Below are 57,671 nucleotides of genomic sequence, written 5' to 3'. Positions count from 1 at the left end.
AGCGCAACAATCAACGCTCCACGCAGACCATAAAGGTCGAACTGGGCAGTCGCCGGACGTGGCAATCGTACTCGTAAATGCTCAACCGCAGCCTCTGCCCGGCGTCTATGCAAGGCCCACAATGCGCGGCTGGCAGGATCGGCCTGCCCAAGCGCCTGCTTATCCGTCAAAACGCTGGCGGGATCGGGCGCATAATCGCTGTTTGCATCCAGATCAAGCGCCCGCAAGGCATCTCGGCGCGTTGGATAACGAACGGCAATTGCGGGAACGACAGACGCCACGAGCAGCAGCGCGGACAGCAGCACGCCCGCCATACGCCCACCTGCGGGTAGCAATGTCCACAAACCAAGCCAAGAGAGCACAACAAAGGCACCAGCAACGCCCAGCGGCAGCCAGATGCGTGGCCACAGGCGTTCCCAATACAGCATGATACGGGCGCGCCGAACGGCCTGCTCAAGCTTCGTACTGATCTGTTGCTCGCGGTTTGTCCCGCCCACGGGGGTGAACCTCACCTTGTTACGTTAATCGAATTGGTGCTTACGCTCTGTCCGATCAAGAACGCTAGCACGCTGGTTTGGCAAGCGCACGCATAGTTACGGATTTAGCCGTTCACAACAGATGTGATCGGGAAGCCATCAAGCTGGCGCAGCGCCTCACCCAGCACCATGGCTGCCGTCACAGCTACATTGATGGAGCGCATTCCAGGCCTTAAAGGCACGATCACCCGAGCATCAGCCTTGGCGTGCACTTCTTCCGGCACACCTGCCGATTCACGCCCAACCATAATGATATCACCGGGCTGAAAATTGAAACTGGTATGCGCAACCGGCGCTCGCGTTGAGGTCAGCACCAGTCTCGGGCTACCCACGGACGCACGCCATTCCTCAAACTTACGCCAGGAATCATGACGGCTGATTGAAACATCATCAAGATAGTCCATACCCGCCCGCCGAAACGCACGATCCGATACCGGAAAACCGGCAGGCTCAATAATTTCAGCCGCGATACCAAGACATGCACATAACCGCAGCATGGTGCCAGTGTTTTGCGGAATATCCGGCTGATAAAGCGCCAACCGCAACAAAGGACTATCGCTACTCATTCACTCACCACTAGATACTTACAACCGTCGAAAGAGCCACGACACGCCCTATATCGCAATTTGCATCGGGTTGCGTCTGTAAATATTTGCGCATCAAATCGCGCAGACAAGAACACACACTTTATTTTTGTAACATCGAATTTGGGGTCTCAAAAGGATGCATTAAGATTCATGTCAGGACGAGCCGAAAATGGTAACGCTCAAGAACCGGCATGGAGCGTATTAAATGTACGTGAGCATTGGAAGCGGAGAGCACTGCCATTTGCAGGCCATTATGGCGTAAAGATCGCCACATCCGGGTGCGTCAGATTGCGCCTGTACGCAATGCAAATGATCGCTTAATCACGAATACGTCAACGCCTCTATTGTTTTCTGCATTAAAGGATATTTCCCCATGGCCCTTCCCGAAAACCTTGACGACCTGAAAACGCGCGCCTCGCTGTGGTTCTCAACCCTGCGTGACCGGATTCTGGCTGATTTCGAGGCGTTGGAGGATGAGGCGACGGGGCCATTCTTCGCGGATAATGACAAACCGGGCCGCTTTGTTCGTGAGCCATGGGAGCGCACAAACGCAGATGGCACCTCGGGCGGCGGCGGCATGATGTCGATGATGCATGGGCGCGTACTGGAAAAAGTCGGCGTACATGTCTCGACAGTTCACGGCGAGTTCTCGCCTGAGTTTCGCTCGCAAATACCGGGCGCATCAGAAGATCCCCGCTTTTGGGCATCAGGTATTTCACTGATTGCGCATCCATGGAATCCAAACGTTCCCACCGTCCACATGAATACGCGCATGGTTGTCACCACGCGAGCATGGTTCGGAGGTGGCGCAGACCTAACGCCGGTGCTCGATCGTCGACGCAACCAGACCGATGCCGACTCAATCAACTTCCACGCCGCCATGCGAAAGGCTTGCGACAATCACGCTGCGGTTGCGCCTTATGATAAATACAAGGAATGGTGCGACACCTACTTCCACCTTCCCCACCGTAACGAGCCACGGGGCATTGGCGGCATTTTCTATGATCACCACTGGACGGATGATTTCGAGGCCGATTTTACCTTTACACAGGACGTAGGCGAGGCCTTCCGTGCCATCTACCCGGCCATTGTGCGTGCTAACGTCGCCAAGCCGTGGACAGAAGCTGACGTAATCGAACAGGAAGTACGGCGCGGACGCTATGCCGAGTTCAACCTGCTCCACGATCGCGGCACGATCTTTGGCCTCAAGACGGGCGGCAACGTGAAATCAATCCTCTCATCGTTGCCACCAAGGGTTCGCTGGCCTTAATCAAGCCAGTTTGGCACTCGATCAAGACCAATTAAGTCTTCATAGCTTGGGCGTGGACGCACCACAGCAGCGTCTGCGCCTTTTACCAGCACTTCAGGGATGAGCAGCCGACTATTATAGGTGTTGGACTGCGTCGCGCCATAAGCACCAGCCGTCATCACAGCCAGCAGATCGCCAGCTTTCACCTCAGGCAGCGAACGTTGCAGCGCCAGGTAATCGCCGCTTTCACATACCGGCCCCACCACATCAGCAACAATACGCGGCGCATCCGGTGCCGCCTCACGCACAGGCTTTACCGCATGATAGGCCTCATAAAGTGTGGGGCGTATCAGATCATTCATGCCAGCATCGACGATGATGAAATTCCGGCCCTCGCCTCGCTTCACGTAGATGACCTTTGTCACCATAACGCCAGCGTTACCAACGATCATGCGGCCAACTTCAAATACAAGTTTGAGCCCCAGCCCGCGCGTGTGCCCCTTCACAATCTCGGCATAAGCAGACGGAAGCGGTGGTGGTTCGGCATCCTCGTGATAGGGAATGCCCAACCCGCCACCTAAATCGATATGCTTGAGCTTATGCCCCTGCGCCATCAAATCGCGCGCCAGCTCGACAATCAGAGCGGTCGCGTTATCGAAAGGAGCAAGATCCGTAATCTGGCTGCCGATGTGCATATCGACGCCAGTGATCGCAATTCCCGGCAATTTCGCCGCATGCGCATAGACGCTGCGGGCGAGCGACAGCGGAATGCCGAACTTGTTTTCGGACTTACCGGTCGAAATCTTGGCGTGTGTGCGCGCATCAACATCCGGGTTCACACGCACAGAAATTGGCGCTGTGACGCCCAGCGATACCGCTACTTCAGAAAGCGCATCAAGCTCGGGCTCGGATTCAACATTGAAGCATAGAATGCCCGCGCGAAGGCCGGCCGCCATTTCCTCGCGCGTCTTCGCCACACCGGAAAACACGATCCGCTCGCCGGGCACGCCAGCAGCAAGCGCACGACGCAACTCGCCCTCGGAAACGATATCAACCCCCGCCCCTTGACGTGCGAGCGTCGCAATGACCGCCTGGTTGGAGTTGGCTTTTACCGCAAAGCATACCAACGATGGAACATCGGCAAAGGCATCGGCGAAAACGCGATAATGGCGCGCGATCGTTGCGCTTGAATAGCAATAGAATGGTGTGCCAACCTTCTCGGCAAGCGCCGTAAGATCGACATCCTCGGCCTGCATTAGACCGTCAACGTAAGAAAAGTGGTGCATACTGGCGATACCGGTCAGAGCAGCGGATCAAGGACGAATTTCGTATCCGGGGTCACATAGCCGCGGATCACTTTCTGGCCCTCGCGGCCAGATGAATGTAAGCGCAGACCCGAATCACGAACCTGTTGATCGTTCGGATCAACGGGATATTCCAGCGCCCCCCGTCGCCCACACCCTGCCACCGTGACGCAGACGGTCGCGATAAGGACCACGCGGACAAGCGCAGAGCGAAATAATTGCGGGAAAGACTGAGAATGAGAACAGGACAAGGGCATACCTCCAGAAAGCGAGGGCACTATAACGAATTACCGCAACAATTCGAGCCCCTTTTATACAACCCGGCATTCTCATTCACGCGCTTTCCACCGCGACGCCATGACTGGTTGAGATTAGCGCATAAATGCTTATTTTGCCGACAAGACAGCGTCGCCATGTAACCAGGGGTTCCTTGACGTGCAAATCAAAACACGCTGTAACGCTTCAAATTTAATGAGCATCACGACGGAACGGCTTTTCCGACTGATGCCTAAACTTGGTTCAGGATGAAAATGGTTTTTCCGTCCCGTCGCGTGGCTATTCTCGGTGCACTTGCAATTGGCATTCTCGGTAGCGTGATCGCGCTTCGCACCCAATGGAGCGCGGACACCGACACGGGGGCATGCCAGATGTCTGCGGAAACTCTGGCAGCGATTAAGCCCCTCGCCACCGGCGAGGTCGCTGCTATGCAGATTGAGCCGCGCGCAACCCCGCTTTCGGAACTCGCCTTCCTGTCATCAGACGGCAAGCCCCTCTCGTTGGCGGATTTCAAGGGGCGCACGGTATTGCTTAACCTGTGGGCGACGTGGTGCGTGCCTTGTCGGGCAGAAATGCCCGCACTCAATGCGCTGCAAGAAAAGCTCGGGAGTGATGCTTTTGAGGTGGTTGCTGTCAATATCGATACGCGGGATCCAGAGAAAGCCATGCAATGGCTTAAGGATAACGGCATCGACCGTCTCACACCGTATAGCGATCCAAAAGCCAGGATTTTTCAGACGCTGCGTTCAGACGGTAAAGCCTTCGGCATGCCCACAACCATCCTTATAGACAACAACGGCTGCGCTTTGGGGCATCTTGCCGGCGCAGCCGAATGGTCTTCTGATGACGCCGTAGCACTAGTACGTGCGGCGATTGGTGGCTAAAGCAAAATGCATTCAGTCTGAATTGCTATTTTACTTTAACTTTTGTTTGCACATCACATGTAACCCAAAAGCGATATTCGCTTTTGGATTTGATGGAATGGTTACTCAGCGGCCATCTCAATACCGTGATTAGCAATAATCTTCTTCAGCTCGCCTTCCTGGAAAAGCTCACGCACGATATCGCAACCGCCGATAAATTCGCCTTTGATGTAAAGCTGCGGAATCGTCGGCCAATTTGCGTAGTCCTTGATGCCCTGACGAATCTCGTCGTTCTCCAGCACATTGATGCTTTTATAAGGCACGCCAACATAATCAAGGATCTTCACCACTTGTCCGGAGAAGCCGCACATGGGAAAATCCGGCGTGCCCTTCATGAAAAGCACGACATCGTTGGATTTGACCTCGTTGTCGATCAATGCAAGCACGTCAGACATAGTAAACTTTCCTTGTTTTAATGCAGTAATTCGCTTGGCTATCAGGCGCAAAGAATGCGTTTAGGTGAGCCGCTATAACGCCTAGATCAGCGCATCATCTTAATCTTGCTGCGCCGCTGTGGTTAAAGCCAGCGCATGCAATTCACCGCCCATCCGGCCTTGCAGCGCTGCATAGACGAGCTGATGCTGCTGAACGCGGCTTTTGCCTGCAAAAGACGGCGCAATCACAGTCGCCGCGTAATGATCACCATCGCCCGCAAGATCGCTGATCTCGACTTCGGCATCCGGAATCGCTGCTTTGATAAGCGCCTCAATCTCTGCCGCTTCCATTGCCATATTCGATTTCACCCTCTTTTCAGAATGTTATTTAGCTTTGCTCATGTAGTTCGGCAGCCATGATTCGTGTTGGCTGCGCAGATCTTGCACTGATATGGCCTCTTCGCCCGCAAGCTGCAATACAGCACCACCCGTTGTGCCCAAGCGCGCAACTGGAACGCCAGCCTTCTGGGCCTGTATTTCAATAGCTGCAGCTTCGGTCTCAGTCGCTGTCATCAGGTAACGCGCCTGATCCTCACCGAACCAGTAGGCATGTGCAGCAACATCAGCAGGTGCAGCCTTCAATGCAGCGCCGATACCTGAGGCCATAGCCATCTCGGCAATACCAACCAGCAAGCCGCCATCCGACAAGTCATGCACAGCTGTGACACGTTGATCAAGGATCAGCCCTCGCACGAAATCGCCATTGCGCTTCTCAACCGCAAGATCGACCGGCGGCGGTGCGCCCTCTTCGCGCCCCACGATATCGCGCAGATAAATCGACTGCCCAAGCCAGCCAGCTGTCTCGCCAACAAGCAAAATTACCTCACCTGCATTTTTAAAGGCAAGCGTAGCATGGACATTAACATCATCCACCAACCCCACGCCACCAATTGTCGGCGTCGGCAGAATGGAACGGCCCTGCGTTTCATTATAAAGTGACACGTTGCCCGAGACGATCGGGAAATCAAGCGCGATGCAAGCCTCTGAAATCCCCCGCAGACAGCCAACAAACTGACCCATAACATCGGGCTTCTCAGGATTACCGAAGTTAAGATTATCTGTAATAGCCAATGGCTTACCGCCAACAGCTGTAATATTACGCCATGTCTCGGCAACAGCCTGCCGACCACCCTCAACCGGATCGGCCTCGCAGTAGCGAGGCGTTACGTCCGTGGTAAGTGCAAGACCTTTCGGCCCATCTTCAATGCGCACAATAGCAGCATCGCCCCCTGGCATCTGCACGGTATTGCCAAGGATCAAATGGTCATACTGCTCCCAAACCCAACGTTTTGAAGCCATATCCGGAGTGGCAAGCACACGACGCAGCGCCTCGCCATTGGAAACTGGTGCCGCAACAGACGCGGCATTCAGTACAGCTTGCCCCTTTGGTTCATTCCAGGGGCGATCATAGAGTGGCGCTTCATCACCAAGCTCACGAATTGGCAGATCAGCCTTCACCTCGCCTTGATGGCGCACAACAAACCGCAGCGTATCCGTAGTGTGGCCGACAACAGCAAAATCGAGCCCCCACTTGCGGAATATCGCCTCGGCCTCAGCCTGCTTGGCGGGATCAAGCACCATCAGCATGCGTTCCTGGCTTTCAGAGAGCATCATCTCGTAAGCAGTCATGCCCTCTTCACGGCAAGGCACAGCATCGAGATCAAGCTCGACACCAAGGCCACCCTTCGCACCCATCTCCACTGCGGAACACGTAAGGCCAGCCGCCCCCATATCCTGAATGGCGATGACACTGCCAGTTTGCATCAGCTCAAGGCATGCTTCCAGCAAAAGCTTTTCCGCAAAAGGATCGCCAACCTGCACCGTTGGCCGCTTTTCGCCAGAGTTCTCATCAAACTCCGCCGAAGCCATAGTTGAACCATGAATACCATCACGCCCCGTCTTGGAGCCAAGGTAAACAATAGGATTGCCCACACCCGCTGCAGCTGCATAGAAAATGCTATCCGTGCGCGCAATGCCAACCGCCATCGCGTTAACAAGGATGTTGCCGTCATAACGCGTATGGAACCCCACGGATCCCGCAACTGTTGGCACACCAAACGAATTGCCATAGCCCCCCACGCCGGCCACAACGCCCGCAACCAGATGCCGTGTGCGTGGATGCTCCGGCGCGCCAAAGCGCAATGAGTTCAGCGCTGCTACTGGCCGTGCGCCCATGGTGAACACGTCTCGCAGAATGCCACCAACACCCGTGGTCGCGCCCTGATAAGGCTCAATGAATGACGGGTGGTTGTGGCTCTCCATCTTGAACACACACGCCAATCCATCACCGATATCGATAACACCAGCGTTTTCGCCCGGCCCCTGGATCACCCACGGCGCCTTTGTCGGCAAGCCTTTCAGGTGCAAGCGCGATGACTTGTACGAGCAATGCTCATTCCACATCGCGGAGACGATACCAAGTTCGGTAAAGGTCGGCTCGCGGCCGATCAAATCGGTGAAACGGTTATATTCTTCGGGCGTCAGGCCATGGCCGGCGACGAGTTCCGGGGTGATGGTCGGCTCTTTGGCGGTCATCGGATAGCTCACAGATTGACGCCGCAATAGTCACGGCTATGCAAAAGGTTACGCCTGATTTCTCGATTAGAATCCAAGCATCAGAATGCCATCAGGCAGCCAGAAGGCTCTCGAACAAGCCGCGCCCGTCCGTCCCGCCGACAAGATCATCAATCAAATTTTCCGGATGCGGCATTAGCCCAAGCACGTTGAGCTTGTCCGAATAAATCCCGGCGATGTTATTGAGCGAGCCATTCGGGTTCGCCGCTGGCGTGACAACACCCGCTGCATCAGCATAGCGGAAAGCCACCCGGCCCTCGCCTTCAAGGCGTGCCAAGGTCTCGGCATCAGCTACATAATTACCTTCGCCATGAGCGATAGCGACATCAATGGCCTGCCCTTGCGCATAGCAACGCGTGAAAGCAGTATCATTGCGCTCAACACGCAAATGCTGGCGACGACAGATGAAATTGAGACCGGCATTCCGCATCAGCACGCCAGGCAGCAGGCCCGTTTCACACAGGATCTGAAATCCATTGCAAATGCCAAGCACCAAGCCGCCCGCCTCCGCATGTGTCTGCACGGCCTCCATCACCGGCGCACGCGCGGCAATAGCGCCACAGCGCAGATAATCGCCATACGAAAATCCACCGGGAACAACGACAAGGTCCGTGCCCGCGGGCAATGCATGGTCCGCATGCCATATTTTGGAGACGCTCGCACCCGCCTGCATCAACGCACGGGCAACATCACCATCGCGGTTGGAGCCAGGAAAAACTATGACAGCAGCCTTCATATCAGGCCTCCACCAGCTCAATCCGGTAATTCTCGATCACGGTATTGGCCAGCAGCTTCTCGCATGCCTCGCCCAGCAGCGCCTTCGCCCGCTCGCCATCGCGCTCAGAGAGATCGATATCGAACACCTTGCCCTGACGCACACCCGCGACGCCAGCAACGCCAAGAGATGCCAATGCCCCTTCAATGGCCTTACCCTGCGGATCAAGCACACCATTCTTGAGAGTAACAGTCACACGGGCTTTCGTTACGTTTGGCTTCGTCACGCCGGATACTCCCTGTCGCAAAAAGCTGGCGGCCGTCTGGGCCATACTGAATGTCAGATAGAAACACAAACGGGGGCCACAAGCCCCCGCTGTAATTAAAATTGACGCCATCCGCAATCATTATGCATCGGTCTCACCTTCACGAAATGCATGATCAAACGAACCTGCCATGCCCTATCTCTTCAGAACAGCGCAGAAAAAGGGCCGCAAGATGCGTTGAGGTTCGCGTCAACGCGAGCCGCAGAATGAGCATCTTATAGACGCTCATTCCCACTATAAATGCATCAAAATACCCCCAAAAGTGGTGCCACTTTTGCGTTTGATGCATGGCGCCTTTCGAGAGCCGGCGCGCAGCTTACATAAGTACGTGAGCACCGGAAGTACAGAAAGGTGCCATTTGCAGGCCACCATAATGCGAGGATCAACACATCCTATTCGACGATGCGCGGAGTGTCGCTTAGTACCGGGTTGTCGCTTTCGCCTAGAATACCCAGACGCCGCGCTACTTCCGAATAAGCTTCGACAAGTCCACCCATATCGCGGCGGAAACGATCTTTATCGAGCTTGTCAGAAGACTTCACATCCCACAGCCGGCATGAATCGGGAGAGATTTCGTCGGCAACGACGATGCGCATCATCTCGCCTTCCCATAACCTGCCCGTCTCCATTTTGAAGTCGACCAGCCGGATGCCAATGCCGAGAAACAGCCCGGAAAGGAAGTCATTGACACGAATGGCGAGCGCCATAATGTCATCGATCTCCTGCGGATTGGCCCAGCCAAATGCCGTGATATGCTCTTCCGACACCATCGGGTCGTTGAGCGCGTCATTTTTATAATAGAACTCAATGATTGAACGCGGCAGCTGCGTGCCTTCTTCAATCCCAAGCCGGGTGGCCAGTGAGCCAGCAGCAACGTTCCGCACCACAACTTCAAGCGGAATGATCTCGACTTCGCGGATCAACTGCTCGCGCATGTTCAGACGCTTGATAAAGTGCGTCGGCACACCGATGTCATTGAGATTCTGGAAGATGTATTCGGAAATGCGATTATTGAGCACTCCCTTGCCATCGATCACCTCGTGCTTTTTCGCATTGAAGGCGGTCGCGTCGTCCTTGAAGTGTTGAATAAGGGTTCCAGGTTCCGGGCCTTCGTAAAGGACCTTTGCCTTTCCCTCGTAAATACGACGGCGGCGATTCATCGGCGTGTACCGTGTCTTGAGGAAATCCATTTGGGTGCCGTGGCTCCGAAAAATTATCGATCCGCGGCTCGAATCGGGTAAGGGACCGGTTCAAGGATTGCTGATGTCGAACAGACATCACCTCGCCCATGCATCAACTTATCTGATCGGATACAAAAGCACAACGATAGCCCGTACGCATTTAGCGACGAGCCCCTTGCACCCAGTGCATCCGAGCCGCATCATTATATCGTCTAAGGGTTAGCGGCAAGCGCCAGCTTGATTACAATAAGATTCTACCCTTAATTAAGCGCTCTTAATGAAGGGCTACCATAATTTTTTATCAGTGAGATTTTAACGATGAAAGCTTAGAAAACAACTATTGTCGTTTGGCTAGAATGCTTCATATGGTATTTTATGCTAAATGATCTGCAGTTTTGCCCCATTATTATCTAATGATGAAACGGGGCAAACGGTATCGGCACTAGCCTTAGGTGGCCTAGCGCATTATATCGGTTTTATATTCGTTTAAGGGTGCAGTTGGCACGGGAGCATGACTGATGACGACTTTTAATGATCGCCATAAGGCAGAAGAAGCCAAGTTCGCTATCGACGAGGAACTGCGCTTCAAGGCTTTCGCTCGCCGCAATAAATTACTTGGTCTTTGGGCCGCAGACAAACTCGGCAAGACGGCGGCTGAAGCTGATGAATACGCACGTTCAGTTGTGCTATCAGACTTCGAAGAGCCTGGCGATGAGGACGTATTTCGCAAGATTCGTCAGGACTTCGATCAAGCAGGCATTGATCAATCCGATCATCAGATCCGTCGCGAAATGGAAGCCCTGCTCGTCCGCGCCCATGCTGAGGTGCGCAGCGGCACCTGATCCTTAGTGATTACGTTCATCATTAAAGAGCTAGAACGCCGTGCATTTTAATTAATGCGCGGCGTTTTTCTATCTGTGTGTCGCTACTTATCGCAGGCGATCTCGCACATAATCAGTGCCCATTATTCAATCGGATAAGGCATTCCGAATGATGAGGCCAGAAACAAGCCGCCGTGACGCAAGCCACCACCATCAATTCCATGCCCGATGCGCGGCGAGAGATGCCACTGCGAGGCTATCCCATCCTTAGCCAGCTGATCTGCAGTCATGAACATGCCTTCGACTGGAATCACTTCATCTGCCTCCCCGTGCACCAAGAGAATCGGCGGAGCAGCAGCTTCGGGAGCACGCGGAGATGGATCTGCCACGCCAGCAGGTGGAGAAACCAGAATGCCCGAGTAGCCCAAGATGGCCGCAGGCACCGTCTTGCGCCTAAGCCCAACGTGCAACGCCATCATCGTGCCCTGACTAAATCCAACCAGTGCCAGACGGTCTGCCCCCAAATCATGACGCGCTAATTCAGCATCAAGAAAGTCATTGAGTGCAGGCATAGCATGGTTCACGCCACGCCAACGCTCACCCGGATCCCGAAAGGTTAGCGCAAACCATTGTCGTCCCAAGCCAGATGCCGGGCAGATTTCTGGCGCATGCGGCGCAACGAAGGCGGTATCGGGAAGCCAATACTGCCATTCACGCCCGATGCTGATCAGATCATCACCGTTCGCGCCATACCCATGCAAGAAAACAACCAACTGCCGGGTCTTGCCCGAACGCGCTGGCAATCGTGGTCCATCAATTAACGCCATGGAAACTCCCATTAGAAGCACGGGCGGTTAAAGAAATTCACATAGTGCGACCAGCATATTAGCAATTTGCAGAAACTATAAAATTTGAGCTGGCTACACAACATCCGATAATTCAAATATCTTGACTGGAAAAGTGCGCACTAACACTTTGCTGCTTCTTCACGAAGGAAGCGCTCCTATCACATCGTTTGCAATGCGCAATGCTTTTGTCAGCGCATTGCCCATATCTTACAGAAACGCTTCAATCAGGCGATGATATCGGGAGTAATTTGGTCATCAAGGTGCGCGATACGATCCTTGAGGAAAAGCTTGCGTTTTTTCAGGCGCTGAACTTGCAGCTGAAGCATGCCGCCCTCAGCCTCTAACGCGGAAATTTGCGCGTCCAGATCGCGATGCTCCGAGCGCATACGCTCAAGCTCTGCAATCAACATTAAGTGTTCTTCAGTATCCAGATCGAATGCCATCACCACTCCGGCACTGCCCGGAAATTACACTATAGACTAGTATGCGAGGTAGAAAGCTTGCCTGCAAGCCCTCTCTTAATCTAAACCACAAAAACATCTGCTTGTGTCAACTTAATGGCAAAAAACGACATGTCTGGCAGTAATAACAGTTTGTGTGACAAAGGTTATTTGGACAGGCGACAATTTTTCCGCTCTCAGCAGCAGAATGGCGTTTGACCTTCTATTGTTTTATGTCAAACTAATGAAGTCGCACATCGACATGGAGGTTAATGGATGTCCATTGAAGGTCACCTCGTCGAATTGGAACGTCGTCACGAGGCCATTGAACGCGAAATCAAATCGTATCTCGCAAGCCCAGCCACGAGCAGCGAAGAAGTTTCAGAGCTCAAGCGCCGAAAACTTCAGTTAAAAGACGAGATTACGCGAATTCAACGCGATAGGGCGAACAGGAAGATTAACTAGACTTTCTAATTCATTTACATACCTTTTCCCGTCGCGGTATACTATCGCGGCGGTAAGGTTGTTGGTAAAAAAACATCTATCTGCATTTGAAATATGGTTTTGAAGAGGCCATAAGATTATACTTTGATCTTCCTTCCTTAATCCCTCACATTCAACGAAAGATATATTTGTAACGGCTTTACGCGATCTTTTTAGTACCCTCACGAACAATGCACTTAAAACTATGCACCTCGCATTCCTCAAAGAGGTTGCCCATCTACAGCCAGGCGCAGCTTCTCAAGCGCTTTCCCGCCCCCTTCCAGACGGGGATTGATAGCTAGCGCGCGCTCATAGAGCGTCAAAGCGCCCCGTTTTGCCCCCGCCTGCGCAAATACCCTGGCAAGCGCTTGCAATACGAGATAGTGACGATCATCACGAATAAGCACCTGGTTAAAATCCGCAACCGCCCTGTCATGATCACCAAGCGCTGCCAGAATCTCCCCTCGCCGCGCGTAAGCTTCAGCCCAATCTGGCGTTAAGGCAATGACTCTGTCGAGCAACTCCACTGCCAACGCAGGATCATCAATGCCCAACGCGACATAAGCACGCGTAAACAAAAGATCGGCTGTAGCACTGCCAGAGCGTAGCCAATTTCGTGCTATTGCCGCCTCGATTTGTCGAGCCTCCTCGTCGCTCTTTGCCTCACCAAGGCGTTCATAAAGCTTGCCTAAAGATGCACCATCAGCCTGCTTTAGCAGAGTGGAACTAGCCATCGCCGAACTGGAAGCAACCATCGAAACAATTGCCAAAGAAGATGGAAGAACAATCGCAATTACACGCACACCGGAATGCCGACAAACGGCATCCGCCACGCCAGATATGGCACGTTTAACCCTGCCGTATTGTTGAAAAAGAAAGCGCTGCCTGTTCATAGGCTGATGATAACCATTTGGTACCACCTTGGCACCCTCAAAATAAAAGCTGCCCACCACAACTCGCGCCACCCCTTAGAAACAAATTAATTTCCTCATTGTCAGGCGCCTGAAACTGGGTGATTTTATTTTGATTTCAATGGCCCAGCAAAAATTCACCTGTGAAAAACCCCTCCGTAAAAACCATCGTTAAGGAAATTTTTCCGCTTAAATGGAATCACTGGGAATGCAGCGGATCATGCTCACAAATAAAGTCAAGTCACGGGGAACAAAATGCAAAGATGCAATCCCCAGACAAGATTGTCGTGGCAGATTGCTGAACAGGGCCATGCCGCATGGTCACGTAGCGTTCCACTAAACAAGGTTTTGGTTAACCAATGGTTAACATCGCGTTTCCTGAGTTCATGCATATTGTCAGTATGGGTTGCTAATGACCGGACGTGAGCACGCTGAAAAGCTTTGGGGCAACATTAGAGACCTGGGGGCGCGTCGCCTTGCGGCGCTTGCCGTTGTAGGGTTGACAGTCTTCTTTGCTGTAGGTCTGGGTGCTTATTATCTCAGCCGCCCCGAAATGGAAGTGTTGTACACTGGCCTGAGCCGCGATGACGTATCGCGTATTGGCGCTGCACTACGCGACGGCGATATTGCTTTCGATGTCAGCGCTGACGGCACGAGCGTTTTCGTCAGCCATGGCAACACAGCAACCGCCCGTATGTTGCTTGCCGGTAAGGGGCTGCCTCAGAGCGCAAGCTCAGGATATGAGCTTTTCAACGATCTTGGCTCTCTTGGTCTCACCTCCTTTATGCAGGAAGTGACACGGGTACGCGCGCTTGAAGGCGAGATTGCCCGCACTGTACAATCAATCAAAGGCGTAAAGGCCGCGCGCGTTCACATTGTGCTGCCAGATCGCGGGTCTTTTCGTCGTGACCAGCAGCCGGCTTCAGCATCAGTTGTGATCCGCACCGAACCAGCAGATGATACAAGCTCGGCACAAGCGATCCGCAACCTTGTTGCATCTGCAATCCCTGGCATGACTGTTGATCGCGTTTCCGTGCTCAATACAGAAGGTGTTCTGCTTGCAGCTGGCGATAGCCGGACTGGTATTGTGACTGGTCAAGCTAATGCAATGGAAAAGGTAATCTCACGCGACCTGCAGGAAAATGTCCGGCGCTCGCTTACGCCATTCCTGGGAATCGATAACTTTGAAGTCAGCATTGCGGTACGTCTGAACACGGACAAATCGAGCACTCAGGAAACCATCTACGATCCTGAATCGCGTGTTGAACGGTCCACGCGTGCTGTGCGTGAAAGCGAAAATTCGCAAAACACCAACCAGCAAACACCGACAACTGTTCAGCAGAACATCCCTCAGGAAGGGCCGAACGCAACCGGAGGTGATACCGCCAGCACGGAATCAAACCGGCGCGAGGACATCACCAACTACGAGATCTCGACCAAGACCGTGCAGACAGTGCGTGATGGGTTTTCTGTCGAAAACATGTCTGTCGCTGTTTTGATCAACCGTGCCCGTATCAAGCAACTGATCGGCCAGGATGCCACCGAAGAGGCTATTAACAAGCAGGTAGCCGAGATCGAGGAATTGACCCGTTCTGCTGCTGGTTATTCAGAAAGTCGCGGTGATAGCATCAAGGTTCTTGCCGTCGACTTCCCCGAAGATGGACGTCATCTTGAGCCAATCCCCCCACTGTCCATCACAGAGCTGTTGCTGCGCCAGATGGGCAATGTCATCAACGCAACAACAATCCTTGTTGTATCCTTACTGCTGATCTGGTTCGGCCTTCGCCCTGCTGTGAATGCTATCCTGGTGCGTCCTGAAGAGGAGACCCCTGCTGAAACCATACTGGCCCTTGAAGATAGCGGGCCTGCAACCGAAGCTCTACTGACATCTGACTTTGCAGCACTGGGAGTAAGCAGCGATGAAGAGCCTAATCTGATTGCCGATATCACCGGCAAGATTGAGCACACAGCGCAAAAACGCCTGGAACAGGTGATTGCGCTGGATGAAGAAAGAGCCGCCTCCATTCTGCGCGAATGGCTTAACCGTGAGAGTGCCGCCACATGACCATGCCCCTTGCTTCTTGCCTTCCTGATTTCGGCACTGACGACACTCCAAAGCACATTGAAGACCACTCCGAGGTTCGCTCAGCAACGTTTAAATCAATTCCAGGTGCCCCCAAGCCTAATGCCCAGGCCAAGACAACGAAGACAATTCCAGCGCAGACAAATGCTGCATCTGACACTAAGATGAGCGCCGCCGGAAATGCCTTGAAATCGGTCGTGCGTCACATCAAACTGGTGGAAGAACCTGAATTCATTACGCCTCTTATCGAGACGCCTCCCCCGGTCGATATCGACGCTTTACTGAAAGAGCACAGCGACAAGGTGCGCGTGGAAGAAGCCGAGAAGGCAAAGGAGGCTTTGGCACTCGCAATTGCTGCGGAGCGGAAGGCACATGAAGAAGCGCGTGCGAAAGAGCGGACAAAGTGGGTTGAGGCAGAATCGGCTCAACTCGCGCAACAAATTTCATATTCTCTTGCAGAGTTAGAGAAAGAGCTGTCAGATTCAGTTGCGCGAATCTTCACTCCTTTTCTAAAAAACGCGGTGCGCGACAGAGCTTTCGGCGAATTGCGCGCTACGATACAAGAGTTACTGAACGATGCAGGCCAAGCTAAACTTGAAGTCTGTGGTCCGGCTGATCTCGTTAACGCCATCCGCGATTCTCTTTCCAGAAGTGAGGCTAACCGCGTCGAGCAAATCACTTTCACCATAACAAACTCGACAGACGTACGTGTAATTACAGGCAATACGGTTTGTGCAACCCAGCTTGATGTCTGGAACGATCGTATTGCAAATGCGCTAAGTGGGCAGTGACATCAGGAATAAGTAGTCGGAATGGACAAGATCGAACAGGAACTGATCCTTATCCAGCGGCGCAACCAGGAGCCCGAGGAACACGGCGCTCATGGTATCTGGAAGATCGCCTACGCTGACTTCATGACAGCGTTGATGGCGTTCTTTCTGATCATGTGGCTGCTTAATGTGACCAGTAAAGATCAGCGCACCTCTGTTGCCAACTATTTCAATCCGATCAAGCTTGCGGACATCTCCCCCACCCGCAAGGGTGTTGAGAATCCGCAGGAAACTCCTCCTCAAGATCAGAACGAGGCAGATAAGGCCGTTAATCCATCGCAGCCTGAGAGTGCCAATACGGGTGCCAGCGAGAAAATGACCGGCGATGCAGCGCATGCCGCCAAGCCACGCTATCCGGAAAGCGCGCTATTTATGGATCCGTATGCAATCCTTGCCAAGCTAGCTGGTGATGAAAAGCCAACCACTACGGCGACGGGCAGCAACGGCTCTGAAGCCACAGCCAAATCTGCCCCGCGGGTAGATGCTGTGCGAGATCCATTTGATCCAGCTTATTGGCGCCTGGCACCAGAAGGGCAGCCTTCGGCTATTTCGCAAGATGGTCAACCCAAAGCCGGAACTGCCGGTGGCACGGTGCTACTGGAGTCCGATACCTCGCCTGCACCAGCCAGCCCGGTGTTAGATAAAACGATGGACGCAGCTCAACAGGAGCTGGCTCGCGAAGTATCTACAATTAAAGAAGATGTTTCTAACGCGCTGAAAGAGGAAAGCCGGACACCAGGCGCTCCTGTAGTTGATGTTAAAGCAACTGATGAAGGTATTCTCATCAGCTTGACTGATGCCGAGGCTTTCAGCATGTTTGCTGTTGGTTCGGCAGAACCTAATCCTGCCGTTGTCCGCGCAATTGCCCGCATAGCCACCACATTGGCCGATAAGCCTGGCACAATCATTCTTCGCGGACATACAGATTCGTTACCGTTCAAATCTGATACGTATGATAACTGGCGTCTCTCTTCTGCACGCGCACATATGGCGTCGTACATGTTGATCCGGGGCGGTTTGGATCAGAGTCGGATTGAGCGCATTGAAGGCTACGCTGATCGTATGCCGCTTAATGAGAAAAATACCCGCGCACCAGAAAACCGCCGCATCGAAATTTTGCTGCGGGAGAAGCGTGCATGACAATACTGCCATCACCAGCTGCCCATCCCTATAGACCGCCATGTCGGACGCGGATGTCGCTTGCTGTGCTGATGAGCTTTGCTTTATGCGGTGCGCCAAGCGCCGCACTTTTACTGCTTGGGCCTTTGCCAGCTTTCGCACAAAATGATGATTCAACAGCTACACCTGATAAGCGCCCTGCGAATGAGCCATATCGACTGGTACGTACGCTGCAAGCTATTCAGGATCGTACAGCGCACGGTTCACGCGAAGCGCTGACGCTGCAATCACCATTGCTCTCCCAAATTGAGCAACAATTGTTGGTTGCGCCTGCTGATATCTGGCAAGAACCTCGCAATGCACGCGCCGCTGTTACATTTTCGCTAAGCGGTGGCTCACCAGCTATTTTGCGTAAGCTTGTTCGCATGGACCCACCGCCAGCAATTGCCCCAGAACTGCTGAAGGGCGTATTGGCCTATGTCGAGGGCGACGAGGAAGACGCGCGTAAATATCTTGAAAATGTTGATCCGCGCAAACTACCTCCTGGAATTGATGGCCGTATAGCTCTGGTACAATCAGCCCTGTATGCACGCAGTGAGCCTGAAAGAGCCATGAAAAACCTTGATCTCAGCCGCCTCATGCTTCCCGGCACGTTGGTGGATGAAGGTGCATTGCGCCGTCAGGTATTTCTGGCAGGTCAGCTGGGGCTAAATCAAAAATTCAAATCGCTCGCGAAGCACTATCTGCAGCGTTATCCTAACTCGGTATACGCAGGCGATTTTCATCAGCGATTTTCTGCCGCCCTGATCCGACTTGATATGACCGGAACGCCGGAAGAAGAGCTATGGCTTACGGACATGCTGGCAGCACTTGATGTGCCATCGCAAGTAAACATCAACTTGATCCTCGCCAAGCAGGCTATTGCTCAGGGCAAGACGAGGATGGCCATTTTAAGTGCCAAGCGCGTACTGGAAATTGCGCCGGCCGGCACAACGGCATTGGAGCGAGCAAAACTGTATTATGCTGCCTCAACAGTTACAAATGAAGCAGACTTCGTTGAAAGCAAGAAGACCCTGCTTACTCTGAACCGCAAGCTTCTTCCACCTGATGATATCAGCTTGCTAGAATCTGCACTATATATTGCCACCCGCATTCGCGAACTGCCGGGTGCATCAGCTCTGGCCACGACACAAGTTCCGACAGTGCCTGCTACAGCATCCACTCCTGTAGCTCCCTCAAAAACCACTTCAGGTTTTGAATCAACACCAGCATTAGGCGCTACTGTTAGTCGTATTCAGCAACTGCTCGGCGACAGCGATAAAATTCTTGATGAGGACTTGGGTACATGAGCGCCATTGACGTAGCTTCTGCCGCAAACTCTCCTCAACATGCCGCTGGAAAATCAAAATCCGGCGCGGATAAAGCTGATGATGGCGCATTTGATCGCGTCTTTGAATCTGTTGGGCAGAAACCTTCAGGCAACAAACATGCGCCTGAGAAGATAGAACGTTCAGCTCCGAAAAAAGACAGCGTGGAAAAGAATGCCTCTGCCACCGATGAGGACATGCCGCTTCCAGCTACTCCAGATACACCAGTCAGCGAAACGCCTGACTTATCTGCTGATCTTGTGCGTCTTTTAGGTGGCAGCGCCAATATTGCTGCTATGGCCACTTCAAATGAGAAAGCAGCCGCAGACCAGCAATCGTCAACAGCCCTGCGCCGCGATGCTCTGCCCCGCCTCACTAAAGATGATAACGTAGAGAATAATCCCAAGTCAGACCCCAAAACGGCGCGTCTGACAATTATTGGCCGTGAAACTCATTTTGCACCCGTTGGCTTGCCTCAGCACGAGAAGGCCCCTGCACAAACTAATGAGGCCGCATTAAAGCCCATCGCTTCTGTCCTTGCTTTTAAAGAGCGCCCAACTAATGCGACTGATAAATCAGATACTGCGCCCAGGAATGGCCCTGACAAAAACATGCCAATTGTTGATAGCAAACCAAATACCAGCTCGCGTCCTGGTGCATTGGAGGCTTCACTGAACAGTAGCGTCGCAACGCGGGCCTTGGCTGCGGACACTCGTAATAATACACCTTCTTCCTCAATAGCAGCTAAATCATCCACGGTCGCTGTCGCAGCTGACAGTACGGCGCCCATAGCAACCACTGGCGTGCTCACACAGGTTGTTGATCAACTTATTTCACACGCACGTGATCTCACAACAGCAACCGGCCAATCGGCAAGTACGCATGGCCCCGCATCACAGCCCGCCGAGCATTCAGGGGGGCCTGTGCGCATTCTGCGTCTCCAGCTGCAGCCTGAAGAGCTTGGCCTTGTTACGGCACGATTGCGCATAGTCGGCGGCGTGCTTGAATTACGCTTGACCGCAGATCGTCAGCAATCCGTAGAAATCCTGCAACGTGATCAGGAAGGGCTGCTCGAAGTGTTGCGCCGCTCAGGATATAAGGCGGAAATCGCATCAATTGATTTTGCACGCCCCAACGCTGGACAGCAAATGACAGGGCAGCAGCAGACAGGTAACGGTGCCAGCCAATCATTTGCGCAAGGCTCCAATAGTGGAACTGGCGGCTTTGGCGGTGACTCAGGCAGACCCGCTAGCGAAGGGCATGCAAAACATCAGGAACCCGCCGAAAGGCGATTTGCGGATGAGCGATCGGTAGAAGGACAAAGCGATGGTTCGGGCCGACCTACGCGCGACCCCCAAGCAGTCTATCTCTAGCACTGGCTTAAGCCAGAGACCTGCGTGCGCCGCATTAAAATGGTGCACGCCTTTTAACGTATCCAGTTTCTTTGGTATGCGTTCCGTCGTAGATTATACCTGCGCTTTTCTGGTTTTGGTGATGGTACTGGTTGGAGCCAGCGCAGCCAGCGCTCGTACAATCAGTCGGCAGGCTGCACCACCACCCATGAATGCCTGCGAACGTGAGATGATCCGTGCCGCGCGCGAGTTCAATGTACCGGTTAACATTCTCTATGCTGTCGGGCTAACAGAAACCGGTCGTCGTGGATCGCTGCAACCTTATGCGATGAACATCGCAGGCAAAGCTTACTTTGCCACCAGCCCGCAAGATGCCATCCGCCGTCTTAATGCCGAGCGCGCAAATGGCGTCAAGCTGATTGATCTTGGGTGCATGCAGATCAATCACCATTTTCACCGTGAGAGGTTCTCATCGTTGGAAGAGATGATTAACCCGCGACATAACGTCGATTACGCTGCGAAATTCCTGAAAGAGCTTCGCAAACGTGAGGGTACCTGGACCATGGCTGTTGCGCGATATCATGCAGGCCCCAACAACAATCCGGCCCAGAAGCGCTATATATGCCGCGTCATCACCAACATGGTAGCCACCGGATTCGGCAACTGGACACCGCAAGCAAAGAAGTTTTGCGAGTAATTAAAAGTACGCTCCAGATAGCAGACTTCCACTGAATTGATAACGGACTATAATCAGCGCGGACAGAAGGCGGCATATTGAATTATCAGGTGCATACTGCCCTATTGCATCAACAAAGAGATAGAGCGTCGCAGCTGCGCCTGATTAATCGAGCAACGCTCCAGCATAAAAATCAGCACGTCCTTGGGGGATGATATGGGCGACGGCCTCCATCATATTACGGCGATAACAAGCCGGGTGCAGGCGAACATTGATTTTTATGCCGGGTTTCTTGGCTTGCGGCTTGTTAAGCAGACAGGCGGCTTTGAGGATGCGCGGCAGCTGCATCTGTTTTATGGCGATCGCGCTGGCTCGCCAGGCTCACTACTGACATTCCTCGTTTGGGAAGGCGGTTCACGCGGACGTGTAGGCCACGGACAAACCAACGAAATTGCACTCGCTATCGCGCCCACAAGTATTGGCTTCTGGCTCACCCGCGCACTTGCGCACAATCTGCGACCAGAAGGGCCAAGCCGCGTCTTCAACGAAACTGTTTTGCGCTTCAGGGATCCCGATGGCATTGCAATTACACTCACGGGCTGCTCCCTCCCCTCTGCACTTCCGTGGACAGCAGATGATATCCCTGCAGAACACGCCATTACGCGCATTCGTGGTGCGCAGATTCTCAGCGAAATGCCTGAGCAGACCGCGCGCTTCATCACCCATCATTTCGGCTATCAGGCACTTGCCACAGAGGGGGATACACAACGCCTCGTTTCCTCCAGTGGCGATGTCATCGATATTCGCAACGCCCAAGGCTTCTGGCCACAGGGGCCCGGCACCGGAACTATCGACCACCTCGCCTTCCGCGCGCCCGATACCGAGCACGTGATGCAGATGGAAGCTGAACTGAAACGCCTGAACAACAGCGATACCAACGTGCACGACCGGCGGTATTTTACGTCACTCTATGTGCGCGAACCGGGCGGTGTGCTGTTGGAACTCGCTACCGATGAACCGGGTTTCACAATCGACGAGTCGATAGAAATGCTTGGTGCCACTCTGATGACACCGCCGATGACAGAGGAAGATGCAGCAGATATCCGTATCATGCTGCCTCAATTCTCGCGCCCGGGAGAATATCGCATGCACCACCATGAATTGCCATTCATGCACCGCTTTCATACGCCTGATAATGCAGGCGATACAACCATCGTGCTGCTGCATGGCACGGGGGGTAATGAGGCTGATCTGATGCCGCTTGCCCATCGTCTTGCGCCCCATGCACGATTGCTAGGCGTACGTGGTCGTAGCAATGAAGAAGGCGTACAACGCTGGTTCCGCCGCACTTCAGCGACAAGCTTCGATCAGGCAGATATCCGCAACGAAGCCGAGGCCTTTGCCGCATTTATAACCGGGGCGAATGCCGCTTACGGTCTTGATCCGGCAAAGACAATCTATCTAGGCTATTCAAATGGTGCCAATCTGCTTGGCGCTCTGCTCTCATTGCACCCACACCTTGTGCATCATGCCATTCTGCTGCGCGGCATTGCAGTGCTTGACGAACCGCCGACGGCCGATCTTTCAGACGTTTCCGTGCTGCTTCTTTCGGGAGACCACGATCCCTACGCCAAATTTGCACCAGCGCTTGAAAGAACACTGATTAAGGGCGGTGCAAAGCTCGATACCCGGCAAATCAATGCCGGGCATGAACTTTCGGATCAGGATATCGATATTGCCAAAGCCTGGATTACTTCAGCGGTTTAAGGCCTGCCTCAATCGCCGCACGTTTGTTCTCCAGAAATGGCGGCAGGGACAAACTCTCACCCAATGTTTCAAGCGGTTCATCAACAGCAAAACCCGGTCCATCGGTAGCAATCTCGAACAGGTTTCCACCGGGTTCACGGAAGTAAAGCGAGCGGAAATAATAACGCTCCACCTCGCCACTTGAACGCAGGCCAGCATCAGTTAACCGGCTGGTCCATGCATGCAGCTCTTCAACATTGGGCGTGCGGAATGCAACATGATGCACCGCCCCCGCCCCTTGCCGTGCAGTTGGCAAATCTGGCTGCACCGCCACATGCAGCTCTGCCGCAGCGCCACCGTCACCAATCGCAAACACATGCACATGGCCGCTGCCATCGGGCGATGGATAATCTCGCACTTGACGGAAGTTCAATACATCCGTAAGCACTTGCTCCGTGCGCCGAATATCCGGCACGCTGATGGTAATCGGCCCCAAACCGCGGATTTGATAATCTGGCGATACAGGGCTGTTTACCCATGCATGCGCAGGCCCCACCCCGCCATCATCGATAAGACGAAAGCGCTGGCCTTCAGGATCCTCAAAGGCAAGTGATGCCCGCCCGTCAATATCCGCGATATCGCCAACCACAAGACCCCCAACATTTGCCAGCCGCTCGCGCCAATAAGTGAGGCTCTGCGCACCGGCTACACGTAGGCCTGTCTGCGTAATTGCATGCGTACCGCGCCGCTCCCGCTCAACGGGCCAATCAAAAAAGGTCAGGTCCGTGCCTGGCGAAGCCAGGCCATCGGCGTAGAAGAGGTGATACGCGCTGGTGTCATCCTGATTAACGGTTTTTTTCACGAGCCGCAGGCCCAGTGTCTGCGTATAGAAACGCAGGTTTGCGGGAGCATCGGCGGTGATCGCCGTTAAATGGTGAATGCCTGTGAGGTTAAGCGACATATTATCCCTCCTTCTGGCATGAGCTGCAGCGCGTGATGGCGTGATTAAACTTGCGGCAGGGACAGATCATGCGGGGTTGGCTCGCATGAATATTGGTATGCCCTGCCCGTTATTCAAACCCCTCTATATTTAGCAACGCTTACGGCTTTGGCGCTGCGATGCCCGCCTCTATCCGGCTCATCATGAAAGGAAAGAACGGATTGGACTGCATACGCGACGTTAACCGCAGGATGGGATCAACCGTTATGACGAAAGTGGTTACCTCCCCCCAGGAATTAACAGCTCCTGTCTGAATACCGAAATTATCCTCCGGATCAGGCGTGAGGCCATAAAGCCCGTCCGTCAGCGGAAAAGGGATTGCTACATGCGATAGCGAATACACGTCCGCCGGATATTTCAGCCCTAAAAGCATATCGTTCTGAACCGTCGCCCCAGCCTCGACATTGCGAACGATTACCTCATTGGTTGCATCACTCGCGTTTGTAATGAGCGCGGTGCGGAATGACCGTGGTAGCGCGGGCAGCTCAGCCAGCACTTCCTCACGTGTAGAATCATCGACCAAAGGCCCAAAACGGTTGTTCAGGTTGAGATTAGGATCAAACAGCACCAACTCCGAACCGTTTTCAGGCAACCGTGCATAGAGTTCCGTGATCACAGCCGGCGTGCTCACTGTGAAATCAAATACGGACTGGAAGGTCAGGACAGGCGGCAGATCGCCAAGCCGTCCTTCATCTTGCAACCGCTTCAGGCCAGCTTGCACCTTCTGCGTCATGTCGAAAGATTGCTGCGCGGCATTAACCGGCATGGAGTTATACTTGAAAGGATTAAACTCCGGCAAAATCGAAAGCCACCCCGATTGCGCAAATGCCGGAATTAGCGCTGGCAGCCCCGCCACCCAGGTGAAGCGCGCAAATGGCGTGATACCCACCATAGGCGATAGCAGAACGACACGATCAGGACGCGTCAACGTGTCATCAGAAAGCGCGCTGACAGTATAATCCAGCGCCAATGCACCGCCGTTTGAGTAGCCAACAAGATGCAATGGCACACCGTCACCCGCAATCCGACGCGCCTCACGCATCGCAAGGCGTGTGGCTGCAGCCCATTGCTCAAGTTTAGCGATTCTCAGCGCTCCCGGCACAGTGCCGTGTCCAGGCAAACGGATGGAAACAACCGCAAAGCCCTTATCAAGATACAGTTTACCGACATGACGCAGACTATAAGGAGAATCCGTCAACCCATGCAACAACACCACTACGCCTACCGGCGTTCCTTCTGGCATCATTATTGAAGAGCGATTCCAATCCTTCGCAAACCGCCATGGATAAACCGGACTGGTGCTGGAATAGCGGTTGTAATGCGTGCGATCTTCCGGAAGGATTGCCCGTACGATCTCACGCTCCACCCGCTCAAAAAGTGCATTTTCCACGCGCATATAATGAGACCAATCCGCACGATCGATCTCGGCAACACTTGGCTCCTCAAGTTCATACGTATGCCAGGCCTCAAGCGGCAAGCCCCGTCGCATGTCGAACCCGCGCCCAACGAACGCAACCGCAAACACCACCACAGCGAGGATAAGGATGCGCTTCACAAAACGACGCAGGAAGGAGAGCATGAGAGCTACTTTCTTTTAAATGAGCCGTGAGTGTCAGCACCATTTCCCGAAGGGCCGGATGAAAGACCCGCACGGCGCAAGGCATCTGCCAAGGCGGAATCAGAGGCGGATTTTCCGGGCACAGCTTTAACAGGCGCCGCGCTGCTCGTTGACTTGCCAGAGCGTTGATCGCTACGACGATCATCAAACTTTTGCGGCCGAGACTGCTGAGCCGGTGCACGCACGGCACCCACTTCATCATCAAGGCGCATGGTAAGCGCGATGCGCTTACGCGCCGGATCAACCTCAAGCACCTTAACCCGCACAACATCACCAGGTTTGGCCACAGAGCGCGGGTCCTTCACGAAAGTGTTCGACATGGCGGAGATGTGCACCAGTCCATCCTGATGCACACCAATGTCAACGAAGGCGCCGAAGGCGGCAACGTTAGTGACAACACCTTCCATCAGCATGCCCGGTTCAAGATCGCTGATTTTCTCAACGCCTTCCTTAAACGTCGCCGTCTTGAAAGCGGGACGAGGATCGCGACCGGGCTTTTCAAGCTCACGCAGAATATCGGTAACCGTGAGCACCCCGAACGTTTCATCCGTAAACTGCCCAGGCGACACGCCGCGCAGCGTAGCAGCGTCACCGATCAAAGCGCGGATATCGCTTTTCGTCGCCGCCAGAATACGCCGCACAACAGGATAAGCTTCCGGGTGCACGCCAGAAGCATCAAGTGGATCATCACCATTGCGGATACGTAAAAAGCCTGCACATTGCTCAAACGCCTTAGGGCCAAGGCGCGCAACTTTTTTCAGCTCACTACGCTTACGGAAAGGCCCGTTTTCATCGCGATGCGCCACGATATTGCGCGCCAGCCCCTCACCAACACCAGACACCCGTGCAAGCAGCGGAATCGAGGCCGTATTGAGATCCACACCCACACCATTCACGCAGTCTTCCACCACCGCATCAAGTGAGCGCGACAGTTTCACCTCCGCCAGATCGTGCTGATACTGCCCCACACCGATGGACTTCGGATCAATCTTGACGAGTTCTGCCAGTGGATCCTGCAAACGACGCGCAATTGAAACTGCGCCACGTAATGTGACATCCAGTTCAGGCAATTCCTGCGAGGCATAGGCCGAGGCCGAATAGACCGAAGCCCCTGCTTCCGACACCACAATCTTGGTCAGCGCCAATTGCGGATATTGCTTGATGAGCTCAGCCGCCAGTTTGTCGGTTTCCCGCGAGGCAGTGCCGTTACCAATCGCGATGAGTTCAACCTTATGCCGACTGGCAAGTGCCGCCAATGTCGCCAATGCTTCATCCCATCGACGTTGCGGTTCATGCGGATAGATCGTGCTAGTAGCAACCACCTTGCCCGTACTATCGACAACCGCAACCTTCACGCCAGTGCGAAAGCCGGGATCGAGACCCATCGTTGCCCGCATTCCCGCAGGTGCTGCCAACAGAAGATCGCGCAGATTGCTCGCAAATACGCGCACACCTTCATCTTCTGCTGCTTGCCAAAGCCGCGTGCGCATATCGAGAGACAACGATACCAGAATGCGCGTGCGCCAGGCCCAACGCACACATTCACGCAACCACGTATCACCTGCACGCCCGCGATCTGCAATGCCAAAACGCTGGCCAATCCGCAGTTCATAGGCCCCAGGCCCCGTCACAGGCACTTCCGAAACAGGTTCCGGCTCGAATGAAAGCGTAAGCACCTCTTCCTTCTCACCCCGGAACATCGCCAGAATACGGTGGGAAGGCATTTTGATAAAAGGTTCGGAGAAATCAAAATAGTCTGAGAACTTCGCCCCTTCTGTTGCTTTGCCGTCCCGCACTTTGGAAGCCAACCGCCCGCGTTTCCACATTTCTTCACGCAATGAGCCGATCAGATCTGCATCTTCGGAAAAACGCTCAACCAGAATAGACCGCGCGCCCTCCAGTGCGGCCTGCATGGTTGCAACGCCCTTCGATTCATTCACGAAAGCGGCGGCTTGTTGCTCAGGCACCTTGGTTGGATCACTAAACAGCATATTGGCCAAAGGCTCTAAGCCGGCTTCGCGTGCAATTTGCGCTTTAGTGCGACGTTTTGGCTTGAATGGTAGATAAATGTCCTCAATGCGTGCTTTTGTATCAGCGGCAAGGATGCTTGTGCGCAGCGCTTCCGTCAGCTTGCCCTGCTCATCAATGCTGGCAAGAACCGCCGTACGACGATCTTCCAATTCACGCAAATATCGCAAGCGCTCTTCCAGCGTGCGCAACTGATTATCATCAAGTGCACCAGTGGCTTCCTTGCGGTATCGGGCGATAAAAGGAACTGTCGCGCCTTCGTCGAGAAGGGCTACAGCTGCATCTATCTGCTGGCCGCGCACACCAAGTTCTTCCGCGATTTTATGGTTTATGGAGGTCATATACCGTACCAGTTCAAGGGCTTTTGCTGCGATTTTGATCACACTTGTCCAGTGTCATCTCCACAAAAACAACCGTTAAAACGAACGTAGCAGGGTTGCCAGAGCCTTTAAGTTTCGTTAACAGCTTTGTGTCGCTCAAGTCGCGACGGAAACACGAGAGGCTACCGAATGATCCTCAGCCGGCGTTGCCGTCCCCTATTGGCTGCCGCTGCCCTCCTGACTGCTCTTGGTCTTGGCGGGTGTGGGTACTCCCCTGAACGCACGTTATCCGCATCGACGTCTGCACAGCAGACAGCGGCTGACAATGCAAAAGCCGCACCAAAAGCAAAGGCAAACGCCAAATCCCGGACGCGCTCGGGTAAGGCTGAAGGCACCACTTCACGTCGGCAGATTGCCGCCAGCATTAGCGAGCGTGAATGTCTGGTTCGTGCCATGTATTTCGAGTCTCAGCGCTCCAGCCGTGATGGTTTGATGGCCGTGGGCACAGTGGTGATGAACCGCGTGAACTCGCCAAGCTATCCAAGCACGATATGCGGCGTCGTTGGACAGAACCGTCAGTTTGCTCCGGGCGTGCTATCACGTTCGATGTCACCACGTGAGCGCAAGCATGCGGATACAGCCGCTGACGAAGTGCTGGCAGGCAAGCGTCATGATGGAATTGGCGATGCCATGTTCTTCCATGTCGCATCACGTCGCTATAAATATCCCAATATGCGCTATCTTAAGGTCGCAGGCGGTAATATTTTTTACACTAAAGTTGGCCGCAACGCCCCGCGCGTCGTAGAAGGCTCAGCGCTTGCATATGCCAACACGGCTAATGTAGCGAACCAGGTCGTAGCAGCAGCACCAGCATCAGCTGACGATACCAACGCCACTACTGCCATCAAGACGGCCATGGCACCAACAGCTCCCATTAGCAATCAGCCAGAAACGACTGCCAAGCCTAAAGCTCAAGAGGCTGCAAACGATCCAACTGTCTCCGCTGCCATTGTAACAGCTGCAGTACCAGCACAGAGCACCCCTGCCACGCGGGTTTCGTTTACTGCACCGGTTGATGAGGCTTTGTCGCGCGCGCAATCGTTCAGCACGAAACCTCTCTCGTTAAGCGCATATCGCACCATTAAGTCGGCCAGCTCTTCCCGCTGAGGCACAATAAATCATGATCTGGAAAACGATGATGTTTTTCAGATCATGCAGATATGGTGTGAGTACTTTAGGGTGTTAACTGCTCATACTATCTAACGATCAGGGTGACGCCACCTATAAGCGCAGGAATCGGGCTGGCTGGAGCGACTGACAATACCGAGGCTATCAGCGCGTAAAATCGCCCAACTGACGTAGTTACTTGAAATGGCTCGCTGTATCAGATGCTGACCTTTCCCAAGCCAGCACCTCAAAATTTCACTTAGCTTTTGCGAGCGCCATGAGTAAATCCTGCATTGCGTCTGGAAGCGGGCTTTCAAACACCATTTCCTCGCCGCTATCAGGATGCGCAAAGCCAAGCAAGGTTGCATGCAGGGCCTGCCGCCCCAACCTTCCCAGCGCCACCTGCGCATCTTCTCCCAAACGTGCTTCCTTACTACGGAACCCGCTGCCATATAGCGAATCTCCAAGCAATGGATGGCCTGTATAGGTCATATGAACGCGGATTTGATGGGTTCGTCCGGTTTCCAGCTCGCAACGCACGAGACTCGCGAGTGCTGCCCCATCCGGATGCATAAAATTTTGCTCCACACGATAATGCGTAATGGCTTCGCGACCTCGCCCACGCGCCACAACAGCGATTTTCTCCCGGTTGTGAACCATACGCTCAAGCGGCGCATCAATGGTGCCTGCCCGCGGCAAGGGAGCGCCCCAACAAATCGCAAGGTACGCCCGCTGCAGCGGACCAGTGCGACCATGATCGGCAAATTGCGCCGCCAGCGCCTTGTGGGCTCGATCCGTCTTCGCCACCACCATGATGCCGGATGTGTCTTTATCCAACCGATGCACGATGCCCGGGCGACGCACACCGCCTATTCCAGAAAGGCTATCACCACAATGCGCCAGTAAAGCATTGACGAGGGTGCCATTTGGGCTACCCGGAGCGGGATGCACCACGAGACCAGCGGGTTTATTGATCACAATGAGCGCATCGTCTTCATAGACAATAGAGAGCGGAATTGCTTCAGGCTCTGGCTCGGCAGGCTCCGGTGGTGGCACGAAAAGGCCAAGTCGTGCTCCTGCTAAAACCTTGGCACCCGGATCTGTAACCGTGCGGTCATTAATCTTGGCATGTCCATCACGAATCAGCTGCTGCACACGACTGCGCGACAATAAGGAATGCTGTTCACTCAATGCCTTATCGAAGCGAGTGCTGGCTACACCTTCCGGCCAAATAATTTCCACACATTCGCCGGCTGGCCGGTCATCATCAGTTACGCTCAAGCGAACCTCGTCTTGGGTAATTTTAGTACTCGCTTGAAAAAAGCGCTTACAAAGCAATGAGATAAAATGGTTTAGCACAAAAGTTGGAGATCCTCATGCGCAGCCATTCCCTCTCCTTATATCAAAGAATGAACCTCCGTCCACACGATGTCGTAGATTGTTTAAGTTCGCACTTGCGTTACCAGTAAGTAGCCGATATACGAACCTTCTGCTGGCAAAGCTCCCATCGTCTAGCGGTCAGGACGTCGCCCTCTCACGGCGAAAACAGGGGTTCGATTCCCCTTGGGAGCACCAGAGCTTCAGAAATTTTTTAAATTTAACTGAAGCTGCAAATAAAATCTCAAGAACCGCTATTTTCTCAGATAACTTACCATAGCGATTCTTGGACCAATGCTATAAGCCCTTTAATAATAAAAGCTATTCCCCCAAACTTCTCATGTAAGATTATGCAAATACGTCATGCAACACTAAATGATGTATCGGCAATCGCCCGAATTCATGTCACGTGCTGGCATGAAACCTATACGGGTATCATTCCAGAATCGTATTTGGCGCAGCTGGACATAATCCAAAAACAAATTATGTGGAATAAGATATTAAACGCTAACCAGACAGTATTTATTGCCGAAATAAACGGACAAGCGATCGGCTTTGCAAACGCCGGCAAAAACAATGATAATAACACCCCATATCCGGGAGAGCTATATACGCTTTACGTCTTAAAATCGGCGCATAAAATTGGTATTGGTAAAAACCTTTTTATGACCGCTAAATCAAATTTACTGAATGATGGTCTTTTTCCATTCATAACTCACGTTCTGGTTGATACTCCTGCATTAGGCTTCTACCGTCATATGGGCGCAGAAATCGTTGGTGAACACCTGATAGATTTCAATGGTCTTGCACTTAAAGAATTACAGCTCCTTTGGAAATAAGCATAGCTGTGCAGAGAACCCTAATTTATCAGCATATTTAATCTGATTCTCCCTACCCCATAGAACCAAATAACAATAAATTGATCTCAAACCTCATCCCTTGAACGCCATAATATATGCATTTCGCACGCTCCGCATATAAACATCGGCTGCCATCAAGGGCGTGAACATGCACGCTTGAATTCAGCGATAAACCAATAAAGATCAATCATATTTGACATCAAATACAAATATAAAAACATCCACAACAAACACTCCCATCAACGCATTTGAGATAGATAAGGCGAAATCGCTTCACATCTTGTGGTTGCATGCAAAAAAAGGTACGCTAATTTCTAATCAGCGGCCATAAGGCTCAAGATAACCCCTGTCCATTATCAGACAAATATGATGTCAAATATGATAGATCAAATGATCTCCGCAAGTTTGGCATTATGAGTTCTGTTATTCAAAGAGCGGTATAATGACTTACATCGTTCATAAGCTTGATATGCCTCTGAATGGAACAGCTCTTGATGTTTTTCTTTCCAGGCTGAACTACAGCCTTGGAAATGACGCTGAATATCAATACAACAGCGAGACGTCTGAAATATTACTGAAGGTAGATTCGGCAAAAATTGATACAATCAGACAAACGATTGCTGAAATCGCTGCCGAGATAAGCGCCATCCGATATCTTCCCAAAAAAACAACGCATAACAACCTGTCAGAAGTCCAGGAAGTAGAAACACCATCTACGGAATATATGAAGCCCTCCACAGAGGCTATTGACTACATTGCCAAGCTTTTAGAAACGCAAATCATCAAGTTATGCAGTGATTATATTTCTGACACGAAAATTTACCCATCACTCATCTCATTATCGGCAATGGATAAATGCAAATATCTTCATAAATTCCCCCAAAATGCATATGTTGTTGAACAATTTCCGCACGATTATAGCGTATTAAAAAACCTTTCTGATGAAACGGATCTGCGTCCCTTGCAAGAACCGTCAGGTAAAATGCTATCTCCAGCAACATGTTTTCATTGCTATGAAGAACTGTCAGATGAGATTATTGATGGGAATGTAGCAATACTCGCCAGAAGCCGCTGTTTCAGACATGAATCAACACGCCGTGTTGCTCCCCATCGTTTGACCGAATTCAATATGATGGAACTCATCTTTGTTGGCGACAAAGATTATGCGATCGGAATGCGAAGCCGTTTGATAGAACATGTCTGGGACTTCTTTATCGATCTGGGCTTGAAGGGCCTGATTGAGTCAGCGGCTGATCCATTTTACTTCCCGCAGGATGGGTTAAAAGTTCAGTATCAACTACTGGCAGAAACCAAATTTGAGCTTATCGCACAAGGTCAGCGCGCGTCTGAACGCTTCGCAGTAGGCTCTTTCAATTACGTTGGCGATTCCCTTTGTAAAAGCTTCAATATTCAAGATGCCAATGGACAATTCCCTCACTCGGGATGCGTTGCTTTTGGAATAGAGCGTCTGGCTCTCAGCTTATTCTACAGACACGGAGAAGATCCCGCTAAGTGGCCAGAGCCACTACTTAGCTATCTTGCAGCATCAGGGGAGTAGCATGATGAAATATACCCGACTTGATGTCATGCCTATCGTGCAATCTGTAATCGGCGTCACTGATGAACTGAACGAAGACGTTCTGCTTCGCAACCATGGGTTAGATTCCATGGCAATTATTAACCTGTTTTCCAATCTGGAAGCGCACTTTAAAGTGATGTTCCTGAATGAAGACCTCACAAGCGAGAATTTTCAATCGATTAGAAATATTCTCCGCATCCTGGAAAGAGCGAGGTCGGCCTAGAGCTTCAACGAGCGGATAAAGAATGCTCGTAAACCATTCTTCTTGACGATAGTTTTGTTGGGGCTCTATTGAGCCCCATAAATCAATTTGCGTGTGTGACAACACACATACTTCACGACACTTTATTTCTGGAAGAACAGATAAATGGCGCCATCAGAATTGACAATCCGTCAGCATCAAGTGGCATTGCTATGCAATTGAATCTATTTGTATATTTTTTCCGTAATACACTCTCCATTGCTCGATATGAAACCATACTCGCCTATGAGCGTTAGTTATGAAAGCGTTCACGAACATGGATGCTTTTGAAAGATGAAGATAATGTCATCTTTGACGTCTTCCACTTGAGTGGCCTGATGCGTTATAGTGTTGCTGGTTGGCTATCCGGCAACCACACATGATCTGCCTAAGAAGGGGGTCTGAAGGGAGACACTATGAGCACTTCATCAGCTTTGCCAACAATGGCAAGCGAGGGCGGTCTCAGCCGTTATCTCAGTGAAATTCGCCGCTTTCCCATGCTCGAACCGCAGGAAGAGTACATGCTCGCGAAGCGGTGGAAAGAGCACGGCGATCGGCAGGCTGCACACAAACTTGTCACCTCGCACTTACGTCTTGTCGCCAAAATCGCGATGGGATACCGCGGCTATGGCTTGCCTATTGCAGAAGTTGTATCCGAAGGCAATGTCGGCCTTATGCAGGCTGTAAAGCGGTTTGAGCCTGAAAAAGGCTTCCGCCTTGCTACCTATGCGATGTGGTGGATCAAGGCCGCCATTCAAGAGTACATCTTGCGTTCATGGTCGCTTGTCAAAATGGGCACGACTGCAAACCAGAAAAAACTGTTCTTCAATCTGCGGAAGGCCAAGGGACAAATTTCGGCCTATGAAGAAGGCGATCTGCTGCCTGAGCACGTGACAACAATTGCGACCAAGCTTGGTGTGCCGGAGCAGGAAGTTATCGACATGAACCGCCGTCTTACCGGCGACTCGTCTCTAAACTCGCCTGTACGCCAAGATGGCGAAGGGGAGTGGCAGGACTGGTTGGTGGATAATGGCACTGATCAGGAAACTAACCTGGTTATTGAAGAGGAAGGTAATAACCGCTTATCGGCACTGCGCGAAGCGCTCAGCGTTCTCAATGACCGTGAACGCCGCATTTTTGAAGCCCGCCGTTTGCAAGACGACCCGATAACGCTAGAGGAGTTGTCATCAGAATTTGGCGTCTCTCGCGAGCGGGTGCGCCAAATTGAGGTACGTGCATTTGAGAAGGTGCAAGAGGCCGTCAAAAAAGGCCTTGCGCAAATTGAAAGCCCCCAGGCTCTGGATACTGTTGTATAATCTCAAGCCATCTAAGGGCTAAAGCTCATAGAGCGGAAGGCGGATCATTAAGCGCGCATTCCGCTCTATTTTTATTAAATCCGAGAGTGCCTACTGCCAGCTATCCAATGCATCAGTAATTATTTGCTGGCCCACAGACCCCTTCGCAAAGGTTATGGTTCCCGTTTCACCATTTGCAAAACGAACGGGCACATCCATCCAGTCACGCTCGCGTAAAAGACTATAATTCCGGGAAACATCGGCAGGCAGATTGGATAACCCAACCAGGAAGATGTTATCAGCAACCGGAATTGGCAAGCCGATTAACGGCACGCCACGAGGCTCCTTATCAGCGCGCAGCTGCGGCACGGCGATGTCCCGTACAGCACGATCAGGCGAGTTGGCATCATTGATGAAGGTAATTTCCATCGTATGTGATGCCGGTAGCGCGGTATCCTCATTCGGGCGCATAACGAGTGTGAATTTTAGCCCAGCTTCTTCTAGTGAGACATCTGCCTGGAGTACAGCATTGCGATTACCCTGCCCTTCGAGCCGCCACACAACCTGCCCTGCCGTAATCTTAGGTTGGTTGTTATTCGCGCTCATCTCAAAGAGAAAAGCACGTTGCGCTAAATGATCTGACTGCCCCGCAGCTGCAGGGATTGCAGGCGCTGGTTGCTGTGCGCTCTGAGGCACCTGCGCCTGTGACGTTAAATCATCCGGCGGCACCCCGTTAACGCGATCAACTATCTTGTCTGAACCCGCTGTAACAGTTGCACCGGCGTCAGCTTGGGTTTGAGCTGGCGTATCATCATTGCGGAGCCACCAAGCCGCACCGCCAATACCTGCAAGCACGAGCGCAATAACAACAAACGCGCCACTACGACGCAAAGAAGGCCGTTCACGCAGCTCGCGGCGTGCAGCGATACGCGGACGTTCTCGTCCTGTATCGCCACCAGCAACCGCGACAGACTCAATACGCGCCGTATCTTCCTGAGGCTCTTTTGAAGTCGCGTAACGATCAAATGCCAACACATCTTCTGAAGCAACAGGGACGCCGGAACGCTCAGCCTCGATACGAGCAATTACCGTTTCAAGCGATGCCTGCTCACGCACAAGCCGCGCACGTTCAGCCTGGATTTCCTCTTGTGACAGCGTGGAATCAATTTCCTGGCGCTGACGATCATAAAGGCCGCGAATGTGATTATAGACAGCATGCCGCGTTTCAGCCGAATTATCCGGCTGGCTCTCAATTGCACGGGTTAACAAGGCATAGAGATCTGTCATTAAAACACTCACCGCCCAGAGCTGGGCTCATTTATCCATTTTATCCTGTCGCAATTATTGTGCTCAACCCTCAAAAGGGTTTTGCACGAGAATTGTATCATCCCGTTCAGGGCTAGTTGAAAGCAGTGCAACGGGAGCGCCAATCAATTCCTCAATGCGACGCACATATTTAATCGCTTCTGCTGGCAAATCAGCCCATGAACGTGCACCAGCTGTTGAGCCAGACCAACCCTTGATCGTCTCATAGACTGGCTTCACACGTGCCTGTAGCGCCTGATTTGCGGGCAGATAATCGATAACCTGACCATCCAGTTCATAGCCAACGCCGATCTTGATTTCCTCAAAACCATCGAGAATATCAAGCTTGGTCAGTGCGATACCGGTGATGCCAGATGTGCTGACCGTCTGGCGAACAAGCACCGAGTCAAACCAACCGCAACGACGCTTACGGCCTGTAACAACACCGAACTCACGGCCTTTCTGGCCAATCAGCTCACCCGTTTCATCGAACAGCTCTGTCGGGAATGGCCCCTCACCTACGCGTGTGGTGTAAGCCTTGGCAATGCCCAACACAAACCCGATAGCGCCTGGCCCAAGGCCAGAGCCTGCTGCCGCCTGCCCCGCAACTGTGTGCGAAGAGGTAACAAATGGGTACGTGCCATGATCAACATCAAGCAGCGCGCCTTGTGCACCTTCAAACAAAATGCGCTTGCCTGCACGACGGTCGCTGTCGAGCGTGCGCCAGGTCGTATCCATGAACGGCAGCACCTTCGGTGCGATCGCCAGCAGTTCGCTGATGATGATATCAGCTTCATACTCAGGCAGCTGGAAACCGCGACGCAAGGCATTATGGTGCGACAGCAGCCGCTCCACCTTGCCAGGCAGTGATTCAGGATCGGCCAAGTCAGCGAGACGAATAGCGCGGCGCCCAGCCTTATCTTCATAGGCAGGACCAATACCGCGGCGAGTGGTGCCAATACGGGTGCCTGCGTTGGAATTCTCACGCAACGCATCCAGCTCACGATGCAGCGGCAGTATGAGCGAGACATTCTCGGCAATACGCAGGTTATCAGCCGTGATGATGACATCCTGAAGAGCCAATCGCTCGATCTCATCGACCAGCGCCTGCGGATCCAGCACAACGCCGTTACCGATGATGCCACGCTTGCCAGGACGCACGACGCCGGACGGCAGCAGCGACAGTTTGTATATCTTGTCGCCAATTACGAGCGTATGCCCTGCATTGTGCCCGCCCTGAAAGCGCACAACCACATCAGCCTGCTCCGACAGCCAATCAACTATCTTGCCTTTGCCTTCGTCGCCCCACTGGGCACCGACTACGACGACGTTTGCCATTTCAGCCTCATATTCATCATCCGAAAGACATAACCTTCCGGCAAAGCAAACCCCGGCTCAAGGGCCAGGGCTCTCGATGGTTTCATGAAAGATCACGCCAGCGGGGTCAACCCCCAAGTGCATATTGAATGGCAACTTAGGGCATTCAACCATATGATGCCCGATACTAGCAGCAATCTTCCGCGATTAGAACGACAGTTGATGCGCGTGTTTCACGCCAGAAATGGCCTGAACCGAATCAAGCACCGTCTGCGGCACCTTGCCATCAACCTGCACAAGCGCCACTGCCGAGCCACCCTCAGCATCACGGCCCAATGCAAATGTTGCAATGTTGATACCTGCATCACCAAGCACACTGGCAAACCGGCCAATAAAGCCAGGCTTGTCTTCATTCGAGACGTAAATCATCGAAGGTGCAAACTCGGCATCAACCTTGATGCCCTTAATGCCGACAATCCGGGGCTTACCATCCGCAAATACCGTACCCACCACAGAGCGCTCCACCTCTTCGGTTACGATGGTAAGCGTAATGAGGGCATCATAATCGCTTTGCGCTTCGCGTGTCGTTTCCTCAATCACAATGCCACGCTCGCGCGCAACAGTTGGGGCTGAAACCACATTCACATCCTGCAACATAGGACGCAGAAGCCCGGCGACTGCCGCTGACGTCAGCGCCTTCACCTTCAGATGCGCAACCGATCCCTCATAAGTGATACGAACGGTCTTGATCCCAGTCTCGGTCAGCTGGCCAGCAAATGAGCCAAGCTTTTCGGCCAGTTCAATGAACGGGCGCAGCTTGGGCGCTTCCTCAGCCGTGATCGAAGGGAAGTTGATAGCGTTGGTAATAGCGCCACGCAGCAGATAATCCGAAATCTGCTCTGCAACCTGCAACGCCACGTTCTCCTGCGCTTCCGACGTCGCAGCGCCCAGATGAGGCGTTGCTACAACATTGGAAAGGCCAAACAACGGGTTTTCCTTCGCAGGTTCAGTCACGAACACGTCAAAAGCTGCACCGGCAACATGGCCGGAATCGAGCGCTGCTCGCAACGCCACTTCATCTACTAGCCCGCCACGTGCGCAATTAATGATGCGTACGCCCTTTTTCGTCTTGGCGATGTTCTCAGCTGAGAGAATGTTCTTCGTCTTTTCCGTCAGTGGTGTATGCAGCGTGATAAAATCAGCGCGTGCCAGCAGGTCCTCAAGCTCAACCTTCTCAACGCCCAGATCCTTCGCGCGATCTGGTGACAGGAAGGGATCGAAAGCGATGACGCGCATGCGCAACCCAACTGCGCGCTCAGCAACGATCGAACCGATATTGCCGCAACCGATAATGCCGAACACTTTGCCCGTGAGCTCAACGCCCATGAAGCGGTTCTTTTCCCACTTACCAGCCTGCGTCGAAGCATCCGCAGCCGGGATCTCGCGTGCCAGCGCAAATGTAAGGGCAATCGCATGCTCAGCCGTGGTGATCGAGTTGCCGAAAGGCGTATTCATCACGATGATGCCGCGTGCGGTAGCAGCAGGAACATCAACGTTATCAACGCCAATACCTGCGCGACCAATCACCTTCAGACGCGTTGCCTTTTCAAGCAGCTTCGCCGTGACCTTGGTGGCCGAACGGATAGCCAGACCATCATAATCGCCAATGATCTTCTCAAGCTCATCCTTATCGAGACCGGGGCGGAAATCGACATCAACACCGTTGTCTCTAAAAATCTGAACTGCGGCTTCCGAAAGCTGGTCGGAAATCAGTACCTTAGGAGCAGTCATATCAGTAGACCTCTGAGGCGGGGCAAGGAATACTCAACTTGCCCGAAATCAATGGTAAATGAGAGAAAGGAAAAGCCCGGCGCAATCCGGGCTCATCAATCAGTTGGAAACTCAGGCTGCCAGCTTGGCTTTTTCAACAGCGAAAGCCCAGTCCAGCCATGCGGTTAGTGCTTCAAGATCAGCGCGTTCGATAGTGGCACCCGCCCAAATCCGCAAGCCAGCTGGCGCATCGCGGTAGGCGCCGATATCATACGCCACGCCTTCCTTATCAAGCAGCGCAACGATGCCTTTTGCCACAGCCGCGACAGCGTCAGGCCCCTTGGCGATAACTTCTGGATCAGCGATCGACAAGCACACGGACGTGTTGGACCGTATGGCCTCGTCTTTAGCAAGATTTGCGACCCAAGCGGTGCGCGCCACCCAATCGTTCAGCACAGTGGCATTGCCATCGGCGCGCGCGATCAAGCCATCAAGGCCGCCAACGGATTTAGCCCACTGGAGCGCATCAATATAATCTTCAGTCGCGAGCAACGAAGGCGTGTTGATCGTCTCACCAACGAAAATGCCTTCGATCAGCTTGCCACCTGAGGTAAGGCGGAAAATCTTTGGCAGCGGCCAGGCTGGCTTATAGGTCTCCAGCCGTTCAACAGCACGCGGCGAAAGGATCACGATGCCGTGCGCCCCCTCTCCGCCAAGTACCTTTTGCCAGGAGAAGGTGACAACGTCGAACTTCTTCCATTCGAGCGGCTGAGCAAATGCTGCTGATGTCGCATCGTTGATGATCAAGCCTTCGCGATCATCGGCAATCCAGTCAGCATTCGGCACGCGCACACCAGAAGTTGTGCCATTCCATGCCAGCACAACATCGCGGGTTTTGGTATCCACTTGCGTCAAATCGGGCAACTCGCCATAGGGCGCCTTGAACACGCGCACATCTGGCAGTTTCAGCTGTTTGACGACGTCCGTCACCCAACCTTCACCGAAAGATTCCCAAGCGAGCATGTCAACGCCACGCGCACCGAGGGTTGACCACAGCACAGCCTCAACCGCACCAGTGTCTGATGCAGGCAGAATGCCAATGCGATAATCATCTGGAACTTGAAGAACTTCACGGGTAAGATCGATGGCAAGCTTGAGCTTGTTTTTGCCGATCTTGGCGCGATGCGAGCGGCCAACCGCTGCATCCTTGAGCACCTCAACGCTCCAGCCGGGGCGCTTTGCGCAGGGGCCGGAAGAGAACGCGGGATTTACTGGCCGCGCAACGGGTTTCACAACGTCTGTCATTTGTATCCATCCTCACAGATGGGCGCTTCCCGTTGGGGGGAAGTGTCCCGCTGAAGGAGATACCCGAAATGCTGCTAACAAGCAAGGACATCCCGACACCACACGCCTAATTCACCATATCGGTGCGCAATTTTCTATAAGGTTTTGCCATCAATTTAGCTGGGATCAGCTCTAGATCTGCGTTGATACGCGCGGCCAACGTCTCTTCAAGCACACGGGCGAGTTTGCCTTTGTAATGGATCTGATCGAAATAAAATGCCGGATCTTCCGTTTCCGGGCGCACGCCGTTCCAGTCGATCACGATAGTGCGCGGACGAGACTGGGCGATTTCGGTCAGTGCGGAATAGCAGGCCTGTTCTGTAGCATGCTCTGGTGTGCCCTCCCGCGGTTGGCCGGAAACAAAAGTTGGCGGCACCATGAATACAACCAAAGTATCACTCGGCACTCTGGGTAGCATGTCGCGCAACATTTCCAGCGCCGGGAATTGCCCTGTGAGGTTTACAACATCTTCGGGTTTATATTGTAGCAGCAAGTGCTGTTTTTCAGCCTCTTCATGGCCATGGGCAACATAGATCGGGTCATAATCCCAATAGCCATCTGGCCGTGCACGATCACGTCCGCCTATTGCATACTCAATGCGGCGAACCCCCTCCTCCAATGCATTGAAGCGCACAAGACCGCGTGCATATGCAAGCGTGTCCTCTTCATAAAGCCAGAAAGGAAAAGGGTTTACAGTTTTCAAAGTTTTATCGCCATAGCACCAGAAAATATCGGTACCAAGCAGGATAACCCGCGGCGACGCTTCACGGTGGCGCAGATACCAATCGAGCATCGTCAGCTGCTCTTTGGGCCGCGTACCCGGAATTGTCAGTGAGGCAAAATTGGCACCTGTCAGCTGCGTCAGCCGCTCAGGGTGCAGCGCCTGCATGCGCGAATTGCCGATAATGACGGAATCGAACGAATGATCGCGCGCCCGGCTGGCATGCTCAGTCCGCGTGCCCTGTGCGCGCACGCCTGGCGGATCAATCAGCGTAACGCGCCTCGTGCCATAGGGATCGAGCACGAATAGCCCGATCATTAATGTCGGAAAAAGCACCGCTATCGTCACGATAAACGTCGTAGCGAAAACTCGCCACTGCTTCTGCTCACCAGTTTGCACGACCCAATATCCCGTCAGAATTGGAAGTAGATGAACTCATAATTGGCGTCATCGCCAATTTTGAACAGGATGACTACGAACATAACGGCTAATAGCGCCGCCACCGATCGCCAGGGCGGCACCCGGTTCGTGAATGCCCAAGCAGTAGGCCCTGCCAATGCGACAACCGCCGCAAGCAGAATCGTGCGCCACCTGATGCGCTCGCCATCCAGCCCATGCCCTATCAATGCGTCATACATCGTCCACGCCGTGTCGAAATTCGGCGAGCGGAATAGCACGAATGTCAGCGCAATAAAGACCGTTGTCAGCACCCAGCCTGCAAGTGGCGGCATACGCATGCCCGCTTTATGCCATGCAACCCCGATAGCGAGACCAGCGCCGTGCATCATGCCCCACACAACGTAGGTCAAACCAGCACCGTGCCACAGACCACCGAGGGTCATGGTCATGAACAGCGCAAACAGTTGCAGTGCCAATCCATGACGGTTACCCCCAAGCCCGATATATAGATAATCGCGCAAGAACCGCGACAACGTCATGTGCCAACGCCGCCAGAAATCCTGCAAAGATGTGGCGCGATATGGCCTTTCGAAGTTCTGCGGCAGCACAATGCCGAACATCAGCGCTATGCCCAGCGCCATATCGGTATAGCCGGAGAAGTCGAAATAAATCTGTAGCGGAAACGCAAGAAGCGCCTGCCAGGCGGCCTGAACACTTACCGCCCCCGCCGCTGCCGCAGCCTCATAGGCAGGATTGACGTAGAGCGATAGCGGATCACCGATAAATACCTTCTTGCCCAAACCAATGGCAAGTAGCACCAGGCCACGCGCAAAACGCTCCGCAGCGTCAGAGCGTAAATAAGGACGCTCGTCGAACTGATGCATGATTTCGGTCCAGCGCACGAGCGGACCAGCAAGAACTTGCGGAAAGAAAGCGATGTAAAGCGTATAGCGGATAAGACCGAACTGCGGCGCACGTCCAGCCTTGAGGTCCGTCAGATACATGATGTGGTGAAACGTAAAGAACGATATGCCAAGTGGCAGGGCAAGCGCGAGCGGATCAAATGTCTGCTGCAGGAAGTTGCCAGCAATCCCCATGGCAAAGTCAGCGTATTTGAATACGCCAAGCACCAGCAAATTGACGATAATCGCGCACCATATCAGCGCCCGCTGAGACCAATGGCCAAATACGCGCGCAACAATCCAGTTAAACAGGATCGAGATCATCAATAGCGGTAGAAACCGCCAATCCCAATAGCCATAGAACATCAAGGAGAGAACTGCCAACAACGGCAACCGCCATTGCGGCGAATAACGTTCAGCCAACCAATGCAGAATTAGCGCCGCGGGCAAGAAAACGAGTAGGAAGGCGAAAGAGTTAAATAGCATGCTCGAAAACTGGTTCCAAAGGGCTCACAAAAGCAGCGCATGATAAAAATGCGACCCCAAGAATCGCAATTTCCACCTATCTATTTGTTTCTAAAATCAAATTCTCTCTGCAAAGCGTATACTTTTCAGATGTGTTTGATGCTTTAGGCGATAAGCCCATTAAAATAAAGCCCCTATCCAAACAAAAGCACCGCAAAGGCTGCATACCCCTGCAGTGCCCTATTTTATCTATCAAGCATCAGGCCTCATGCGTCTCTGCAGGCGCAGGCGAACCACCCTTGAACTTCTCCCGAATGGTCTGGAAGGTGACATACAGCATCGGAATAACGAAGATACCGAACACACTCGCAGCAATCATGCCCGCGAAAACCGGCGTTGAAACGTCATGCCGCGCCATCTCTGAAGCCCCTTGTGCCCGCACTAACGGCACAAGACCAAGAATGAACGCAATTGACGTCATGATCACAGCGCGGAAACGCAACCGCGCACCATGCTCGGCCGCGTCCACGATACTCATGCCAGCCTCACGCTGATCCTTGGCGAACTCTACAATCAGAATGCCGTTCTTTGCCGCAAGAGCAATCAGCACCACAAGACCAATCTGTGCATACAGATCAAGCGGTAGGCCGAACGCTAACAGTCCAATAAATGCTCCGGTAATACCCACTGTTACTGATAGCAACACTGGCACAGGCACCATCCAGCTTTCATACAGCGCGACGAGGAACAGATACGCAAACAACAGTGCCAGCGCCATGATAATTGGTGTTTGCCCGCTGGTTCCCTGCTCCTGATAGGCGGTACCCGTCCACTCAAAGGCATAGCCGGAAGGCAACGTCTTGGCTGATACCTCCGCCATCGCTGCCATCGCTTCACCAGATGAGATACCGGGAGCTGGATTGCCGTTGATCGTTACTGAGCGGTAATTGTTATAACGCCCGATAACCTGCGGCCCCACAACCGTACGCGCTGTTGCGATGGATCGAAGCGGCACCATCGTGCCTTTGTCGTTACGAACATAGATATTCCAGAGGTCCGCAACATCACGACGATCTCCGGCATTGCCTTGGATATTCACCTGCCACGTACGCCCGTAGAGATTGAAGTTATTGATGAACGAGCCACCAAGCGTCGCCTGCAACGTTGAGAAAATATCCGCAATATCGACGCCAAGTGCCTGCGCTTTCTCCCGATCGATATCAAGGAATATTGACGGCGCGGATGCACTATAAGTCGAGAATACACGAGCCAGGCGCGGATCCTGATTTGCAGCCGCAACCAGCGCCTGTACAACGCTTGCCATAGATGCAGGATCAGCACCCTCAAGATTTTCAAGCTGATACTCAAAACCACCACTGGTAGAAAGACCCACTACCGGCGGCAGATTAAACGGCAGAATGCTCGCAGTACGGATCTGCATCGCAGCACCGAAAATCTTGCGGATAAGCGCTTGCGCAGAATTCGCAGCCCCCTCTCGATCCGCAAACGGCTTCAGCGAGATAACCATGAACGCCATGTTGCTGGCCGAGTAACTGTCGAGGAATGAATATCCAATAATCGACGTTACATGCTCCACCTGCGGCATTGGCCGCACGATCTGCTCAACCAGCTTCACCGCATCCATGGTGCGACTTACGGAAGCACCGTCGGGCAGCTGCACGTTAATGAAGAACGCGCCCTGATCCTCTTCCGGCAAGAAGCCAGTGGGCGTAATTCTGGAGAGCGAGAATATGCCAAGCCCCAATACCCCCACCAATACCAGAGACAGCATGGAGTAACGCAAAATGCGGCGCACAATTCCGGCATAGCCATCACGCACCGTGTCAATACGTGTGCTGATCCATCCCATTACGCCCTTACGCGGACCGCTATGACGCAGCAACACCGAGCATAATGCAGGCGATAGCGAAAGCGCGTTAATCGCCGAGATAAACATCGCCACGCTGATCGTTACAGCAAACTGACGGAACAGCTCACCCGAGATGCCTGGCATGAAGCCAATCGGCACGAACACAGACAACAGCACGAGCGTGATCGCGATAATTGGAGCCGTAACCTCGCTCATCGCCTTTTCGGTGGCCTGCGCGGGAGTAAGATCCGGCTTCTCCTCCATCACACGTTCAACGTTTTCCACCACGACAATGGCATCATCGACCACGATACCAATCGCCAGCACCAACGCCAACAACGAGACCGTATTGGCCGAATAGCCCAATGCCAGCAACACCGCAAATGTGCCCACCAAACTGACTGGCACTGCGATAATCGGAACAAGTGTCGCCCGGAAACTGCCAAGGAAGAGAAACACAACAATCGCGACCAGCACAAAGGCCTCGATGAGCGTCTTGATGACCTCATCAATCGTATCCGTCACGAAGGTGGTGGTATCGAAAACGATATCTGTACGCATCCCCTCGGGAAAGCGCGTGCTCAGTTCATTCAACGTTGATGCAATAGCACGTGCGGCATCAATCGCATTTGCGCCGGGCGCCTGATAGATACCGATCGCCACGGCCTGCTTGCCATCAAGACGGCTGGTCGTGTCCTCATTCTGCGCTCCAAGCTCCACGCGCGCGACATCGCGCACACGCAATATCGATCCATCAGGATTAGCACGCAGAACAATAGCGCCGAACTCTTCCGGAGTCGTCAAGCGACCTTGCGTGGTGACATTGAACTGAAACTGCTGATCTGCCGGCATTGGCTGTGAACCAATACGCCCCACAGGCGCCTGCACATTCTGCCCGGCAATAGCGCGCATGATGTCTGATGGCATCATGCTGAGGCTCGTTAGCCTATCAATATCGAACCAGATCCGCATCGAGTAGTTCATGCGGCCAAACAAGGACGCTGACCCAACGCCTGGCGTGCGCGCCAGACTATCCATGATATTGATCGTGGCATAGTTGGTCAGAAACAGCATGTCGTGTTGCGGATTGGTGCTCGACAACATGACAAATTGCAGGATCGACGATGACTTCTTTTCAACCGTCAGCCCCTGCACCTGCACTTCCTGAGGAAGGCTGGCGAGCGCTGTCTGCACACGGTTGTTCACGTTCACCGTGTTCATATCGGGATCAGACCCGAGCGCAAAACTCACTGTAAGGTTATATGATCCATCCGCACCGCTCGTGCTCTTCATATAGAGCATCTGATCGACGCCGATGACGTTCGACTCGAGCGGCTGCGCGACTGCGGATTCAACAACACCCGCCGAAGCTCCAGGATAAAATGCGCTAACCTGCACCTGCGGTGGCACGATATCGGGCAGCTGGGCTACAGGAATGCGCATAAGCGCCAGAATACCGGCAATCGAAATAACGATAGCGATAACGATCGCAAGACGCGGCCGGCGAATAAAGACGGATGAAATCACTGTCTTACCCCTGCTCAGCTGCGGTAGCCGCAGAACGGCTTGCAGGGCCGGGCGAAACTAGCGCGCCGGGACGGACATTTTGAATGCCTTCGACAATCACCTTATCGCCAACACTCAGCCCCTCAACCACTGCCGCAATAACTGGTGTGGATTGACCAAGCTTCACACGTTTCTGCTGCGCTTTGTTTTCGGCATCAACGATGAAAACATAATCCCCAAGCTGATCAGACAAAATAGCCGCACGTGGCACTGCCAGATATGATGTCGGCTCTACCGATTCCAGCACTACGGTAACAAAGGCATCGTTTGTCAGCGTTCTGACAGTGCCAACTTTGGAGCTTGCTGTCGGAACTGGCGGATTGGCAATGACGCCACGGAGCATGATCGTGTCTGTATTCTGCGCAACAGAAATGTCGATAAAATCAAGTTTGCCAACCTGATTGTACATTTCGCCATTGGCTAATTTTAAACGGACATTGAGGCCTTCATTGCCACGTGCTCTTTGCTCTTCACCAATTTCCAGAATCTGCCGGGAAGAAATTGGAAAAAGAACATACATCGGATCCTGACTAACCACTGTCGCCAGAACGCCAGAATTTGGCGTAACAACGTTGCCCGGCGTCACCGATGTGCGACCAATACGGCCATCTATTGGAGAGGTGATCTTGGTATAATCGAGATTGATCTGCGCTGAACGCAATTGTGCTTCAGCCAGGCTCACCTGCGCCTGGGCGCTTTGTTGTGCAGCAAGAGCGTTATCAACCGTGCTCTGCGGCCCCGCATTACGCGCAAGCAGCTCTTGTGCGCGGTTCAACGTCAGGTTTGCATTTACCAGCTGTGCCTTTGCTTGTGCAAGTAACGCAGCCTGCGCGTCACGCACAGCTTCATATGGCCCCTGCTCGATCTGATAAAGAAGATCACCAGCCTTCACTTCAGCGCCCTCTATGAACGCCTGTTGCTCAAGAAAGCCTGTCACGCGGGCTACAAAATTAACCTGATCACGCGCCTGCACGCGCCCTGAAATTTCGGTGCTTTCATTCATGGTGCGCATGGTTGCTTCCACAACGCCCACAGCCGGAGGCCCTGCCGGAGCTTGCGCCCATGCACTTTCATGCCCTGCCGCAAAGCTAAATACAGCCAACACTGCAGTTCCAACCACCGCAATGCGATGCGCGACATTAGCGATCATAACCGAAATTCCCCCCAGAATACCGATTGAGCCTCCGAACGCCCCTGCGTTGGAGAAAAGCATAAGCCTGGCAGCATATACATATATGCCGCAATACTGTAAATGCCCGTATAAAAACAGGCTTAATCCCTCGTGCTATATTGTGCGATGAAACCGAGATTTAGCGCTTATAATACTTAAAGCACAGCTTTACGCCTATGACGCCGCGATCGGAACTTTATTAATGGTCGGGCAATAAAGCCCGCGCCTACCGGCCATAGGCTGAAATGCCTCCGTCAAGCCAACAACGGTCTCGGCCGCCCCCAGCATCATAAAGCCATCAGGGGACAATACACGGGAAATCCGATCCAGCACATCAGCCTTGGTTGGCGGATCAAAGTATATCAGAACGTTGCGACAGAAAACGATATCGAAAACGCCAAGAGCGCTAAACCGATCCAGCAAATTAAATTTTTGATACGTCACCATTGAACGTATGGACGGCACAACTTCCCACACCTCACCTGCACCTTCAGACTTCTGGATGAAGTACTTTGCAAGCATATGCAACGGCAATCCTCGCTGAACCTCAAACTGAGTATAACGCGCAGCCTTGGCGCGCTCCAGCGCCTGGGAGGAAATGTCGGTACCTAAAATCTCAATACGCCATCCCGCAATTTTCGAGCCCATCTCCTGTAGGCACATCGCCAGCGAATAAGGCTCCTGCCCCGTGGAAGATGCAGCACACCAAATACGCAGATGCCGCTTGGAGGCGCGCGCATTAATGAAATATGGCATCATCACATTCGTGAAATGCTCGAAAGGTACTTTATCACGAAAGAAAAAGGATTCATTTGTCGTCATCGCCTCAACGACAGAATTACGTAATGAAGCGGCATCTGGACGGCGTAACTGGGTTACAAAAGCCCCCAAATCATCAATCCCCGCCTCACGTGCCAGAGGCAATAGCCTGCTTTCGACAAGGTATTGCTTGTCCCCGGCAAGAGCGAGTCCGGATTTTTCCTTCACCAGACGGGATATGAAGAGATAATCATCTTCTCTCATCGGATATTCCCACGTAGCAGGTCTTTGAGTTTACTGCCAATTTGTGTCAACGGTAGAATGGCAGCGCACCCTCCAGCAGCTGCAACTGCACCAGGCATACCCCAGACAACACTGGATTCTTCATCCTGAATAACAACGCTGCCGCCAGCATCGGAAACCGCAACAGCCCCTAAACCGCCATCGCTCCCCATGCCCGTGAGCACAACTCCAAGGCAGGACGCCCCATATACTTGCGCAGCAGATCGAAACAGAGGGTCCACCGCTGGCTTGCAGAAGTGCTCTGGCGGCGTATCACGCAAACGCGCAATCACATTGCTATCATCCCGCGAGACCTGTAAGTGCATGCCCCCCGGTGCAACATAGATACGCCCCGCGACAATCACCTCGCCATCCTGCGCTTCAGCAGATGGCAATGATGTTGCGCGCCCCAATTGTTCAGCCAAAAGCGCTGTAAAGGTGGGTGGCATATGCTGAACGATAAGAACAGGCACTTTTAACAATGCCTCTTTGGCTGAAGTAAGAACTTCTACCAGCGCCTGCGGTCCACCGGTCGAGCTTCCCAACACCAGAACGCGGGGTGGTACTGTCGAGAATGGACGTAACGCTTTTGGAGCATCCTGGGGCGCCTTACGCACAATGGCTGGACGTGCAACTGCAGGTATAGGCTGACGAGCCTCAGATGGACGCCCGGTGTCAATGCGCGTATCACGCATCGCAGCAATAGATGAAACTGTTGATTGTGCCTGGCTCAATAGGGGTGCAAGCGTCGTTGATGCAGCAGATCTACGCCTCGCCCGCCCTCCCAATTGAATGACTAACTCCAGCAATTCACGCCGATACTCTGCGGCACTGGCAATGCGTCCACTGCCATCTGGCTTGGCGATGCATTCAGCAGCCCCCAGCGACAAGGCGCGCATGCTGGTTTCAGCTCCCCGACGCGACAAGGTTGATGATATGAGCACAACAACACCGGGACAACGCTCCAGCAAGATCGGCAAGGCTGTCAGGCCATCCATCTCAGGCATTTCAATATCGAGAATGACAACGTCTGGGCGTGATATCGCTATATCATCAACGGCTTTTTTCCGTTAGGATGAACGGCAACGATCTGTACGCCAGGCGTTTCTTCAATCCAGCGCGCTGTAAGGCCACGAATAACTGCTGAATCATCAACAACCATAACGCGAACATCGTCCGGTTTCCCCGACATTTATATCCCCTGATACCCGGACAAGCTGCCCGCGCCTTCGCATACATTAGGTGTTAGCATACAAAGACTGCCAAATTTAAAGACCGCCGCAGCATCCCTGTACAGCTTACGATATTACAACAAGCCTCCATCATCATCGGAGATGAAAAGATCATAAAATTATGATGCAACATGATCTTCCCGAATGCTGGCAAGAACGCTTTCAACATCCAGCACCGCTAAAAGTTCTGCTTCCAGCCGAAAAACACCATCCGTCATAGCGCTCCAGCGCTGATCGAGATTAGGAGGCTTTTCTGTGAGTTGCGCTTTTTCCAATGTCAATACTTCCCCGACCTCATCGACAAGAAGGCCATAGACCTCGCCTTGATAATCAATGCCTACCGCCACAATGGATTCACCATCACCGCGCAATGGGAAACCAAGACGTCGGCGCATGTTGATTGCGGTTACGATGCGCCCTCGCAGATTAAGCACCCCATCCACTTCATTTGGCGCAAGCGGCACGGGCGTAATGCGTTGAGGCACGAAAACATCATGCACCGCCCATATGGGCAAGCCGAACAACTGCCCGGCGATACGCACTGTCACAAACTGACTGTGACTGTCTTCCTTAACGGGGGCAAGCTGGATGCTCATAGATCAACTCCATGACGACCGATGGTGAATTCTTCCAACGATGCAAGCAAGCCCACCTTATCGAATTTGGCGATATAATCGGTGAAGCCTACCTGGCGCCCTCGTTCGATAGCTTCAGGTGTATTCAGTCCTGATAAAGCAACGACGGGAAGATCGATCGTTTGTGGATTGGCACGCAGCTTTTTCACAAAGGTGAAGCCATCAACCTCAGGCATATCGATATCGCTCACCACAACATCAAATATTTCCCCGCCATCGATATGGGTGAAGGCTTCTGTAACGCCACCGCATACAGTCACGTCATATCCCGCCGCCCGTAGAACCGGCGCGAGCATGTTGCGGAAAAATGTGCTGTCATCGACAAACAGGATATGGGGCCGTACATCAACCTTATTACCTTGCGGCCCTGCAATCGCACGGAATGTTGGTGGCAAGAAGTGGCCGATATCCAGAATTTCCGTCGCTCTCCCCTTCACCACTGCCGTGCCGACAATGCCTGGCATTTCGGAATTGAACTCAATGGTGAAGCTTTCATCAACGATATCGATAATTTCATCTACGACAAGACCGATCGCCCGTCCATGATCCGTAAATACCAACATCGAGCGCTCTCGCTGATCATCATTGCGAGAACTCTCATCCAGATAGACTAGCGGCATTAACGAACCGCGATACTGCACCATATCTTGCCCAGTCAGATGCTCAATACGGGTAGATTCAAATACCTCAAGACGCGTCACAAGCGACAGCGGCACAGCTTTGGGTTCGTTGCTGCCCGCAAGGAACAAGATCAACGACATCCTTTCATGAGAAGTCGTGGAAGCAATAGCTGCTTGAACTTCATCTTGCGCAGCGACACTTGGTACAACGCTCGCAGCCATAGCCTGCGCCATACTATTGGGATCAATGATCATGATGACACTTCCATCCCCCAGGATGGTTGTGCCTGAGAACATTGAAACGTGTCGCAGAATGGATGATACCGGCTTCACCACAATTTCTTCAGTATGCAGCACGTTATCGACGCCAATACCAAAGGCGCGATTACCAACCTGCATCACCACGACAAAGCTGTCTTCTGCCTCGCCTGGCACGCCATGCGGGCGGGCAGATTTAATACCAAGCAATTGATCAAGATAGATGATTGGTAAAAGCTTGTCGCGCAACCGCAGTACAGGCGCATCCTTGAAGCGCTCTATGCGATGCTCACTGCCCTTCTGGACACGCACCAGCTCAACAACCGCAAGCTGCGGAATAGCAAAACGCTCTTCACCCGATACCACGATCAGGGCAGACACAATGGCCAACGTTAGTGGAATTTTGATCAGGAATGTTGATCCCTGTCCACGACGCGACACGACATTTACCGATCCACCAATCAGCTCGATATTCGTGCGCACGACATCCATGCCCACCCCACGTCCTGAGACATTGGTGACGACCTCTGCTGTCGAAAAACCGGGGTGGAAAATGTAAGCATGTATCTGAGATTCCGGCAACTTTTCCGCTTCAATCTCAGATACTAACCCGTTTTTGACAGCTTTTTGTCGAATCCGGGCTGTATCAAGACCCTTGCCGTCATCACCTACTTCAATGATGATGTGCCCACCCTCGTGGTAAGCGGCAAGGCGGATAGTTCCAACTTCGCGCTTGCCAGCCTTCACACGTTCAGCAGGACTTTCCAGCCCATGATCTGCCGAGTTCCGGATCATATGAGTCAGTGGGTCCTTGATCATCTCAAGAACTTGCCGGTCCAACTCCGTATCGGCACCAAGCATTTGCAGATCAATAGGTTTGCCCAGATCCCTCGACAGATCACGGACAATACGTGGCAGCTTTTGCCACGCATTACCGATTGGCTGCATGCGCGTCTTCATGACGGCTTCTTGCAGCTCTGCCGTAACTTGTGACAAACGCTGCAATGGTACCTTGAATTCAGACTCCTCTTGTCGACGCATCAAATCAAGCAGCTGATTGCGGGTAAGCACCAACTCTGACACCATGGTCATCAGTTGCTCAAGCGTCTCGACATTAACGCGGATAGATTGTCCCGGCCCACCTGCGCGTGCGCCAGCATGACCATCATCGCCTGCAGGAGCGGCTGTTTCGCGGGATGATAATGAGGGTTCTTTTATCTGCGCTGCATGACGTGCAGGGACGCCCGCAACATTCCTATCCACGCTATCGGTATCAAGATCAGGAGCTATCTCTTTTGCTGACTTGGCTGCAGATGCAAGATCAACGGGCGTCTCCCGGAACAGGCGCTCCAGTTCATCAAGATCAACCGTCCCTACAGCAGCAACCTCTTCAATCACACGAGGCTCTGGCTTGGGCTCTGGCTTGGGCTCTGACTGGGCACCCATTTGGGCCTGCTCTGCCATGATCTCCAGCGCATCAATCAGATCAGCATCATCGCCTTCTGGTTCATTGCCATCATTGTTTTCGAGATCACTGACTATCTGCTTGATGCGATCGATGGAGCGCATCACGAGATCAACTGCTTCTGGTTGAACCTGCGCACCATCACGAAAACGCCCCATGAGCGTCTCCGCTGCATGCGCTAGCGAGCCCAGCCGCGGCAAACCAAGAAAACCGCAGGTGCCCTTAATTGTATGCACAAGTCGGAAAATGTTACCAAGTATATCGGCGTTATTCGGTTCACGCTCAAACTTGACCAGTTCGACATCTACCAGGTCAAGGCTTTCGTTTGCTTCTGTGAGAAATTCACGCAGCAGGTCATCCATGATAGCCCCTTGTCAGAACGCAACTCTTGAAACACTGGTATTGTTTTCTTCAAACAACCACGAACAAATAAACGTTACCTTTAGAAGCTATTTATTGCATCCCTTGAAGTATCACTTTCTGCATCAAAGGCGCTTTAACACTTCCCTCATTTCATAATGTCCTTTTTATCGAGGTAATTAAACTCCTCAATGAGAACATCATTAATGATCTCTGCCCCGAACACTTTATTGACCGCAACTTTGATATCATTCGTCAGCTTATCGACGTCTTTTTTATTCACGCCCTCGAACTTACGAGTGGTGTCATCGTAGATGAGCCTGAAGGCACGATCGATAATCAACGGTTCTGGCGGAATGGAAATTTCTCGCAAAGTGCGTGCATCTGCCGTGTAGATAAACTGTGCCAGCACATACCCTTTGACCTCGTTATCAGCCACGATGGGAACGTTCATCATCCGCAGCTTGCGATACTCAAGACCAACAAGATAACCGGACTCTGGTGGTGGCTCGACGCGGTTGGATGACCAATATGCCGTGCTGTAAGTTGAAATCAACGTAACCGCACAAACCCATACGCCAATCAGCACAAAGCGTATCATCGGCCATATCTTCCAAATGGGCCGGACTCAGAATAAGTGCCATCAGAATCAGCCATACGTACGCTTTCAGCAACCATGGTTGCTACTTCACGCGCCGCTTCAAGATAAAACTTCAGAGTCGCCTCGTTTTCTGAAAGCTTTGCCTTGATGCGCGCAACCTCCTCCTTAAACGACTCTCCCTCGTTATCAGCGGCCAATGCATCGATGTTCAATGCGCGTGATAAACGGGCCAGATCCAACAAGCATTGGCTTTTGCGTTGCGCTATCTCATCCAAGCCATCTGTGCGCCCCTCATGGAGTTGCGACATCTCATCACCAAGCACCTTTTCAAGCCGACTGAAAACTTGCCGCAACGCCCGGCGACCAACTTCACCACGCCCTCCGACCAGCTCGGCAACAGATGATAGATCTTCGTCGGTATCCTGATTTGCAGTTGAAACAGCGCCTGCAGCAGCGAGCCCTGCTGCGAATGAAACTTCTTCCATAGAATCGTCCTGACTATTGAGCGTGGCGTCTTTGATCTTCTCGCTCATGCCATTATATCCGATGCTGTTACTTTATCTTGAATATCTTTACTTTCATTCAGCGCGCGCCGCACCTCTGCGTGGGTGTTATTGGCCCCCTCTTTTGCAGGATGCGCATGTTCAAGCATACGCGCAATGCCAATGCCACCACCCCGGGCCAGCTCTGCTGCAACTTGTTGGGCTAACATGGATTTCCATGTGTCACCAGCAAACCCATCACCATACCAGGAGGAGGATTCTTTCGGTAGCATCGCCTCAACGAATTTCTGTAAAGTCAGCGCTTCGAATTGCTGATAGGGCGTGCCATCTCGCAGACGGTTTGCATTCATCAAACCACCAGTGGTTCCGATCTCGCGACTTTCCAAGGGCGAGAAACCATCACGACCAGCAAGACGCAATCGCGCACGCTCAACATCGAAGGGCAATTGCGAACCAATCGTTTTCCCTTCAACATCTGGAGCAGCAAACGCCAAAGCTACATCGTTTGCTACAGCGGCATAATCGCTGCCGCTATCCAGCTTGTTAACCGCAACACGAAAACGGGCAGGATCTGCGGCACGGGCCACATCCATCACGATATCGGCAGGCAAGCTGACGGCCATGGCACCCCTCGCGGCTGGAACGCCATACGATAGCGATTAATCGAATGGCACTGACATCATGTATTCAAAATGATCAAACACGCCCTTTTAGACCGCGGATGATCAGCAGATAGGATAAACACCAAGCATTAATTGGCTTTATCTGGCTGGATCCCTGTCTTGCATCCTATGATGCAAACCTTACGCGAGGCTGTCGTTTTTGCCAGATGCGCGGGACTCTACAATACGCTCAAGGCTAACTTTTTCGGCCTCGGCTTCAGCTTCTCGCGCCATATTGTCGGCAAGCCGCTCAGTACGCTTCAGGCGCATGGCCTCATCAACCATCTTGTCTTGCAATTCCTTAGCTGTTTCACGCAGCCCCTCTTCTTCCTGCGCTAACCGGGCGAGACGGCGTGCCATAGAGCCGACAAAGAGGCCATGGTGTATTGATTCATCATTCAAACGACCTATCAGCTGCTCTTGCGCGCGCCGCAACCCATCCTGATCCCGATGAATAATGGCTAGTTTCCATTCGGTTAAGCGCTTCAGCTGATGCTGCACCTCAATCACACGATCAATCTTCTTAAGCCGATCTTTCATGACCCCTCACCCGAAAAGCACCCAGCGGGAAACACCCTTCATAAACTCTGACATCATCTCCTGAATGAGATTATAGAGCAGCAAGAGCCCCCCGACGATAACAAAAGGCAAGGAGATGAAGTAAACTTGGATCTGTGGCGTGAACTTATTCACCAGACCGATGGTAAAATTGACTATTACCGAATAAATCAGCACCGGTGCGCTAATCTGCAGCGCCAGCATAAAGGAATAACTTAGCTGATCTGTTATGCCTACAAGTGAAAGTCTGGCCTGAAATAGCATCCCAGGCGGCAGATTATCATATGAAGCTTTGATTGCCCGTAACAGCTCCCAGTGCAAATCCGCAGCGAACACCAGCAATGCTGCAGTCAATCCCAGGATGTTGCTGACTGGCGGCAGAGCCTCCATCTGGTCAAAGGATATACCGGCAGGGCTACTTAAGCTGAGAGCCATAGCAATCGCTACACTCAGTGTTTCAAGCGCAAGAAACAACAAACGTGCTAAAAAACCAATCCATATGCCGGATAGCGTTTCCGATATCAGCAGCAGCAACAGAAATGAGAATGGCTGCCCCTGAAACACCGGCCCTACCTTGCTGAACAGCAGCGGGTATAATGTCAGCGTTACCGCAAATGCAACATAGAGCCTGATACGAACCGGAATACTCGCGCTTGAGAAACCCGGCATAAGCATGAAGCAACCGCCAATACGACACATCAGCAGCATAGCGCCAATAACCGCGTCCGAAAGCGCGATAGACGTCAAGATATCGCCCCAAGGTTCTCCAACTCGGTACCGCGTGCGATTTCAACATGCGACAGCACGGCAAGCGCCGGGAACATACGCTCAATAATCATACGTACATACGGGCGTGCATCGGGAGCTGCAACAAGCACAAACGCCTTACCTGTACCAAGATGTTTGCGAATGGCAGCCGATGCCTCATTACTGAACTCTTCAACAAGGCGCGGTTCAATGTCCAGCTCGATCACATCGCCCCTTGCATCGCGTTTGATGCTCTGATGAAACGCCAGATCCCACCGATTGCCCAGACGCAACACCCGTAACACGCCCTCATCCGCCAAATCACCGCAAATCTGTTGCGCAATCCTTAGCCGGACATGTTCAACGATTTGCTCTGTCTTGCGAACGTGTGGAATAATTTCTGCAATCGCTTCAAGGATCAGATTCAGGTTTCTGATGGATATACGCTCCGCCAACAAGAGCTTCAGAACAGCCTGAAGTCCTGAATAGGAAATTTGCGAAGGACAAATATCATCGATCAAACGCTTATATTCGGAATCCATCTGCGCAAATAGCATACGCATGTCTTTATAAGAGAGAAGAAGCGGCAGGTTATTCCGGATAATCTCACCAAGATGCGTCAGTAGAACCGACAGACTATCGATAGGTGCAAGCCCAAGCCGCTTTGCATCATTGGCATAGACCTCGTTCACCCATAGCGCTTTCATACCAAACGCGGGCTCACGAACCTCATCACCTTCAATATCGGGCTTGCGCCCATCTCCAATAATGACCAGAAAATCGTTCAGCCGTAGCTCCTGCGACGTTACGATCGTGCCATGGATCTTGATTTGATATGACTTCGGCGGCGTCGCCAAGCTATCCGTCAGTTTAATCTCAGGAACAATAAAGCCATACTGCTGCGCAAACTTACGACGCATCTTTGAAACACGATGCATCAGCTCGCCCTGATTGGCCTTCAGCCGTACCGAAAGCTGACGGCCCATGCAGAGCTCGATTTCAGCTGTCTTCATCGTTTCGCGAATAGCTTCGCGCGTATCAACTTGCTGGAGAGCCTGCTTGTTCTGCGCCTCGATCTCATCGCGCGCCGCCTGCTCAGCCTTGCGTTTAGGGATGATGTAGCCCACGAAAGCCAATATACCGCCAAGCGCGACAAAGGGCACGATTGGCAGACCGGGCGTTATCCCCATCAGTATCATCAGACCCGCAGCCACAAACAGCGCCTTGGGATAGGCACTTAACTGCCCAAGCACAGCCTGCTCGGCAGAACCTTGCGTGCCCCCCTTCGATACCAGCAGACCAGCAGCAAGCGACACGATCAGCGCAGGAATCTGCGATACAAGACCGTCACCAACCGTCAGCTTGGTGTAGACATCCGCTGCCTTCGACAAGGGCATGTCATGACGGGTAACACCGATGATGATCCCGCCAAAAATGTTGACCGCAGTGATGATCAAACTGGCGACAGCCTCACCACGCACGAACTTTGAAGCACCGTCCATCGAACCGAAGAACGAGCTCTCCTCTTCAAGCTCACGCCGGCGCTGTTGCGCTTCCTTATCATCGATCATACCAGCTGAAAGATCAGCGTCGATCGCCATCTGCTTGCCGGGGATAGCGTCCAGAGTAAAGCGAGCGCCTACTTCTGCGATACGAGTTGCACCTTTGGTGATCACAAGGAAGTTAACAGTGAGCAGAATGGCAAAAACCACGAGTCCGATGACGAAGTCACCGCTCATGACAAATTGCGAAAAGCCATGAATGATATGGCCGGCGGCCAGAACGCCCTTGTCACCATCAGCCAGAATAAGACGCGTGGTCGCAATACCCAACGCAAGACGCAGGATTGTGGCGATTAGCAGCACGGTGGGAAAAGCTGAAAATTCGAGAGGCT

At 52.8% G+C, this 57,671-nt stretch carries 52 protein-coding genes and 1 tRNA gene (2 of these 53 running past the window's edge); 17 read left to right on the top strand and 36 right to left on the bottom strand.

The features are described from left to right. Positions 1–497, bottom strand: partial view of a TIGR02302 family protein gene (locus VRZ32_RS12465; RefSeq protein WP_414526044.1) — the beginning only. The gene continues 1,978 nt to the left of window position 1, outside the view; 497 of the gene's 2,475 nt are visible here — the first part of the coding sequence; its start codon is at positions 495–497; its stop codon lies off the left edge, out of view. A 104-nt stretch (positions 498–601) separates the two neighbouring features. Next, entirely contained in the window at positions 602–1,102 is a 501-nt protein-coding gene (locus VRZ32_RS12460) for a tRNA (cytidine(34)-2'-O)-methyltransferase (protein ID WP_414526043.1), read from the bottom strand. 394 nt (positions 1,103–1,496) lie between these two features. Here VRZ32_RS12460 and hemF point away from each other — a divergent pair, with 394 nt between their 5' ends. Further along, positions 1,497–2,393 (top strand): oxygen-dependent coproporphyrinogen oxidase, encoded by an 897-nt coding sequence (hemF, locus tag VRZ32_RS12455; RefSeq protein ID WP_414526042.1) that lies wholly within the window; start codon positions 1,497–1,499, stop codon positions 2,391–2,393. Here the strand turns inward: hemF and lysA are convergent. Both lysA and VRZ32_RS12445 read right to left on the bottom strand, forming a co-directional pair. Then, a complete protein-coding gene (gene lysA / locus VRZ32_RS12450; RefSeq protein ID WP_414526041.1) occupies positions 2,390–3,658 on the bottom strand; it encodes a diaminopimelate decarboxylase in 1,269 nt (422 codons plus the stop codon). The two genes, hemF and lysA, sit on opposite strands and share 4 nt — an antisense overlap. A gap of 14 nt (positions 3,659–3,672) precedes the next feature. Next, positions 3,673–3,927, bottom strand: coding sequence for a lipoprotein (locus VRZ32_RS12445; protein WP_414526040.1), 255 nt, complete (start codon positions 3,925–3,927; stop codon positions 3,673–3,675). A 279-nt stretch (positions 3,928–4,206) separates the two neighbouring features. Here VRZ32_RS12445 and tlpA point away from each other — a divergent pair, with 279 nt between their 5' ends. Continuing rightward, entirely contained in the window at positions 4,207–4,836 is a 630-nt protein-coding gene (gene tlpA, locus VRZ32_RS12440; RefSeq protein ID WP_414526039.1) for a thiol:disulfide interchange protein TlpA, read from the top strand. A 101-nt stretch (positions 4,837–4,937) separates the two neighbouring features. Here the strand turns inward: tlpA and grxD are convergent, their stop codons facing one another. The 6 genes from grxD to purC all read right to left on the bottom strand — a co-directional run bounded on the left by grxD (position 4,938) and on the right by purC (position 10,113). Beyond that, a complete protein-coding gene (grxD, locus tag VRZ32_RS12435; protein WP_414526038.1) occupies positions 4,938–5,270 on the bottom strand; it encodes a Grx4 family monothiol glutaredoxin in 333 nt (110 codons plus the stop codon). A 99-nt stretch (positions 5,271–5,369) separates the two neighbouring features. Next, positions 5,370–5,606: a BolA family protein gene (locus VRZ32_RS12430; RefSeq protein ID WP_414526037.1), complete on the bottom strand. Its 237-nt coding sequence runs from the start codon at positions 5,604–5,606 to the stop codon at positions 5,370–5,372. 27 nt (positions 5,607–5,633) lie between these two features. Continuing rightward, positions 5,634–7,844: a phosphoribosylformylglycinamidine synthase subunit PurL gene (purL, locus tag VRZ32_RS12425; protein WP_414526036.1), complete on the bottom strand. Its 2,211-nt coding sequence runs from the start codon at positions 7,842–7,844 to the stop codon at positions 5,634–5,636. Between the two features lie 91 nt (positions 7,845–7,935). Beyond that, positions 7,936–8,619: a phosphoribosylformylglycinamidine synthase subunit PurQ gene (gene purQ, locus VRZ32_RS12420; protein WP_414526035.1), complete on the bottom strand. Its 684-nt coding sequence runs from the start codon at positions 8,617–8,619 to the stop codon at positions 7,936–7,938. A gap of 1 nt (position 8,620) precedes the next feature. Continuing rightward, positions 8,621–8,884 carry a phosphoribosylformylglycinamidine synthase subunit PurS gene (gene purS, locus VRZ32_RS12415; protein WP_414526034.1) on the bottom strand — a complete coding sequence of 88 codons (264 nt, stop codon included), beginning with the start codon at positions 8,882–8,884 and terminating at the stop codon, positions 8,621–8,623. Between the two features lie 431 nt (positions 8,885–9,315). Then, entirely contained in the window at positions 9,316–10,113 is a 798-nt protein-coding gene (gene purC, locus VRZ32_RS12410) for a phosphoribosylaminoimidazolesuccinocarboxamide synthase (protein ID WP_414526033.1), read from the bottom strand. Positions 10,114–10,622: 509 nt separating this feature from the next. Here purC and VRZ32_RS12405 point away from each other — a divergent pair. Further along, positions 10,623–10,946, top strand: a complete 324-nt coding sequence (locus tag VRZ32_RS12405; protein WP_414526032.1) for a DUF1476 domain-containing protein — start codon at positions 10,623–10,625, stop codon at positions 10,944–10,946. 122 nt (positions 10,947–11,068) lie between these two features. On the opposite strand, the gene VRZ32_RS12400 is transcribed toward VRZ32_RS12405, so the two are convergent. Both VRZ32_RS12400 and VRZ32_RS12395 read right to left on the bottom strand, forming a co-directional pair. After that, positions 11,069–11,752, bottom strand: a complete 684-nt coding sequence (locus VRZ32_RS12400) for an alpha/beta hydrolase (RefSeq protein WP_414526031.1) — start codon at positions 11,750–11,752, stop codon at positions 11,069–11,071. A gap of 245 nt (positions 11,753–11,997) precedes the next feature. Beyond that, positions 11,998–12,216 carry a YdcH family protein gene (locus VRZ32_RS12395; protein WP_414526030.1) on the bottom strand — a complete coding sequence of 73 codons (219 nt, stop codon included), beginning with the start codon at positions 12,214–12,216 and terminating at the stop codon, positions 11,998–12,000. A gap of 273 nt (positions 12,217–12,489) precedes the next feature. Here VRZ32_RS12395 and VRZ32_RS12390 point away from each other — a divergent pair, with 273 nt between their 5' ends. Then, the gene (locus VRZ32_RS12390) at positions 12,490–12,678 is read left to right on the top strand and encodes a YdcH family protein (protein ID WP_414526029.1); all 189 of its coding nucleotides are present in this window, start codon (positions 12,490–12,492) and stop codon (positions 12,676–12,678) included. Positions 12,679–12,917: 239 nt separating this feature from the next. Here VRZ32_RS12390 and VRZ32_RS12385 read toward each other — a convergent pair whose 3' ends face one another. Next, the gene (locus tag VRZ32_RS12385) at positions 12,918–13,451 is read right to left on the bottom strand and encodes a tetratricopeptide repeat protein (protein ID WP_414526028.1); all 534 of its coding nucleotides are present in this window, start codon (positions 13,449–13,451) and stop codon (positions 12,918–12,920) included. Positions 13,452–14,019: 568 nt separating this feature from the next. Here VRZ32_RS12385 and fliF point away from each other — a divergent pair. The 7 genes from fliF to VRZ32_RS12350 all read left to right on the top strand — a co-directional run bounded on the left by fliF (position 14,020) and on the right by VRZ32_RS12350 (position 22,801). Then, positions 14,020–15,672: a flagellar basal-body MS-ring/collar protein FliF gene (gene fliF, locus VRZ32_RS12380; protein ID WP_414526027.1), complete on the top strand. Its 1,653-nt coding sequence runs from the start codon at positions 14,020–14,022 to the stop codon at positions 15,670–15,672. Next, positions 15,669–16,481 (top strand): hypothetical protein, encoded by an 813-nt coding sequence (locus tag VRZ32_RS12375; protein WP_414526026.1) that lies wholly within the window; start codon positions 15,669–15,671, stop codon positions 16,479–16,481. Before fliF ends, VRZ32_RS12375 begins: the two co-directional genes overlap by 4 nt. A 21-nt stretch (positions 16,482–16,502) precedes the next feature. Beyond that, positions 16,503–17,660: a flagellar motor protein MotB gene (locus VRZ32_RS12370; RefSeq protein WP_414526025.1), complete on the top strand. Its 1,158-nt coding sequence runs from the start codon at positions 16,503–16,505 to the stop codon at positions 17,658–17,660. Further along, complete coding sequence (locus VRZ32_RS12365) at positions 17,657–18,988, top strand: chemotaxis protein MotC (protein WP_414526024.1); 1,332 nt, start codon at positions 17,657–17,659, stop codon at positions 18,986–18,988. Before VRZ32_RS12370 ends, VRZ32_RS12365 begins: the two co-directional genes overlap by 4 nt. Then, the gene (locus VRZ32_RS12360) at positions 18,985–20,379 is read left to right on the top strand and encodes a flagellar hook-length control protein FliK (protein WP_414526023.1); all 1,395 of its coding nucleotides are present in this window, start codon (positions 18,985–18,987) and stop codon (positions 20,377–20,379) included. The genes VRZ32_RS12365 and VRZ32_RS12360 overlap by 4 nt, the downstream gene beginning before the upstream one ends. Before the next feature lie 76 nt (positions 20,380–20,455). Beyond that, positions 20,456–21,055: a transglycosylase SLT domain-containing protein gene (locus VRZ32_RS12355; RefSeq protein ID WP_414526022.1), complete on the top strand. Its 600-nt coding sequence runs from the start codon at positions 20,456–20,458 to the stop codon at positions 21,053–21,055. Positions 21,056–21,250: 195 nt separating this feature from the next. After that, positions 21,251–22,801 carry a VOC family protein gene (locus VRZ32_RS12350; RefSeq protein ID WP_414526021.1) on the top strand — a complete coding sequence of 517 codons (1,551 nt, stop codon included), beginning with the start codon at positions 21,251–21,253 and terminating at the stop codon, positions 22,799–22,801. On the opposite strand, the gene VRZ32_RS12345 is transcribed toward VRZ32_RS12350, so the two are convergent. The 3 genes from VRZ32_RS12345 to VRZ32_RS12335 all read right to left on the bottom strand — a co-directional run bounded on the left by VRZ32_RS12345 (position 22,785) and on the right by VRZ32_RS12335 (position 27,767). After that, on the bottom strand, positions 22,785–23,741 hold the full coding sequence (locus VRZ32_RS12345) for a ring-cleaving dioxygenase (protein ID WP_414526020.1): 957 nt from the start codon (positions 23,739–23,741) through the stop codon (positions 22,785–22,787). The genes VRZ32_RS12350 and VRZ32_RS12345 overlap by 17 nt on opposite strands. 139 nt (positions 23,742–23,880) lie before the next feature. After that, positions 23,881–25,359, bottom strand: a complete 1,479-nt coding sequence (locus VRZ32_RS12340; RefSeq protein ID WP_414526019.1) for an alpha/beta hydrolase — start codon at positions 25,357–25,359, stop codon at positions 23,881–23,883. A gap of 5 nt (positions 25,360–25,364) precedes the next feature. Further along, positions 25,365–27,767, bottom strand: coding sequence for a Tex family protein (locus tag VRZ32_RS12335; protein ID WP_414526018.1), 2,403 nt, complete (start codon positions 27,765–27,767; stop codon positions 25,365–25,367). A 168-nt stretch (positions 27,768–27,935) separates the two neighbouring features. Between VRZ32_RS12335 and VRZ32_RS12330 the strand changes: the two genes are divergently transcribed. Next, positions 27,936–28,913, top strand: a complete 978-nt coding sequence (locus tag VRZ32_RS12330; protein WP_414526017.1) for a cell wall hydrolase — start codon at positions 27,936–27,938, stop codon at positions 28,911–28,913. A 255-nt stretch (positions 28,914–29,168) separates the two neighbouring features. Here VRZ32_RS12330 and VRZ32_RS12325 read toward each other — a convergent pair whose 3' ends face one another. After that, complete coding sequence (locus VRZ32_RS12325; RefSeq protein ID WP_414526016.1) at positions 29,169–30,194, bottom strand: RluA family pseudouridine synthase; 1,026 nt, start codon at positions 30,192–30,194, stop codon at positions 29,169–29,171. Positions 30,195–30,413: 219 nt separating this feature from the next. On the opposite strand from VRZ32_RS12325, the gene VRZ32_RS12320 reads away from it, so the two are divergent. The 5 genes from VRZ32_RS12320 to rpoH all read left to right on the top strand — a co-directional run bounded on the left by VRZ32_RS12320 (position 30,414) and on the right by rpoH (position 34,286). Continuing rightward, positions 30,414–30,488: transfer RNA gene (locus VRZ32_RS12320), tRNA-Glu, on the top strand. 152 nt (positions 30,489–30,640) lie between these two features. After that, entirely contained in the window at positions 30,641–31,129 is a 489-nt protein-coding gene (locus tag VRZ32_RS12315) for an N-acetyltransferase family protein (protein ID WP_414526015.1), read from the top strand. Positions 31,130–31,592: 463 nt separating this feature from the next. After that, positions 31,593–32,708 (top strand): hypothetical protein, encoded by a 1,116-nt coding sequence (locus VRZ32_RS12310; RefSeq protein WP_414526014.1) that lies wholly within the window; start codon positions 31,593–31,595, stop codon positions 32,706–32,708. Between the two features lies 1 nt (position 32,709). After that, the gene (locus VRZ32_RS12305; protein WP_414526013.1) at positions 32,710–32,952 is read left to right on the top strand and encodes a phosphopantetheine-binding protein; all 243 of its coding nucleotides are present in this window, start codon (positions 32,710–32,712) and stop codon (positions 32,950–32,952) included. 434 nt (positions 32,953–33,386) lie between these two features. Next, complete coding sequence (gene rpoH, locus VRZ32_RS12300; RefSeq protein ID WP_414526012.1) at positions 33,387–34,286, top strand: RNA polymerase sigma factor RpoH; 900 nt, start codon at positions 33,387–33,389, stop codon at positions 34,284–34,286. A 90-nt stretch (positions 34,287–34,376) separates the two neighbouring features. On the opposite strand, the gene VRZ32_RS12295 is transcribed toward rpoH, so the two are convergent. The 19 genes from VRZ32_RS12295 to flhA form a co-directional block, all read right to left on the bottom strand. Next, complete coding sequence (locus VRZ32_RS12295) at positions 34,377–35,552, bottom strand: hypothetical protein (protein WP_414526011.1); 1,176 nt, start codon at positions 35,550–35,552, stop codon at positions 34,377–34,379. Positions 35,553–35,615: 63 nt separating this feature from the next. Next, positions 35,616–36,908, bottom strand: a complete 1,293-nt coding sequence (locus tag VRZ32_RS12290; protein WP_414526010.1) for an adenylosuccinate synthase — start codon at positions 36,906–36,908, stop codon at positions 35,616–35,618. A 186-nt stretch (positions 36,909–37,094) separates the two neighbouring features. Continuing rightward, the gene (gene serA / locus VRZ32_RS12285; protein WP_414526009.1) at positions 37,095–38,678 is read right to left on the bottom strand and encodes a phosphoglycerate dehydrogenase; all 1,584 of its coding nucleotides are present in this window, start codon (positions 38,676–38,678) and stop codon (positions 37,095–37,097) included. Positions 38,679–38,789: 111 nt separating this feature from the next. Further along, on the bottom strand, positions 38,790–39,962 hold the full coding sequence (locus VRZ32_RS12280; RefSeq protein ID WP_414526008.1) for a phosphoserine transaminase: 1,173 nt from the start codon (positions 39,960–39,962) through the stop codon (positions 38,790–38,792). 106 nt (positions 39,963–40,068) lie between these two features. Continuing rightward, positions 40,069–41,121, bottom strand: coding sequence for a hypothetical protein (locus tag VRZ32_RS12275; RefSeq protein WP_414526007.1), 1,053 nt, complete (start codon positions 41,119–41,121; stop codon positions 40,069–40,071). 14 nt (positions 41,122–41,135) lie between these two features. Next, entirely contained in the window at positions 41,136–42,509 is a 1,374-nt protein-coding gene (locus tag VRZ32_RS12270) for an MBOAT family O-acyltransferase (protein WP_414526006.1), read from the bottom strand. A gap of 238 nt (positions 42,510–42,747) precedes the next feature. Further along, a complete protein-coding gene (locus VRZ32_RS12265) occupies positions 42,748–45,885 on the bottom strand; it encodes an efflux RND transporter permease subunit (RefSeq protein WP_414526005.1) in 3,138 nt (1,045 codons plus the stop codon). A 4-nt stretch (positions 45,886–45,889) separates the two neighbouring features. After that, positions 45,890–47,074 (bottom strand): efflux RND transporter periplasmic adaptor subunit, encoded by a 1,185-nt coding sequence (locus VRZ32_RS12260; protein WP_414526004.1) that lies wholly within the window; start codon positions 47,072–47,074, stop codon positions 45,890–45,892. Between the two features lie 195 nt (positions 47,075–47,269). Continuing rightward, entirely contained in the window at positions 47,270–48,118 is an 849-nt protein-coding gene (locus VRZ32_RS12255) for a CheR family methyltransferase (protein ID WP_414526003.1), read from the bottom strand. Further along, positions 48,115–49,143: a chemotaxis-specific protein-glutamate methyltransferase CheB gene (gene cheB, locus VRZ32_RS12250; RefSeq protein ID WP_414526002.1), complete on the bottom strand. Its 1,029-nt coding sequence runs from the start codon at positions 49,141–49,143 to the stop codon at positions 48,115–48,117. The genes VRZ32_RS12255 and cheB overlap by 4 nt, the downstream gene beginning before the upstream one ends. Before the next feature lie 38 nt (positions 49,144–49,181). Beyond that, a complete protein-coding gene (locus VRZ32_RS12245) occupies positions 49,182–49,328 on the bottom strand; it encodes a hypothetical protein (protein ID WP_414526001.1) in 147 nt (48 codons plus the stop codon). A 159-nt stretch (positions 49,329–49,487) separates the two neighbouring features. Next, a complete protein-coding gene (locus VRZ32_RS12240) occupies positions 49,488–49,964 on the bottom strand; it encodes a chemotaxis protein CheW (protein ID WP_414526000.1) in 477 nt (158 codons plus the stop codon). Then, positions 49,961–52,708 (bottom strand): chemotaxis protein CheW, encoded by a 2,748-nt coding sequence (locus tag VRZ32_RS12235; protein ID WP_414525999.1) that lies wholly within the window; start codon positions 52,706–52,708, stop codon positions 49,961–49,963. Before VRZ32_RS12235 ends, VRZ32_RS12240 begins: the two co-directional genes overlap by 4 nt. Positions 52,709–52,854: 146 nt before the next feature. After that, entirely contained in the window at positions 52,855–53,307 is a 453-nt protein-coding gene (locus VRZ32_RS12230) for a hypothetical protein (RefSeq protein WP_414525998.1), read from the bottom strand. After that, positions 53,304–53,840 carry a hypothetical protein gene (locus tag VRZ32_RS12225; RefSeq protein ID WP_414525997.1) on the bottom strand — a complete coding sequence of 179 codons (537 nt, stop codon included), beginning with the start codon at positions 53,838–53,840 and terminating at the stop codon, positions 53,304–53,306. Before VRZ32_RS12225 ends, VRZ32_RS12230 begins: the two co-directional genes overlap by 4 nt. Next, positions 53,837–54,433, bottom strand: coding sequence for a rod-binding protein (locus tag VRZ32_RS12220; RefSeq protein ID WP_414525996.1), 597 nt, complete (start codon positions 54,431–54,433; stop codon positions 53,837–53,839). Before VRZ32_RS12220 ends, VRZ32_RS12225 begins: the two co-directional genes overlap by 4 nt. Before the next feature lie 180 nt (positions 54,434–54,613). After that, a complete protein-coding gene (locus tag VRZ32_RS12215) occupies positions 54,614–55,012 on the bottom strand; it encodes a hypothetical protein (RefSeq protein ID WP_414525995.1) in 399 nt (132 codons plus the stop codon). 6 nt (positions 55,013–55,018) lie between these two features. Beyond that, positions 55,019–55,777 carry a flagellar biosynthetic protein FliR gene (fliR, locus tag VRZ32_RS12210; RefSeq protein WP_414525994.1) on the bottom strand — a complete coding sequence of 253 codons (759 nt, stop codon included), beginning with the start codon at positions 55,775–55,777 and terminating at the stop codon, positions 55,019–55,021. Further along, on the bottom strand, positions 55,774–57,671 hold the 3' portion of the coding sequence (gene flhA / locus VRZ32_RS12205) for a flagellar biosynthesis protein FlhA (protein WP_414525993.1). 193 nt of this gene lie beyond the right edge of the window; the window shows 1,898 of its 2,091 coding nt (coding positions 194–2,091); the start codon falls outside the window, past its right edge; its stop codon occupies positions 55,774–55,776. Before flhA ends, fliR begins: the two co-directional genes overlap by 4 nt.

Source organism: Pseudochelatococcus sp. G4_1912, from assembly GCF_047501465.1.
Taxonomy (GTDB): domain Bacteria; phylum Pseudomonadota; class Alphaproteobacteria; order Rhizobiales; family Beijerinckiaceae; genus Pseudochelatococcus.
The sequence above is the reverse complement of the archived record's forward strand: the minus strand, read 5'-3'. Positions and strand labels throughout refer to the sequence as shown.

Excerpts from the sequence above, each read along its gene's own strand:
- VRZ32_RS12460 (WP_414526043.1), bottom strand. The coding sequence starts at position 1,102 with ATGAGTAGCGATAGTCCTTTGTTGCGGTTGGCGCTTTATCAGCCGGAT.
- hemF (WP_414526042.1), top strand. The coding sequence starts at position 1,497 with ATGGCCCTTCCCGAAAACCTTGACGACCTGAAAACGCGCGCCTCGCTG.
- lysA (WP_414526041.1), bottom strand. The coding sequence starts at position 3,658 with ATGCACCACTTTTCTTACGTTGACGGTCTAATGCAGGCCGAGGATGTC.
- tlpA (WP_414526039.1), top strand. The coding sequence starts at position 4,207 with ATGGTTTTTCCGTCCCGTCGCGTGGCTATTCTCGGTGCACTTGCAATT.
- grxD (WP_414526038.1), bottom strand. The coding sequence starts at position 5,270 with ATGTCTGACGTGCTTGCATTGATCGACAACGAGGTCAAATCCAACGAT.
- VRZ32_RS12430 (WP_414526037.1), bottom strand. The coding sequence starts at position 5,606 with ATGGCAATGGAAGCGGCAGAGATTGAGGCGCTTATCAAAGCAGCGATT.
- purL (WP_414526036.1), bottom strand. The coding sequence starts at position 7,844 with ATGACCGCCAAAGAGCCGACCATCACCCCGGAACTCGTCGCCGGCCAT.
- purQ (WP_414526035.1), bottom strand. The coding sequence starts at position 8,619 with ATGAAGGCTGCTGTCATAGTTTTTCCTGGCTCCAACCGCGATGGTGAT.
- purC (WP_414526033.1), bottom strand. The coding sequence starts at position 10,113 with ATGGATTTCCTCAAGACACGGTACACGCCGATGAATCGCCGCCGTCGT.
- VRZ32_RS12405 (WP_414526032.1), top strand. The coding sequence starts at position 10,623 with ATGACGACTTTTAATGATCGCCATAAGGCAGAAGAAGCCAAGTTCGCT.
- VRZ32_RS12400 (WP_414526031.1), bottom strand. The coding sequence starts at position 11,752 with ATGGCGTTAATTGATGGACCACGATTGCCAGCGCGTTCGGGCAAGACC.
- VRZ32_RS12395 (WP_414526030.1), bottom strand. The coding sequence starts at position 12,216 with ATGGCATTCGATCTGGATACTGAAGAACACTTAATGTTGATTGCAGAG.
- VRZ32_RS12390 (WP_414526029.1), top strand. The coding sequence starts at position 12,490 with ATGTCCATTGAAGGTCACCTCGTCGAATTGGAACGTCGTCACGAGGCC.
- VRZ32_RS12385 (WP_414526028.1), bottom strand. The coding sequence starts at position 13,451 with ATGGTTGCTTCCAGTTCGGCGATGGCTAGTTCCACTCTGCTAAAGCAG.
- fliF (WP_414526027.1), top strand. The coding sequence starts at position 14,020 with ATGACCGGACGTGAGCACGCTGAAAAGCTTTGGGGCAACATTAGAGAC.
- VRZ32_RS12375 (WP_414526026.1), top strand. The coding sequence starts at position 15,669 with ATGACCATGCCCCTTGCTTCTTGCCTTCCTGATTTCGGCACTGACGAC.
- VRZ32_RS12370 (WP_414526025.1), top strand. The coding sequence starts at position 16,503 with ATGGACAAGATCGAACAGGAACTGATCCTTATCCAGCGGCGCAACCAG.
- VRZ32_RS12365 (WP_414526024.1), top strand. The coding sequence starts at position 17,657 with ATGACAATACTGCCATCACCAGCTGCCCATCCCTATAGACCGCCATGT.
- VRZ32_RS12360 (WP_414526023.1), top strand. The coding sequence starts at position 18,985 with ATGAGCGCCATTGACGTAGCTTCTGCCGCAAACTCTCCTCAACATGCC.
- VRZ32_RS12355 (WP_414526022.1), top strand. The coding sequence starts at position 20,456 with ATGCGTTCCGTCGTAGATTATACCTGCGCTTTTCTGGTTTTGGTGATG.
- VRZ32_RS12350 (WP_414526021.1), top strand. The coding sequence starts at position 21,251 with ATGGGCGACGGCCTCCATCATATTACGGCGATAACAAGCCGGGTGCAG.
- VRZ32_RS12345 (WP_414526020.1), bottom strand. The coding sequence starts at position 23,741 with ATGTCGCTTAACCTCACAGGCATTCACCATTTAACGGCGATCACCGCC.
- VRZ32_RS12340 (WP_414526019.1), bottom strand. The coding sequence starts at position 25,359 with ATGCTCTCCTTCCTGCGTCGTTTTGTGAAGCGCATCCTTATCCTCGCT.
- VRZ32_RS12335 (WP_414526018.1), bottom strand. The coding sequence starts at position 27,767 with ATGACCTCCATAAACCATAAAATCGCGGAAGAACTTGGTGTGCGCGGC.
- VRZ32_RS12330 (WP_414526017.1), top strand. The coding sequence starts at position 27,936 with ATGATCCTCAGCCGGCGTTGCCGTCCCCTATTGGCTGCCGCTGCCCTC.
- VRZ32_RS12315 (WP_414526015.1), top strand. The coding sequence starts at position 30,641 with ATGCAAATACGTCATGCAACACTAAATGATGTATCGGCAATCGCCCGA.
- VRZ32_RS12310 (WP_414526014.1), top strand. The coding sequence starts at position 31,593 with ATGACTTACATCGTTCATAAGCTTGATATGCCTCTGAATGGAACAGCT.
- VRZ32_RS12305 (WP_414526013.1), top strand. The coding sequence starts at position 32,710 with ATGATGAAATATACCCGACTTGATGTCATGCCTATCGTGCAATCTGTA.
- rpoH (WP_414526012.1), top strand. The coding sequence starts at position 33,387 with ATGAGCACTTCATCAGCTTTGCCAACAATGGCAAGCGAGGGCGGTCTC.
- VRZ32_RS12295 (WP_414526011.1), bottom strand. The coding sequence starts at position 35,552 with ATGACAGATCTCTATGCCTTGTTAACCCGTGCAATTGAGAGCCAGCCG.
- VRZ32_RS12290 (WP_414526010.1), bottom strand. The coding sequence starts at position 36,908 with ATGGCAAACGTCGTCGTAGTCGGTGCCCAGTGGGGCGACGAAGGCAAA.
- serA (WP_414526009.1), bottom strand. The coding sequence starts at position 38,678 with ATGACTGCTCCTAAGGTACTGATTTCCGACCAGCTTTCGGAAGCCGCA.
- VRZ32_RS12280 (WP_414526008.1), bottom strand. The coding sequence starts at position 39,962 with ATGACAGACGTTGTGAAACCCGTTGCGCGGCCAGTAAATCCCGCGTTC.
- VRZ32_RS12270 (WP_414526006.1), bottom strand. The coding sequence starts at position 42,509 with ATGCTATTTAACTCTTTCGCCTTCCTACTCGTTTTCTTGCCCGCGGCG.
- VRZ32_RS12260 (WP_414526004.1), bottom strand. The coding sequence starts at position 47,074 with ATGATCGCTAATGTCGCGCATCGCATTGCGGTGGTTGGAACTGCAGTG.
- VRZ32_RS12255 (WP_414526003.1), bottom strand. The coding sequence starts at position 48,118 with ATGAGAGAAGATGATTATCTCTTCATATCCCGTCTGGTGAAGGAAAAA.
- cheB (WP_414526002.1), bottom strand. The coding sequence starts at position 49,143 with ATGCCTGAGATGGATGGCCTGACAGCCTTGCCGATCTTGCTGGAGCGT.
- VRZ32_RS12245 (WP_414526001.1), bottom strand. The coding sequence starts at position 49,328 with ATGTCGGGGAAACCGGACGATGTTCGCGTTATGGTTGTTGATGATTCA.
- VRZ32_RS12240 (WP_414526000.1), bottom strand. The coding sequence starts at position 49,964 with ATGAGCATCCAGCTTGCCCCCGTTAAGGAAGACAGTCACAGTCAGTTT.
- VRZ32_RS12235 (WP_414525999.1), bottom strand. The coding sequence starts at position 52,708 with ATGGATGACCTGCTGCGTGAATTTCTCACAGAAGCAAACGAAAGCCTT.
- VRZ32_RS12230 (WP_414525998.1), bottom strand. The coding sequence starts at position 53,307 with ATGATACGCTTTGTGCTGATTGGCGTATGGGTTTGTGCGGTTACGTTG.
- VRZ32_RS12225 (WP_414525997.1), bottom strand. The coding sequence starts at position 53,840 with ATGAGCGAGAAGATCAAAGACGCCACGCTCAATAGTCAGGACGATTCT.
- VRZ32_RS12220 (WP_414525996.1), bottom strand. The coding sequence starts at position 54,433 with ATGGCCGTCAGCTTGCCTGCCGATATCGTGATGGATGTGGCCCGTGCC.
- VRZ32_RS12215 (WP_414525995.1), bottom strand. The coding sequence starts at position 55,012 with ATGAAAGATCGGCTTAAGAAGATTGATCGTGTGATTGAGGTGCAGCAT.